The organism is Stappia sp. TSB10GB4 (assembly GCF_900185745.1).
Lineage (GTDB): Bacteria > Pseudomonadota > Alphaproteobacteria > Rhizobiales > Stappiaceae > Stappia.
Genome location: NZ_FYAV01000055.1, coordinates 173,015 through 227,965 on the forward strand (window position 1 = coordinate 173,015; position 54,951 = coordinate 227,965).

54 protein-coding genes and 1 tRNA gene (2 of these 55 only partly in view) are annotated in these 54,951 nt (G+C 67.9%); 17 read left to right on the plus strand and 38 right to left on the minus strand.

Annotated elements, in window-relative coordinates; genetic code table 11:
- The 11 genes from TSB10GB4_RS15555 to TSB10GB4_RS15605 all read right to left on the minus strand — a co-directional run.
- Positions 1–524: the beginning of an NAD(P)/FAD-dependent oxidoreductase gene (locus tag TSB10GB4_RS15555; RefSeq protein ID WP_186396467.1), read on the minus strand. The gene continues 739 nt to the left of window position 1, outside the view; the window shows 524 of its 1,263 coding nt (coding positions 1–524); it begins with the start codon at positions 522–524; the stop codon falls past the left edge of the window.
- 63 nt (positions 525–587) lie between these two features.
- Positions 588–1,313 carry a c-type cytochrome gene (locus TSB10GB4_RS23855; RefSeq protein WP_186396468.1) on the minus strand — a complete coding sequence of 242 codons (726 nt, stop codon included), beginning with the start codon at positions 1,311–1,313 and terminating at the stop codon, positions 588–590.
- A gap of 4 nt (positions 1,314–1,317) precedes the next feature.
- Positions 1,318–2,430 (minus strand): c-type cytochrome, encoded by a 1,113-nt coding sequence (locus TSB10GB4_RS23860; RefSeq protein ID WP_186396469.1) that lies wholly within the window; start codon positions 2,428–2,430, stop codon positions 1,318–1,320.
- Positions 2,414–3,685, minus strand: a complete 1,272-nt coding sequence (gene soxC / locus TSB10GB4_RS15570; RefSeq protein WP_186396470.1) for a sulfite dehydrogenase — start codon at positions 3,683–3,685, stop codon at positions 2,414–2,416. Before soxC ends, TSB10GB4_RS23860 begins: the two co-directional genes overlap by 17 nt.
- A 22-nt stretch (positions 3,686–3,707) precedes the next feature.
- Positions 3,708–5,399, minus strand: a complete 1,692-nt coding sequence (soxB, locus tag TSB10GB4_RS15575; protein ID WP_186396471.1) for a thiosulfohydrolase SoxB — start codon at positions 5,397–5,399, stop codon at positions 3,708–3,710.
- A 139-nt stretch (positions 5,400–5,538) separates the two neighbouring features.
- Positions 5,539–6,408, minus strand: a complete 870-nt coding sequence (gene soxA / locus TSB10GB4_RS15580) for a sulfur oxidation c-type cytochrome SoxA (protein ID WP_186396472.1) — start codon at positions 6,406–6,408, stop codon at positions 5,539–5,541.
- A gap of 34 nt (positions 6,409–6,442) precedes the next feature.
- On the minus strand, positions 6,443–6,772 hold the full coding sequence (gene soxZ, locus TSB10GB4_RS15585) for a thiosulfate oxidation carrier complex protein SoxZ (protein ID WP_186396473.1): 330 nt from the start codon (positions 6,770–6,772) through the stop codon (positions 6,443–6,445).
- 24 nt (positions 6,773–6,796) lie between these two features.
- Positions 6,797–7,216: a thiosulfate oxidation carrier protein SoxY gene (soxY, locus tag TSB10GB4_RS15590; RefSeq protein WP_186396474.1), complete on the minus strand. Its 420-nt coding sequence runs from the start codon at positions 7,214–7,216 to the stop codon at positions 6,797–6,799.
- Positions 7,217–7,246: 30 nt separating this feature from the next.
- The gene (gene soxX, locus TSB10GB4_RS15595; protein WP_186396475.1) at positions 7,247–7,720 is read right to left on the minus strand and encodes a sulfur oxidation c-type cytochrome SoxX; all 474 of its coding nucleotides are present in this window, start codon (positions 7,718–7,720) and stop codon (positions 7,247–7,249) included.
- A 120-nt stretch (positions 7,721–7,840) separates the two neighbouring features.
- On the minus strand, positions 7,841–8,401 hold the full coding sequence (locus TSB10GB4_RS15600; RefSeq protein ID WP_186396476.1) for a thioredoxin family protein: 561 nt from the start codon (positions 8,399–8,401) through the stop codon (positions 7,841–7,843).
- Between the two features lie 68 nt (positions 8,402–8,469).
- The gene (locus TSB10GB4_RS15605) at positions 8,470–9,207 is read right to left on the minus strand and encodes a cytochrome c biogenesis CcdA family protein (RefSeq protein ID WP_186396477.1); all 738 of its coding nucleotides are present in this window, start codon (positions 9,205–9,207) and stop codon (positions 8,470–8,472) included.
- An 83-nt stretch (positions 9,208–9,290) separates the two neighbouring features.
- Between TSB10GB4_RS15605 and TSB10GB4_RS23865 the strand changes: the two genes are divergently transcribed.
- From TSB10GB4_RS23865 to TSB10GB4_RS15660, 11 genes are all read left to right on the plus strand, one after another.
- The gene (locus TSB10GB4_RS23865; protein WP_244570925.1) at positions 9,291–9,839 is read left to right on the plus strand and encodes a hypothetical protein; all 549 of its coding nucleotides are present in this window, start codon (positions 9,291–9,293) and stop codon (positions 9,837–9,839) included.
- Between the two features lie 93 nt (positions 9,840–9,932).
- Positions 9,933–10,274 (plus strand): helix-turn-helix transcriptional regulator, encoded by a 342-nt coding sequence (locus TSB10GB4_RS15615; protein ID WP_305849852.1) that lies wholly within the window; start codon positions 9,933–9,935, stop codon positions 10,272–10,274.
- Between the two features lie 40 nt (positions 10,275–10,314).
- Complete coding sequence (locus tag TSB10GB4_RS15620; RefSeq protein WP_186396479.1) at positions 10,315–11,361, plus strand: YeeE/YedE family protein; 1,047 nt, start codon at positions 10,315–10,317, stop codon at positions 11,359–11,361.
- A 264-nt stretch (positions 11,362–11,625) separates the two neighbouring features.
- Positions 11,626–12,171, plus strand: a complete 546-nt coding sequence (locus tag TSB10GB4_RS15625; protein WP_186396480.1) for a hypothetical protein — start codon at positions 11,626–11,628, stop codon at positions 12,169–12,171.
- Positions 12,168–12,692: a hypothetical protein gene (locus TSB10GB4_RS15630; protein ID WP_186396481.1), complete on the plus strand. Its 525-nt coding sequence runs from the start codon at positions 12,168–12,170 to the stop codon at positions 12,690–12,692. Before TSB10GB4_RS15625 ends, TSB10GB4_RS15630 begins: the two co-directional genes overlap by 4 nt.
- 450 nt (positions 12,693–13,142) lie before the next feature.
- Positions 13,143–14,117, plus strand: a complete 975-nt coding sequence (locus TSB10GB4_RS15635) for a tripartite tricarboxylate transporter substrate binding protein (RefSeq protein ID WP_186396482.1) — start codon at positions 13,143–13,145, stop codon at positions 14,115–14,117.
- A gap of 20 nt (positions 14,118–14,137) precedes the next feature.
- On the plus strand, positions 14,138–14,728 hold the full coding sequence (locus TSB10GB4_RS15640; protein ID WP_186396483.1) for an amino acid synthesis family protein: 591 nt from the start codon (positions 14,138–14,140) through the stop codon (positions 14,726–14,728).
- An 18-nt stretch (positions 14,729–14,746) separates the two neighbouring features.
- Complete coding sequence (locus TSB10GB4_RS15645; RefSeq protein WP_186396484.1) at positions 14,747–15,616, plus strand: alpha/beta fold hydrolase; 870 nt, start codon at positions 14,747–14,749, stop codon at positions 15,614–15,616.
- Complete coding sequence (locus TSB10GB4_RS15650) at positions 15,617–16,303, plus strand: GntR family transcriptional regulator (protein WP_186386598.1); 687 nt, start codon at positions 15,617–15,619, stop codon at positions 16,301–16,303. It begins immediately after the preceding gene.
- A 49-nt stretch (positions 16,304–16,352) separates the two neighbouring features.
- Entirely contained in the window at positions 16,353–16,793 is a 441-nt protein-coding gene (locus TSB10GB4_RS15655; protein ID WP_186396485.1) for a tripartite tricarboxylate transporter TctB family protein, read from the plus strand.
- A 4-nt stretch (positions 16,794–16,797) separates the two neighbouring features.
- Positions 16,798–18,279 (plus strand): tripartite tricarboxylate transporter permease, encoded by a 1,482-nt coding sequence (locus TSB10GB4_RS15660; protein ID WP_186396486.1) that lies wholly within the window; start codon positions 16,798–16,800, stop codon positions 18,277–18,279.
- Positions 18,280–18,706: 427 nt separating this feature from the next.
- Here the strand turns inward: TSB10GB4_RS15660 and TSB10GB4_RS15665 are convergent.
- The 17 genes from TSB10GB4_RS15665 to TSB10GB4_RS15745 form a co-directional block, all read right to left on the minus strand.
- Positions 18,707–18,782: transfer RNA gene (locus tag TSB10GB4_RS15665), tRNA-Phe, on the minus strand.
- A gap of 182 nt (positions 18,783–18,964) precedes the next feature.
- Positions 18,965–21,718: a FecR domain-containing protein gene (locus tag TSB10GB4_RS15670; RefSeq protein WP_186396487.1), complete on the minus strand. Its 2,754-nt coding sequence runs from the start codon at positions 21,716–21,718 to the stop codon at positions 18,965–18,967.
- A gap of 52 nt (positions 21,719–21,770) precedes the next feature.
- Entirely contained in the window at positions 21,771–23,111 is a 1,341-nt protein-coding gene (locus TSB10GB4_RS15675; protein WP_186396488.1) for a tetratricopeptide repeat protein, read from the minus strand.
- Positions 23,112–23,308: 197 nt separating this feature from the next.
- Complete coding sequence (locus TSB10GB4_RS15680; protein WP_186396489.1) at positions 23,309–24,946, minus strand: bifunctional UDP-sugar hydrolase/5'-nucleotidase; 1,638 nt, start codon at positions 24,944–24,946, stop codon at positions 23,309–23,311.
- A 160-nt stretch (positions 24,947–25,106) separates the two neighbouring features.
- On the minus strand, positions 25,107–25,943 hold the full coding sequence (locus TSB10GB4_RS15685) for a FecR domain-containing protein (protein WP_186396490.1): 837 nt from the start codon (positions 25,941–25,943) through the stop codon (positions 25,107–25,109).
- 127 nt (positions 25,944–26,070) lie between these two features.
- Positions 26,071–26,328: a DNA gyrase inhibitor YacG gene (gene yacG / locus TSB10GB4_RS15690; RefSeq protein WP_186396491.1), complete on the minus strand. Its 258-nt coding sequence runs from the start codon at positions 26,326–26,328 to the stop codon at positions 26,071–26,073.
- 90 nt (positions 26,329–26,418) lie between these two features.
- Complete coding sequence (locus tag TSB10GB4_RS15695; RefSeq protein ID WP_186396572.1) at positions 26,419–27,930, minus strand: AMP-binding protein; 1,512 nt, start codon at positions 27,928–27,930, stop codon at positions 26,419–26,421.
- A 130-nt stretch (positions 27,931–28,060) separates the two neighbouring features.
- Positions 28,061–28,744: a Maf-like protein gene (locus tag TSB10GB4_RS15700; protein ID WP_186396492.1), complete on the minus strand. Its 684-nt coding sequence runs from the start codon at positions 28,742–28,744 to the stop codon at positions 28,061–28,063.
- A gap of 55 nt (positions 28,745–28,799) precedes the next feature.
- On the minus strand, positions 28,800–29,018 hold the full coding sequence (infA, locus tag TSB10GB4_RS15705; RefSeq protein ID WP_013653834.1) for a translation initiation factor IF-1: 219 nt from the start codon (positions 29,016–29,018) through the stop codon (positions 28,800–28,802).
- A 113-nt stretch (positions 29,019–29,131) separates the two neighbouring features.
- Complete coding sequence (locus TSB10GB4_RS15710; protein ID WP_256376580.1) at positions 29,132–29,590, minus strand: low molecular weight phosphatase family protein; 459 nt, start codon at positions 29,588–29,590, stop codon at positions 29,132–29,134.
- Between the two features lie 46 nt (positions 29,591–29,636).
- Positions 29,637–30,116 (minus strand): UPF0262 family protein, encoded by a 480-nt coding sequence (locus tag TSB10GB4_RS15715; RefSeq protein WP_186396493.1) that lies wholly within the window; start codon positions 30,114–30,116, stop codon positions 29,637–29,639.
- Between the two features lie 119 nt (positions 30,117–30,235).
- Entirely contained in the window at positions 30,236–31,531 is a 1,296-nt protein-coding gene (gene hisD / locus TSB10GB4_RS15720) for a histidinol dehydrogenase (protein WP_244570926.1), read from the minus strand.
- A gap of 52 nt (positions 31,532–31,583) precedes the next feature.
- On the minus strand, positions 31,584–32,021 hold the full coding sequence (locus tag TSB10GB4_RS15725; protein WP_186386585.1) for a DUF2948 family protein: 438 nt from the start codon (positions 32,019–32,021) through the stop codon (positions 31,584–31,586).
- A 167-nt stretch (positions 32,022–32,188) separates the two neighbouring features.
- On the minus strand, positions 32,189–35,578 hold the full coding sequence (locus tag TSB10GB4_RS15730; RefSeq protein ID WP_186396495.1) for a PAS-domain containing protein: 3,390 nt from the start codon (positions 35,576–35,578) through the stop codon (positions 32,189–32,191).
- 123 nt (positions 35,579–35,701) lie between these two features.
- Positions 35,702–37,042 (minus strand): TRAP transporter large permease subunit, encoded by a 1,341-nt coding sequence (locus TSB10GB4_RS15735; protein ID WP_186396496.1) that lies wholly within the window; start codon positions 37,040–37,042, stop codon positions 35,702–35,704.
- Entirely contained in the window at positions 37,042–37,614 is a 573-nt protein-coding gene (locus TSB10GB4_RS15740; protein ID WP_186386582.1) for a TRAP transporter small permease subunit, read from the minus strand. Before TSB10GB4_RS15740 ends, TSB10GB4_RS15735 begins: the two co-directional genes overlap by 1 nt.
- Before the next feature lie 104 nt (positions 37,615–37,718).
- Entirely contained in the window at positions 37,719–38,750 is a 1,032-nt protein-coding gene (locus TSB10GB4_RS15745; protein WP_186396497.1) for a TRAP transporter substrate-binding protein, read from the minus strand.
- Positions 38,751–38,917: 167 nt separating this feature from the next.
- On the opposite strand from TSB10GB4_RS15745, the gene TSB10GB4_RS15750 reads away from it, so the two are divergent.
- The 3 genes from TSB10GB4_RS15750 to TSB10GB4_RS15760 are packed head-to-tail and all read left to right on the plus strand — an operon-like array spanning position 38,918 to position 42,365.
- Positions 38,918–39,670 carry an SDR family NAD(P)-dependent oxidoreductase gene (locus TSB10GB4_RS15750; protein ID WP_186396498.1) on the plus strand — a complete coding sequence of 251 codons (753 nt, stop codon included), beginning with the start codon at positions 38,918–38,920 and terminating at the stop codon, positions 39,668–39,670.
- Positions 39,671–39,699: 29 nt separating this feature from the next.
- Positions 39,700–41,400: an FAD-dependent oxidoreductase gene (locus tag TSB10GB4_RS15755; protein WP_186396499.1), complete on the plus strand. Its 1,701-nt coding sequence runs from the start codon at positions 39,700–39,702 to the stop codon at positions 41,398–41,400.
- A 2-nt stretch (positions 41,401–41,402) separates the two neighbouring features.
- A complete protein-coding gene (locus TSB10GB4_RS15760) occupies positions 41,403–42,365 on the plus strand; it encodes a DMT family transporter (RefSeq protein WP_186396500.1) in 963 nt (320 codons plus the stop codon).
- Here TSB10GB4_RS15760 and TSB10GB4_RS15765 read toward each other — a convergent pair.
- Complete coding sequence (locus tag TSB10GB4_RS15765) at positions 42,319–43,122, minus strand: IclR family transcriptional regulator (RefSeq protein WP_186396501.1); 804 nt, start codon at positions 43,120–43,122, stop codon at positions 42,319–42,321. The two genes, TSB10GB4_RS15760 and TSB10GB4_RS15765, sit on opposite strands and share 47 nt — an antisense overlap.
- Before the next feature lie 300 nt (positions 43,123–43,422).
- Between TSB10GB4_RS15765 and TSB10GB4_RS15770 the strand changes: the two genes are divergently transcribed.
- Positions 43,423–43,782, plus strand: coding sequence for a DMT family protein (locus TSB10GB4_RS15770; RefSeq protein WP_186386576.1), 360 nt, complete (start codon positions 43,423–43,425; stop codon positions 43,780–43,782).
- A gap of 4 nt (positions 43,783–43,786) precedes the next feature.
- Here the strand turns inward: TSB10GB4_RS15770 and TSB10GB4_RS15775 are convergent, their stop codons facing one another.
- The 9 genes from TSB10GB4_RS15775 to TSB10GB4_RS15815 form a co-directional block, all read right to left on the minus strand.
- Positions 43,787–44,554 carry an SDR family NAD(P)-dependent oxidoreductase gene (locus TSB10GB4_RS15775; protein WP_186396502.1) on the minus strand — a complete coding sequence of 256 codons (768 nt, stop codon included), beginning with the start codon at positions 44,552–44,554 and terminating at the stop codon, positions 43,787–43,789.
- On the minus strand, positions 44,551–46,281 hold the full coding sequence (locus TSB10GB4_RS15780; protein WP_186396503.1) for an SMP-30/gluconolactonase/LRE family protein: 1,731 nt from the start codon (positions 46,279–46,281) through the stop codon (positions 44,551–44,553). Before TSB10GB4_RS15780 ends, TSB10GB4_RS15775 begins: the two co-directional genes overlap by 4 nt.
- Positions 46,257–47,246: an NAD(P)-dependent oxidoreductase gene (locus tag TSB10GB4_RS15785; RefSeq protein ID WP_186396504.1), complete on the minus strand. Its 990-nt coding sequence runs from the start codon at positions 47,244–47,246 to the stop codon at positions 46,257–46,259. Before TSB10GB4_RS15785 ends, TSB10GB4_RS15780 begins: the two co-directional genes overlap by 25 nt.
- Entirely contained in the window at positions 47,246–48,352 is a 1,107-nt protein-coding gene (locus tag TSB10GB4_RS15790; RefSeq protein ID WP_186396505.1) for an ABC transporter ATP-binding protein, read from the minus strand. The genes TSB10GB4_RS15785 and TSB10GB4_RS15790 overlap by 1 nt, the downstream gene beginning before the upstream one ends.
- A 3-nt stretch (positions 48,353–48,355) precedes the next feature.
- Entirely contained in the window at positions 48,356–49,186 is an 831-nt protein-coding gene (locus tag TSB10GB4_RS15795) for a carbohydrate ABC transporter permease (protein WP_186386571.1), read from the minus strand.
- A 13-nt stretch (positions 49,187–49,199) separates the two neighbouring features.
- Complete coding sequence (locus TSB10GB4_RS15800) at positions 49,200–50,108, minus strand: carbohydrate ABC transporter permease (protein ID WP_186386570.1); 909 nt, start codon at positions 50,106–50,108, stop codon at positions 49,200–49,202.
- Between the two features lie 89 nt (positions 50,109–50,197).
- Positions 50,198–51,475, minus strand: a complete 1,278-nt coding sequence (locus TSB10GB4_RS15805; protein ID WP_186396506.1) for a sugar ABC transporter substrate-binding protein — start codon at positions 51,473–51,475, stop codon at positions 50,198–50,200.
- Between the two features lie 20 nt (positions 51,476–51,495).
- Complete coding sequence (locus tag TSB10GB4_RS15810; RefSeq protein ID WP_186396507.1) at positions 51,496–52,665, minus strand: mandelate racemase/muconate lactonizing enzyme family protein; 1,170 nt, start codon at positions 52,663–52,665, stop codon at positions 51,496–51,498.
- A complete protein-coding gene (locus tag TSB10GB4_RS15815; protein ID WP_186396508.1) occupies positions 52,662–53,585 on the minus strand; it encodes a dihydrodipicolinate synthase family protein in 924 nt (307 codons plus the stop codon). Before TSB10GB4_RS15815 ends, TSB10GB4_RS15810 begins: the two co-directional genes overlap by 4 nt.
- 113 nt (positions 53,586–53,698) lie before the next feature.
- Here TSB10GB4_RS15815 and TSB10GB4_RS15820 point away from each other — a divergent pair, with 113 nt between their 5' ends.
- Both TSB10GB4_RS15820 and TSB10GB4_RS15825 read left to right on the plus strand, forming a co-directional pair.
- Positions 53,699–54,664, plus strand: a complete 966-nt coding sequence (locus TSB10GB4_RS15820) for a 2-dehydro-3-deoxygalactonokinase (protein ID WP_186396509.1) — start codon at positions 53,699–53,701, stop codon at positions 54,662–54,664.
- Positions 54,661–54,951, plus strand: the 5' end (the start) of a protein-coding gene (locus TSB10GB4_RS15825) for a 2-dehydro-3-deoxy-6-phosphogalactonate aldolase (protein ID WP_186396510.1). It continues 342 nt past the right edge of the window; 291 of the gene's 633 nt are visible here — the first part of the coding sequence; its start codon is at positions 54,661–54,663; the stop codon falls past the right edge of the window. The genes TSB10GB4_RS15820 and TSB10GB4_RS15825 overlap by 4 nt, the downstream gene beginning before the upstream one ends.

Below are 54,951 nucleotides of genomic sequence, written 5' to 3' on the forward strand. Positions count from 1 at the left end.
CCCGCCGGCATGGCCTCGACCATCTTCTTCAGAAGCTGGGTCTGCGGCCCGGCCTTGTAGGCATGCGGCATCACCTCCGCGTCGGCCAGCGACCAGCCCGGCACCGACCCGTCCTTGAAATCGATGCCCGGAGACAGCACCAGCCGGTCATAGGACAGCACCTGGCCGCCAGCGAGGGTAACGGTGCGCGCCTGCCGGTCGACGGCGGTCGCGGTGTCGTTGATGACGGTGACACCGCTGGCCGCGAGCCCGTCATAGCCGTGCTGCAGGCTCTCGAAGTCGCGGAAGCCGCCGAGATAGAGATTGGAGAAGAAGCAGGTCGTGTAGATCGGGTTGGCCTCGATGAGAGTGACATCGATGGCGCCCTTGCTGTCCTTGGCCAGGTAACGGGCCGCTGTCCCGCCACCGGCACCGCCGCCGATCACCACGACCTTCGGCCGCGACTGGCCGAACACGACAGGGGCATGCAACACGCTGCCGGCCGCCAGGCCGGTGGCGAGAAAAGTGCGTCTGCTCAAGGTCATGCGCGTTTCCTCCGGGGTGTCCTGCCCCCTTGCGAGCGCGGTGGATCCGCGCGTCGTTCCGTCTCAGTCGAGGGTGGTGAAATACGCGGCGAGCGCCGCGATCTCCTCGTCCGAAAGTCGTCCGGCCATCATCTGCATCACCGGATGCGGCCGCAATTTCCGCTTGTAGGCATGCATGGCGGCGACGAAATCCTCCGTCGGCCAGCGGGTGATCGACGGAATGCCCTGGTCGCTGCCGTCCCGCTGGTGACAGGTGGTGCATTCCGAGGAGAGGTATTCGCCGAAATCCGGATCGCCCTGAATGGCGAGGATCGCCGGGTCGAGAACCAGCCCGCTGGCGCGGGCCGTCGGCTCCGCCTCGGGGATGTTCTGCGGCTTGTCGGACCACTCGCGCAGATAGGCGAGCAGCGCCGAGCGGGCCTCGGCATCCTTCATGCCGCGATAGGCCATCCGGGTGCCCGACACCAGGCTGCGCGGGTTCTCGACATAGGCGTCCAGCGTGTCCAGGGTCCAGACCAGCCCGTCGCTGCCCATCCGCGCCATCGACCTGGAATATTTGTAGCCCGGGGCGCTGCCCGCCGTGCGGCCGAAGACGCGATTGAGCTGGGGGCCGACGCGGTTGACGGCGCCCTTCCCCAGTTGATGACAGGCCGAACACTGGCGCGCGAACAGCAGCGCGCCGCGCTCCGCATCGCCGATCGGCGCTGCCACCACCGACCCCATCCTTACCCCTACCGCCGCACCGACGGCGAGCAGGACCAGGGCGGAGAGGAGGCGGCGGCGGCGCATCGTGCTACTTCCCGAGCGAGGCGAGATAGGCGATCACCGCGTCCCGCTCGCTGTCCTTCTTGAGACCGACAAAGGCCATCTTGTTCTTCGGCAGGAAGCCCTTGGGATCGGCGAGATAGGCATGGAGCGTCTCCGCGTCCCAGACCATGCCGCCGGCGCCGGCCTCCAGCATCACCTTGGAATACTTGTAGCCATCCGCCGCCCCGACCGGAGCGCCGACGATGCCGTTCAGAGCGGGACCGACCGCATGCTTGGCGCCCTCGCCGACCTTGTGACAGGCGGCGCATTTCTTGAAGACGCCGACGCCCTCGGCGATCAGGGCCGGATCGGCGGCGGCGGTCTCGGCCACGGGAGCAGGCTCCGCTGCCGCCGGAGCGGCGGCGACCTCGGTTTCCGCGGCGGTCTCGGTGGCGGATGCGGGATCCGCCGGCAGCGCGGCGGCGTCCGAAAGCGGCGGCAGGGTTCCGGCGGGGCGGCCGTCGGGATCCTGCGGCGTGACGTTCAGCTCGACCGCCCGCTTGGTGATCGCCACCGGCTGGCGGCAGTCGCTCATGCAGGGCTCACCGCTGAACAGCGGATATTCGGTCTGCGGCCGGTCATCGGGATAGAAGCCGACGGTATTGGGCAGTTCGACCTCGCGGAAATTCTCGTCGGAGAGGACGAAATCCTCGTCCACCAGCCCGTTCGAATAGAGCAGGAAGGCAGTGATCGCATAGGTCTCGTCGACGCTGAGGGTCTGGGCGGCGCCGAACGGCATCGAGCGATGCACATAGTCCCACACGGTCGACAGATACGGCCAGTAGCTGCCGACCGTCTTCACCGGCCGGCGATCGGTGAGGGTGCCCTCGCCGCCGGCCAGCACCGGCCAACTGTCGAGGCCCTCGGCGAACTCGCCGTGACAGGAGGCGCATTTCTCGGCGAAGACCTCGTCGCCGGTGGCGACATCGCCGGAGCCGGGACGCAGGCCCGTGCCGTCGGGCAGCACGGCGACGTCCCAGGCCGCAATTTCCTCCGGCAGCGCCTCGCGGCCGAGGCCGAGCTTGCCGGCCAGCGCCGGCGTCGCCAGCAGCGCACCGGCGCAGATCGCGAGGATCAGGACGTCACGCGACTTCGACATTCTCGACCTCCCCGTCGGCCTTGACCCACCAGGTCTGGATGCCGTTGTTGTGATAGACGTTGTTGAGTCCGCGGATCTCGCGCAACTGATCCTTGGTCGGCTGGACATAGCCGGTCTCGTCGACGGCGCGGGACTGCAGCAGCAGCTCCTCGCCATTCCAGTCGATATCGAGGTGGAAGCGGGTCAGCGCCTTGGGCAGGGCCAGCCCGGAGAGCCGCGCGCTCTGCCAGTTGACGCCGCCGTCGAGCGAGACGTCGACCCGGGTGATGCGGCCATTGCCCGACCAGGCAAGGCCGGAGATCACCAGCGGCCCCTTGCCATGGCGGATCGGCACCTGCGGCGAGGGCGAGGTGATGACCGATTTGGCATCCATCACCCAGGTCCACTTGCGGGCCCGGCCGTCCGGCATCAGGTCGGTGTATTTCGAGGTTTCCTCGCGGCTTTCCACCGCCTGGTCATAGATGCCGAGGCGGCGCAGCCACTTCACCCACATGTTGCCTTCCCAGCCCGGCACCACCAGGCGGACGGGATAGCCATGCTCCTTGCGCAGCGCCTCGCCATTGGCGAAGAAGGCGACCATGACGTCGTCCATGGCCTTTTCCAGCGGCAGCGAGCGGCCGTTGGAACTGGCGTCGGCGCCTTCCGCATAGACCCACTTGCCCTCGGGCTTGACGCCTGCCTCCTCCAGCAGCAGCCGCAGCGGCACGCCGGTGTATTCCATGTTGTGGATCATGCCTTGGGTGTACTGGCAGCCCTCGAGCTGCGCCCCGGCCCATTCCATGCCGCCATTGGCCGCGCATTCGCAGAAGGCCGTGGTGACCGAGCGCGGGAAGCGCAGCAGGTCCTCGAAGGTGAACACCAGCGGCGTGTCGACCAGGCCGTTGATCATCAGCCGGTAATCCGCCTTGCTGAGCTCGATCGCGCCGGAATGGTGCCGCTCGAAGGCGCAGCCCTGCGGCGTGATCGTGCCTTCCAGCGCGTGGATCGGCGTGAAATTGATCGAGGAGACCGGGCTTTCGGTCAGCCATTCCACATTGCGCCGAACCACATGGGATTCGAAACGGATCGGCATGCCGTAGGGCGTGGCGTCGACCGGATCGCCGAAGCTGCTGGCCCAGTCCTGCACCTCGACAATCTTGGGATCGGGGCCGGCCGCGCCGGCGGTGGCACTTCCGGCGACAAGACCCGCGCCGGCCAAGGCCGTGCTGCGCAGGAAGTCGCGGCGGGAGGTGCGGGCGATTGGTTCGTCGGACATGGCGAACGCTCCTTGCTTCGTCTCAGATACCGGTCACGACGACCGACGTGTTGGGCTCCAGCTTCACCGAGCCGAGCTTGCGCACATGCGCTTCGATCACATCCCAGATCTGTGGGCCCTCGGTGCCCTCGTTGACGCTGGCCCAGCCGGCGACGGTGTAGGAGCGGCCGGCCTCGATCGCCTCGCCGGTGTCGACAAGCGCCATGTCGGAGATGCGCTGGCCGATCGGCTTCGACACGTCGATGGCATAGGCGAGGCCGCCGATACGCACCATGTCGCCGCCCTGCTGGTAGTAGGGATCGGGGTTGAAGATGTTGTCGGCGACATCCTCCAGGATCGCCCGGATCGTCTCGCCGGTCATTTCGGTGCGGTAGCAGGCGCCATAGGTCATCGAGGTGACGTTGTGGATGTCCTCGCGGGTGATCGGATCGCCCGGCAGCAGCGTAGTGCCCCAACGCACCCCCGGGGACATGGCGATCTCAGCGTCGCGCTCGGAGCGGATCGCGTCGCAGATCAGGTCGTCCCAGGTACCGTTGAAATTGCCGCGCCGGTAGAGCAGGCTCTCGGTGGTGCCGATCTGCTCCTCCAGTTGCGCCTTGAACGGTTCGCGCTCGCCGTCGATCAGCGCCGCCATCTCCGGATCGGGCTCGATCACGTCGGAGAAGATCGGGATCAGCTTGTGGCGATAGCCCATCATGCGCCCGTCGCGCACGTCGAGATCGACGCGCGAGACGAACTTGCCGTTGGAGCCCGAGGCGATGAGGATGGTCTCGCCGACAAGCACCGGCTCGGGCACCGCGTCATGGGTGTGGCCGGTCAGGATGACGTCGATGCCCTTGACCCGGCCGGCCATCTTGCGGTCGACGTCGAAGCCGTTATGCGACAGGCAGACCACCAGATCGGCGCCGTCGGCGCGGACCTCGTTCACCACCGCCTGCATGCGCTCCTCGCGGATGCCGAAGGAGAATTCCGGGAACATCCAGCCGGGATTGGCGATCGGCATATAGGGGAAGGCCTGGCCGATGACCGCCACCTTGACGCCGCCCTTCTCGAAGACCTGATAGGGCTCGAAGGCCGGCTCGTCCCATTCGGCGTCGAAGATGTTGGCGCCGAGGAAGGGGAACGGCAGTCCCTCGACGATCTCCTTCACCCGATCGGTGCCATAGGTCCATTCCCAGTGGCTGGTCATGGCCTCGACGCCCAGGGCGTTCATGACATTGACCATGTCCTGCCCCTTGGTCAGGAAGCTGGTCATCGAGCCGTGCCAGGTGTCGCCGCCGTCGAGCAGGATCGAGTCCGGCCGCGCCGCCCGGATCGCCTTGACCACGGTGGCGACCCGGTCCATGCCGCCCATCCGGCCATAGGCCCGCGCCAGCGACGCGAAGTCCTCGCAGGTCAGCGCATAGGCGTCGGCGGAACCGGGCGCGATGTCGAACATCTTCAGGAAGTCGGCACCGGTAACATGCGGAACGTGGCCCTTGGCGCCGCCGACGCCGAGATTGACCTCCGGCTCGCGGAACCAGATCGGCTTCAACTGGGCATGAATGTCGGTGACATGGATCAGCGTCACATTGCCGAAATCGTCGAACCGCAGCAGTTGGTCCTGGGTCAGTGCCTGCTGCGCGGCGAGCCGCGCCCAGTTGCCGAAGCCGCTGGTGCCGACAATGGCCGAGGCGGCCATCGACGCCTGCAGGAATTCCCGGCGCGTGATCATTCGCTAACTCCTTGCCGCGGACGCACCTCCCCCGTCCGCGCCGAAGCGCGCCGCGTGGCTGTCCGCATGTGAAAGACGGTGTTCGAGGGCGGCCGGCCGACCGGCGCGGCCGCCCCCTGACATCAGCGCGGGTCCGACCTCAATGCCGGACCGAAACGCCCTCGACGCTGAGCCCGTTGCCGCGCGAGGCGACATAGAGTTCCAGAGCCTTGAACTCGTCCGACCCGGCCTTGAAGGTCTCCGCGCGGGTGTCGCGCACGCAGCCGATGAAGCGCTGCTGCGCGCTGACCATGCCGGCGTCCTTCAGGCGATAGGTCGGAAAGCCGTTGACCTGGCCCTGGGACAGGTGATCGGCGCGGATCATCTGGCCATAGTTGTCCTCGTGACAATTGGCACAGGACATCTCCAACTGGCCGTAGCGCGTGTAGTAGATCTCCTTGCCCTTCTCCCAATAGGAGGCGGCGGGCCCGTCGATCGCCACATTCACCGGCTCGCCACGCGACTGCATCGAGATCAGCGCCAGCATGTCCTTCATCTTGTTGGACGTCCAGCCCCACGCCTCGAGACCCATGTGCCGGGTCACGCATTCGTTGACGTAGTCCTCGACCAGCATCAGCTTGCCCGAGGCCTGATCCACGCGCGGGGTGACCGCGCGCAGGCCGCGCATGCTGTCCGGCTCCTGGTGACAGCCGGCGCAGGATTCGCCCTTGGCACCCATCGGATTGTTCCAGGCGTCGAGGCCTCGGTCGACGAACACCATGGCCGGATTGTCGAAATCGTCCCGTTGCAGGTCGCGGGTTTCGTCCTCGCGGAACAGCCAGCCCGAATAGATCTCCCGCAAGGCGCCCTGCAAGTGCTCCGGCGGCGACGTCTTCGTCACGAATTCGATGGTGCCGTCATCCGTCTCGACGACGAGCGTGTCCTCCACCGGATCCGCCAGCACGGTTCCGGCCATCGCAAGGCCGAACGCCGCGACGGCGGTCCTGATGATTATGTTGCGCGGCTGCATGAGCCCTCCTCCCAAACCCGGTGTGGCAGCGCGATCAGGCGATTTCGATCGCCTTGACGTCTTCGTAGACGGAGCCGTCGTCGTCGTACCAGGTGAACTTGATGTCACCCGCGGCATCGACCCTGACGTCGAACTCGAAATAGGGGTTGGTCGACACCGCCGGGTCGATGGCGATGTCGACGACGTTGACGCCGTTGAAGTCGCAGGTGAACCGGTTGATGATCGAGCGTGGGATCAGCTTGCCGTCCTTGTCCTTGCGCTGGCCGGATTCCATCTGGTGGCTGATCAGCGCCTTGATCGTCACCACCTCACCGGCGGACGCCGACTTCGGGACCTTGACCCGGGGCTTTGCATCGCTTGCCATATTGCCTCTCCTATTGCCTGACGATCAGCCGCCGCAGCCGCCGATGGTGACCTTGACGGTCGCTTGCGCCTGACGGATCGATCCATCGGCCATCTTCGCCAGCGCGACCACATCCTGGGTCTGGGCGAGACGGATGCGGGTCGCCGCCCGCTGGCTGCCGGCCGCCGGGCCGAAGGTGAAGGTCGCCACCGCCGGCTCCGGATTGCCGGTCGCCAGCAGCATGATGGCGACGGCGCCCGGCGCATCGACGCCGATCGGCACCGTGTTGCCGTTCTCGGCGATCTCCGGCGCGGTGATCGAAATGCCGTCACCGGCCGGGGTGGCGCCGCCGGTGAAGGCCGCCGTCAGTTCCTCGATGGTGGCCGCCTGGGCAAGGCCCGGCACGGCGGCCATGGCAAGGCCGCCAAGCCCGACCCAGAGCACCTCGCGTCGTGTCAGTTTCATAGTCATCTCCTTGAGCGTCGCGCTGCCGCGTCAGTCCTTGAGGGTGAGAAGATAGGCCACCACATCCTCGATCTGCTGCGCGCTGAGGATGGGGGGAAGCGGTTCGGTGCCCGCCTTGCCGCTGAAGCCGTCGCCCGGACGGACGAAGCCGTCGGTCTTGTAGAAGGCCGGCATGAACGAGCCGTCGAAGGTCATCTTCGCATTGGCGACGATGCCGCGCAGTTGCGCCTCGTCATAGCGATCGGCAACCCCGTCCAGCATCGGCGCGATCGTGCCGGGGAACTCGACATCGGGCAACGCCTCGATGGCGTGGCAGGCGACGCAGTTGCCGAGGGCGTTGGTCGTCATGACCTTGATGCCGACCTCGGGATCGCCGGGGACGCCGGTGAGCGAGGCGGCGACGGCCCCCTCCTCGTACTTGACTTCCTTGGGTGCGGTTTCAGACAGGGCGGGCGCCACCATGGCCATGGCCATTGCGCCCCCCAGCACGAGCCAGCGTGTCATTGCTCTCCTCCCAGAGTGCTTCCTCGGTTGCAAGGATAGCAACCCTGCCATCCTTCTTGCAATAGAGATATATATTTTTTTGAATATCTTAATTTATCTCTGTTTGTCAAATGCTTGCGGTCACTGCTGGCCGGCCATGCGGCGCGCCAGATAGGCTTGGAAGTGCTCGCCCGATTCGTAGCCGTGCTCGCGCACCCAGGTCAGCAGCGCCTCGGTCGTGCCCTTGCCGAAGGCGCCCGGCATCATCGCGACAGCCGCCTCAGCGGTCGTCTGGCCCGGCGAAACGGCTTCCGGCAGGAAGATCAGCGTCGGCGTGAACAGGACGCCCCAGCGCGTCGCCATCGCCTTCTCCGGCAGCACGGTGCCGTCGAAGTCGGTCACCTCGACATCGCCGAACAGGTTGATCTGCACCACGAAATACTGCTCGCGGATCAGCGCCTCGATCGCCGGGTCGGTGAACACCTCCTCATGCATGCGCGTGCAATAGATGCAGCCGCGCTGCTCGATGGTGATCATCAGCCGCTTGCCCTCCGCATTGGCCTCGGCGAGATCGTCGCGCAGGTCCTTGAAGGTTTCGCGCAGCCAAGCCGGCTTGTGCAGACCGTCGTCGCCGAGCTCGGCGGCGGAGGCCGGCAGCACGGCCAGCCAGCCGATGACGGCAAGAATGGCAAGACGGATCATGACGATATCTCCCTTCGATAGGTCGGCGTGGCGATCAGATCAGCGTGACGATCAGGCCGGCGAGGCGTTCAGGTCAGCGTGGCGCTCCAGTCGAAATTGCGGATCATCCAGTCGGCGATCAGATTGACCGAATTGGTGGCAATCAGCAGCCCGAACAGGATGAGCATCACGCCCATCGCCTTCTCCACGTAGCCCATCAGCCGGCGGTGACGGGCGACGAAGCCGAGGAACGGCCCGGCGAAGAGCGCGGCGACGACGAAAGGCAGGGTCATGGCGAGACCATAGACGAGCAGCAGGGCGCCGCCGCGCCAGACCTCGCCCATGCCGCCGGCGACCATCAGGATCGCCGCCAGTGCCGGGCCGACGCAGGGCGTCCAGCCGAAACCGAAGGCAAGGCCCATGACATAGGCCCCCACCAGCGTCGTCGGCCGCGCGCCGCTCTGCACCCGCGCCTCGCGGTAGAGCAGGCCGATGCGCAGCACGCCGAGGAAATGCAGGCCGAAGACGATGAGCACCGCCGCCGCTGCCCAGGACAGCACCTCCCGCCATTCCAGGAACACCCGGCCGAGCGCCGTGGCGCCGAGCCCCAGCAGCACGAAGATGGAGGTGACACCGAGCGCGAAGGCCAGCGCCTGAACCATCAGCCGGCGCCGGGCGCCGGGCGAGATGACCTCGCCCTCCCGCAGCTCCGCCGCCGACAATCCGGCCATATAGGACAGATAGAACGGCACCATCGGCAGGATGCAGGGCGAAAAAAAGGAGAGCAGCCCCGCCAGGGCGGCCCCTCCGAAGCTGATTTCCAGCATCCGCCCCTCCCCCCGACGCGTCAGCCTTGTTCGGTCTATTCAATTATATTAGGATATTCCTATGTGAATATAGGTTTGTCAACATGCTCCGCCGCATCACGCTCGACAGTCTCCCCGCCAGTTTTCCGGCCAGTTTTCCGGCCAGTTTCCTCGGCAGGCTCATCGCCGGCCTCTTCGTTCGGGTCCGCACCCGCCGGTTTCGCTGGGAACGCGCTGCCGCATGCCGGCCAAAAGGACGGCTGCCGGGACTGCTCCTGCCGGCCCTGCTGCTGATGGGACTGACGATGACCGCGCCGCGGGCGACGGCCGATTCGCCGGTCGATTCGGTGGCCGCAGCCCCGCTCGAACTGCTGATGGTGGAGCAGCCCGGCTGCGCCTATTGCGCCCGCTGGCATGCGGAGATCGGCCCGCAATATCCGCTGACCGACGAGGGGCGCCAGGCGCCGCTGCGCAGCCAGCAATTGCGCGCACCGGTGCCGGACGACATCCATCTGGCGGCGCCGCCGGTGTTTACCCCGACCTTCATCCTGCTGGCCGGCGGTCGCGAGATCGGCCGCCTGGAAGGTTATCCGGGCGAGGATTTCTTCTGGCCGCTGCTCGCCGCCCTGATCGCCCGGGCCGACGCCCGCTGACGCCTCGGACGGGCGGGCGCACCGCACCGGTTTCGGTTGCGATGCCGCTACGGCCGCTCTATGAAAGGCCACGCGACGATTGGGGCCATTCTCTTGTCCGGCACGCAGGATATCAGTGAGGGCGAGACGGACACTGTCGACCTGGACGACCTGGTCGGGCAGGCCAACGAGGTCGCCACCTTCCTCAAGGCGCTCGGCCACGACGGACGGCTGACGATCCTGTGCCATCTCCACGGCGGCCCCAAGAGCGTCACCGAGCTTGAAAATCTGCTGTCCTCACGTCAGGCTGTGGTCAGTCAGCAATTGGCGCGCCTGCGTCTCGAAGGCCTGGTGAGCGCCCGGCGGGACGGGCAGGCGATCTATTATTCGATCCTCGACCCGAAGGTGGCCGCGATGATCGAAACCCTGGCGCGGCTGTTCCCGAAACCGGCATAAGACCGGCCGCCGCGACATCATTCGGGAGGGAGGAAAAGGCATGGACGCGGTGCCAATTGGCCTGCTTGCGGCCCTGGTCGGGCTGGCGGGCGGGATCGTGCTCGGACTGGCGGCCCGGCTCGGCGATTTCTGCACGCTCGGCGCGCTGGAAAGCGCGGTCTACGGCAAGGACCAGACGATGCTGCGGCTGTGGGGCATCGTCGTCGGCGTCGCCGTTCTCGGCACCCAGTTCGCCGCCATGGCCGGCATCGTCGATCTTGGCGGCAGCTTCTACCATTCGATCTCCTGGAACCCGCTCGCCTCGATCCTCGGCGGCCTGGTGTTCGGCTACGGCATGGCGCTGGCCGGCAATTGCGGCTTCGGCGCCCTGGTGCGCTTCGGCGGCGGCGACCTGCGCTCGCTGGTCGTCGTGGTGGTGATGGGCATCTTCGGCTTCATCGCCCTGTCCGGCCCGCTGGCGCCGGTGCGCACCGCCCTGTTTCCCCAGCCGGACGCCACCGGGCCGCAGGGCATCGTCCACGATCTCAACTCGCTGCTCGGCATCCCCGCCGTGGTGACGGTGGTGGTCATCGGCCTCGCCTGCCTCGCCTGGGGCCTCGCCCATGCGCCGCTGCGCCGCTCGCCGCGGATGATCGGCTGGGGCATCGCCGCCGGCGCCGCCGTCGTCTGGTGCTTCGCCGGAACCAGCTATCTCTCCGACATCAGCCTTGGCGCCGTCTCCGTCGAGGGCCCGTCCTTCACCGCCCCGGTGGGGCGCACCCTGGTATTTCTGATGACCTCGACCGCCGGCGGCATCAGCTTTTCCGTTGGCGCGGTGATCGGGGTGATCGGCGGCGCGCTGATCGGCTCGTCGATCCGCGGCCTGTTCCGCTGGGAAGCCTGCGAGGACCCGCGCGAACTCGGCCGCCAGGTCAGCGGCGCCATGCTGATGGGCATCGGCGGCGTCGTCGCCATGGGCTGCTCGGTCGGCCAGGGGGTGACGGCGAGCGCCGCGCTGGCCTGGTCGGGCCCGACGACGCTGGCCGCCATTCTCGTCGGCGGCGTCATCGGCCTGCGGCAGTTGATCGGCGGCTTCCAGCCGGAATAGCCCGGCTCCGGCGCGCCTGGCAGCCTCCTCCACGCCTCCCAACGCCCCGCCCCTCCTGCCGGCGGGCGCGACAGCGCGCCTGCGTCACGGCAGCGCAACCCCGCCTGGGGCCGCATTTTTCCGCTGCAAACTTGAGACATTCATTCATATTAGCCGCGCGATGTTCGCGGCCCTCGTCGGCGTGCTCCGCCCCGCCAAAGCAGCAGGAATCCCATGCCTGACCACGTTCCTCAGCCCATCCGTTCCGCCCCGACGCAGCAAGCGGTGACCGCGGGCGTCCCCGTGCAATGTGTCGTGGTGCGCGACCAGGATGGCATGGTGGCCATCGGCCGCGACGACCTGGTGCGCTACGCCGGTCCCGGCCAGATCGTCGCCACGGCCCTGTGCCTGCGGCTGTTTGCGCGCGCCTTTGCCGATCTCAGCCCCGAGGAACCGCCGCATCGCGACGACATCCGGGTTCTGGTCGGTTTCCCCGGAGCCGGAATTCTCGACTGCGTCGAGATGATCACCCGGGCACGGACGCGCGACCGCCTGACCGTGGATCCCGAGGCCGGCCCGCCGGACGCCCCGGCGGCGATCGTCGGCAGGTTCTATTTCGAGATCGCCGTCGGCTCCCGCGCAAGCGGCTACTGGCTGGCCGACGGCTATTTCACCGATGCCTTCGTCGACCAGATCCGCCGTCATCAGGACGGCCAAGGCACGCGGGAGGAACTCGCCGCCTATCAGATCGCCAAGCACACCGTGATCGGCCGCCTGCTCGGGGCCCCCGACGATGCCCTGTTCCACAGCCGCAAGGTTCACATGCCATGATGATCGTCGCTCCCGAACTCGCCATCATCGACCATGGCACCACGCTCGCCATCACCTACGAGGACTGCATCAAGTATCATGGCCGCACCAATATCGGCGGTGTCGCGCTCGGCTTCCGTCTGATGCAGCGCGCCTTCGCCGACCTGTCGCCGGCCGGCCCGCCAGACCGGGAAACCGTGTCCGTGCGCACCGCCTTTCCCGGTCTCGGCGTGCGCGATGCCGTCGAGATGATCGCGCGGACCACAAGCCGGGGCGCCTATCACATCGATACGGCGATGGCCCCGCACAGCGCTCCGGAAGCCGCGGAGGGCCGGTTCTGGTTCGAGGTGACCGTGGACGGCCACACCCGCGCCTATGTCACGGCCTCCGGCGCCGTCGGCGCGGAGTTCGTCGCGATCGGACGAACCTCCAAGCAGCGGCCGCTGACACCCGCCGAGCAGGCCCGCTGGAGCGAACTCAAGGAAGAGCTGGCGTCCCGCATCATGGCCGCGCCGGTGAACGCGGTGGTGGTTCCGGCGTGAACCGGCCGGAGTGAACTGCGCGGTGCGAGCCGCCCTGCCCGACCCTCGCTGACGGTGCCGACACCGGGATCGGATCGGACGGTTCGATCGCGCGCTCCAGGTCGCCTTGAGAAAGGCCGGTCTCGCATGCCAGCGCGGCATCGCGAGGCATGAGAAGATCATTCGCCCCGGCATCGAGAGCTGAAAAGGCAGACGCGTCCGCCCCCGGTGCGGACCGCGCGCCCGACCGTTCGGGCCTTTGGATTTTCCGCGCAACATGCCGTCGTTTTGAAGGAGGAAAGCTGCCTCAGCCACCGCCCTGCGCCTTCGGACGAGGGTTAGGGTCAGGACCCTAACCCGAGACACATCGCCCGTCGCAGAACGGGCCTCTCTTCGACGCGCAAATCAGGCCTTGAAACTCAGAACGTATGATGTGATTATCATACAATCCTGTATTAAGAGGAGGGGATCATGAACCGTCGCTGTTTTCTGCTGGCCGCAGCTTGCGTCGCGGCAACCGCCGGGCTGACAGGCCCGGTCCTGGGCCAGGGATATCCCGCCCGTCCGGTCACGCTCGTCGTGCCTTTCGCTCCAGGTGGCGGCACCGACCTGCTGGCGCGGCTGGTGTCGAACAAGCTGGAGACCGCGCTCGGGGCGCCGGTCGTCGTCGACAATCGTCCCGGCGCGAGCGGCGCCGTTGCCGGAGCCTATGTGAAGACGCAGCCCGCCGACGGCTACACGCTGCTGTTCGGGACATCCTCGACCAACGCGATCTCGCCGGTGCTGCACGAGGACAAGATGGGCGACATGCTCACCGGTCTCGATCCGGTGAGCATGGTTGCCAACAGTGCGCTCATCCTCGTGGTCCCGGCGTCATCGCCGATCACGGACCTGAAGGGCTATGTGGACGCCTCGAAAGCCCGGCCGCTGACCTACGGCACTTTCGGCGTCGGCTCGACGCCGCACCTGCTGGGCACGCTGCTCGCCTCCAGATCCGGCGCCGAGACGATCCATGTGCCCTACAAGGGATCCGCCCCCGCCGTTGCCGACGTGACCGGCGGCCATATCGACAGCGCCTTCCTGACGGTGACCGCGCTCACCGCCTCGCTCGATGACGGGGCCATGCGGGGTCTGGCGGTGGCAGCGCCAGAGCGCCTGTCGCAGTTCCCCGACATTCCGACCTTCGCCGAAGAAGGCTATGAGGATCTCGACGACGCCGGCTGGTTCGGGATCTTCGCCCCGTCGGGGGTGCCGGCCGAGATCCGCACCCAGGTCTCCAGGGCGATCCAGACGGTCCTCGACCAGCCGGAGGCGCAGGAGGAATTCGCCAAGCTCGGCGTCACGGCGCAGGGCAGCTCGCCGGAAGAGCTGGAGAAGAAGCGCGACGCCTCCGTGGCGCTGGTGAGGCACATCCTCGCCACCACCGATATCGACATTTCCGAGTAAGCTGAAAGGTCAACGAGACGATGCGTCGAGACAACACCGCCGACTACCAGATCCGCCGTTGGTACGGTCAGGAACAGGAAGTCCTGACCAACGAGATCTATGAGTCGGACGAAGGTGCTCCCTTGCGCAAGATCCTGATCGCCGCGGCGATCAGGAACCCTTATGCGGGCCGCTTCAGCAGAGATCTGAGCGAGATCATCGATGGCAGCGACCGACTGGGAGAGGAGTTTGCCCGGCGCATCCTCACCGCCCTGGGCGGCGCGCAGGCCGAAAGCTACGGCAAGGCCTGCGTCGTCGGCAGCGCCGGCGAATACGAGCACGGCAACGCCTTCATCACCGCCCGTTTCGCGACCCCGATCCGGGCCGTGCTCCCCGGCGCGAAGGAGTGGATTCCCTCGACCGGCAAGCGCAGCGGCCCGGGCGCCCTGATCGACGTGCCGCTCGCCCATATCGGCGAACTCTATGCGCGCGCCTATTACGACACGGTGAGCGCCTATTTCGACGATGCGCCCAATGCCGACGAGGTGGTGGTGGCTTTCGCCGTCGCGACGCGCGGACGTATCCACGCACGCCTCGGCGGACCGCAGGTCGCACCGCTCGCGGCCGAATAGAACGCGGAGCCAAATACGATGCACCGGGAGCGGTCCAGTTTCGTCTACCTGAACGGGTTGCGGTTCCACTATCTGACCTGGGGCGATCCCGGCCGTCCGATGCTGATCTGCCTGCATGGTCTGCGCAGCTATGGCCGGACCTTCGCCGGACTGGCGCAGACCCTCGCGGATCGCTTCTACGTGGTGGCGCCCGACCAGCGCGGCCGGGGAGAAACGGACTGGGATCCGGCGCGAAACTACTTCGCCGATCAATACGCTGCCGATCTGGGCGCGCTTGTCGACCACCTGAGGGCCGAGACGTTCCATGTTCTCGGCCACTCCATGGGCGGCATCAACGCGCTGACCTATGCGCTGACACATGGCCAGCGCTTCGCGTCGCTGATACTCGAAGACAGCGGACCCGAGGCCGACGGCAGCGCCGGGATCGAGCGGATCCTGAAGGAACTGAAAACGACGCCGCTCTCCTTCGACGGTCTGGACAAGGCGCGCGCCTTCTGGCGGTCGATCCGGCCGAACGTCACCGACGCGGCGATCGAATCGCGCATCGCCCATTCGATGAAAGCCGTCGGCGGCAAGATCGTCTGGCGCCACGATCAGCTCGGGATCGGGAAATGCCGGATCGAGCAGGCCAGCGTGCGACCGAACCCGGACCTCTGGCCGGCCCTGTCCGGCCTCGCCTGCCCCGTTCTCGTGCTGCGCGGCGCAAACTCCGACTATCTCGACCCGGCACGGGTCCAGCGAATGTGCGAAACGAACCCGCGCGTGGTCGCCCAGGAGATCGAAGGTGCCGGGCACTATGTGCATGACGACAATCCGGTAAGCTTCAACCGTGCGGTCGGCGCATTTCTCGACCGTGTCGCCGGAGCGAGAGACGCAGGACGGAGATAGATGGACAGCAACACCAGCGATACGGCGCGCGTCCGCGGCGGCAGCGTGCGCGAGCGCGTCACCAATGCATTGCGGGCCGACATCATCACCGGGGTGTTCGTGCCCGGCCAGCGGCTGTCCGAGGCCGAGCTGTGCTCCCACCTCGACGCGTCGCGCACGCCGGTCCGCGAAGCGCTCCGTCAGCTCGAGGCGGAGCGCCTGGTCGAGGTCCGCCCCAACCGGGGGCCGATCGTGGTCAAGCTCGGCTGGGAGGAGGCCGAACGGATCTACGACGTGCGGGAGCTGATCGAACCGGAGGTCGTGCGCCTTTTCGCGCTCGCCGCAACCGGCGAGCACCTGGAGCGGATGGACGCGGCACTCGAGGAATTCGAGCAGGCCTCGTCCGAGGGGCTGAACCCGGCTCAACTGATCGGGGCCACGACGACCTTCTACGAGGTGATGTTCCAGGGCTGCAGCAACGACATCCTCGCCGACATCCTGCGCGGCCTCCTCGCGCGGGTGAACCTGCTGCGATCGCGCTCGATGTCCCGGCCCGGGCGCCCGAAGGAAAGCCTGAAGGAGATGCGCGACATCCTGTCCTGCATCCGCGAGGGGAACGTTCCGGGGGCCCAGCAGGCCGCGGTCATACACATTCGCAACGCCCGCGCTCAGGCCAAGGCCGCGATGCCGGCGCCTTCTGCCCCCTAATCGCGACCCGTAATCGCGCCCCATCATCGCACAAAGAGACCGACGCCCCATGCAGCCGAAGCTCAATCGCGACGCCATCAGCGGTTTCCTGCTCGCCCTGATCGGAGCCGCCGCGGCCTATCGCGCCTTCGACTACGGCATCGGCAGCGCCGCGCGGATGGGCTCAGGCTACTTTCCGTTGCTGATCGGCGGGGCGCTGGTGCTGCTCGGCGCGGTCATCGCGATCGGCGGGCTGCGCGCGTCGGCGACGCCCGTCCACATTCCCCGGCGCGAGCTGTTTCTGATCGCATTCAGCGTCGCAAGCTTCGCATTGATCATCGGTCGGTTCGGTCTGTTTCCGGCCCTTGGCGTCTCGGTCCTGCTCGCGTGCCTGGCCGACCGGGGCGCCGGACTGCGGCAAACGATCGGCATCGTCCTCTTCTCCTGCCTGCTCGTCTGGCTCGTCTTCGTGATCGGGCTGAATTCCCCCACGGCTCTGATCAAGGTGTGATCCGATGGAGTTGTTCACGCTCGGCTTCGCATCGCTGACGCTGACCTCGGTGGTCTATTGCTTCGCGGGTGTCTTCCTTGGAACGCTGGTCGGGGTGCTGCCCGGCGTCGGGGCCTTGTCGGCGATCTCGCTGCTGATGCCGGTCTCCTTCTATCTCGACCCGACAACGGCGCTGGTGTTCCTGTCGGGGATCTATTACGGCGCCGAATATGGCGGCTCGACCGCCTCGATCATGCTCAATCTGCCGGGCACCTCGTCGAACGCCATCACCTGTCTCGATGGCTATCCGATGGCCCAGAACGGAAAGGCCGGCGTGGCGCTGACCGTCACCACCTATGTGTCCTTCTTCGGAGGAACCGTCGGCATCCTGCTGCTGACCTTTCTCTCGCCGGTCATCAGCCGGCTGGCCGTCGCCGTCGGTCCGTCCGAATATGCCGCGATCCTGCTGCTGAGCATCATCATGGCGGCCACGATCTCCGACGGGCCGCCGCTGAAGGGGATCGCGATGGTGCTTTTCGGCGCCTTGCTCGGCACCGTCGGCATCGACGTCAACAGCGGCGACTATCGCTTCACCTTCGGCGTTCCGGAGCTCTTCGACGGTGTCAGCCTGGTCGCGCTGGCTCTGGGCACGTTCGGCGTCGGCGAGATCATCTTCGCGATCAGCGCCCAGAAGGCGCGCGGCCCGATGCCCAAGGTCACGTGGCGCTCGATGATCCCTAGCCGGCCGGAATTCCTGAAGACGCTGCTGCCGATGGCGCGCGGCGCCGGGGTCGGCAGCGTGGTCGGGCCGCTGCCCGGCGCCGGGCCGACCATCGCCTCGCTGATCGGCTACGCGGTCGAAAAGCGCATCAGCCGGACGCCGCACCGGTTCGGGAAGGGAGCGATCGAGGGCATTTCCTCGCCCGAGGCCGCCAACAACGCGGCCGTCCAGACCGCCTTCATTCCCACCCTGTCGCTCGGCATTCCCGGCAGCCCGACGATGGCGATCATGCTTGGCGCGCTGATGATCCACGGCATCTCGCCCGGTCCCAAATTCATCTTCGAGCAGCCGGAGATGTTCTGGGGCCTGATCGCGAGCTTCTGGCTCGGCAACATCATCCTGCTGGGGCTCAACCTGCCGCTGGTCGGCATCTGGCTCTGGCTGCTGCGCATCCCCTATTCGATGATGTATCCGGTGATCGTGGCGCTGATCTGCGCGGGCGTCTACACGCTCACCAACAGCGCCTTCGCGGTATGGCTGGTTCTCGGCTTCGGCTTCGTCGGCTTCCTGTTGCGGCTCTTCGACTATTCGCCGGCGCCGCTGCTCATCGGCTTCATTCTCGGACCCATGCTCGAAGAAAACCTGCGCCGGGCACTGCTGATCCATCGCGGCAGCTACATCGAGATGTTCTCGCGTCCCGCCACCGCCGCGCTGATGCTGCTCACGCTGGCAATCCTGCTCTGGGCTCTCCTGAAACGAAATTCGCCGGTACAGGGGAACGACTGACGGCGACCGATTGAGGGCGACCGATTGAGGACGACGGATTGATACGCCGATTGACGAGGCGGCCGATCGCGTCCGTTCGGGGCGCAGCTTCGGCGTGACCACGCTCGCCTCGCCGCGGGCGGTCACGATCCGCGACCGCGCAGAGGCAACGCACGGCGAACGCTCCGGCAGCGGACGCCCCGGCAGCGGACGCTTCGGCACCTGTGCAGGCCCGGTCCGCCCATCTTCCGCCCGCCACTCCCCTTGCAGGACATCCTCAACGCAGGTCCGGCGCCAACTTCACGGGCCGCCGTTGCGGCGGGCGTCACATCGACAGGACCGGATGCGTGACGCAGGTCTCGACGACAGACTCGCCAAGTTACACGATGCCACCGTTAAAGGGACGCCGTTAAGGGCTCGATCTGTAGGGATTTATCTAAGGGATAAGTGGTGCCCAGGGCCGGAATCGAACCAGCGACACGCGGATTTTCAATCCGCTGCTCTACCAACTGAGCTACCTGGGCCCGCGAAGCGGCGCGGCCATCTGCCTGCGTCGCATCGGAGTGCCGGTCTTATAGAGGCTCGCACCAAGCCTGTCCAGTTGCCCTTGCAAAGTTTTGCACAAGTCGGACAGGCATCGGGGCCATGCCCGCCGCCGGTTCGGCAAACCGATCGTGGCGCCGGGCAAGCCCTTGAAACGGCTCGCCTAGCGCTGGCCGACCACGACGCCGGTGGCGGTGTAGGCGCCGGTGATGTCGGAGATGCCGAAGCTGCCGACCACCCCTTGCGCCGCGCCCATCGGACCGTTCACGAAAGAGCCGGTCAGCACGCCCGACACCGTCTCGCTCATGTTGCCGAGGCCGCCGACGAAATGGCTGAGGTCGCTCGGGCTGCCGGTGGGGGAGTAGACCGAGCCGCCGAAGTTGCGACCATCGAAATTGCTGATGCTGGCTTCGCCGGTGCGCGCGCCGAAATCGAAGGTCATGTTGAAATTGCCGGCCGCCAGATACTGTGCCTGGCCATCATTGGTGATGTTGGTGACGCTGCCGACCGCATGGCCGGCATAGGAGGCCGTGCCGGTGAGCGGCAGTTCGCCGATGGTGGAGACATCGCCCGCCGCCCAGGTGCCGAGATGGACGAAATCGCGCCGCCGGGGATCGAACGGCGCCGTCTCGGACGTGTCCTCGCCGCGGAAGCGGGTGCCCCAATAGCCCCATTCCAGGAAGGCGCAGGTGCAGCGCGCGACATCCGTGAACAGCGCGTCGTCGGCCCCCGCCACCAGCGTCGAAGGTATCATGTAGCTGCGCGGGTTGCTGTCCGGCGCGATGATCTCGCCATCGTCGGTCACGGCGAAGGTCTCACCGAAATTGCCGCTCAACGCGTAGCGATCGTCGTCGATCAGGGCCGAATGACCGTCGCCGCTCCAGGTGAACAGGCTGTCGCCGAAGCCGAGCACCAGGCCGGCAAGGTGATCGTCGCCGTCGAACGTGTCGAGGATCGTCATCGACGCGCCGACCGAATTGTTGCCGGCATCGAAGGCGATGGTGAGCATCTCCGGAGCAAGGGACCAGAACGGCGTTGCGACACCGCCATTCGTCGCCGCCTCGACCATGCCGGAGGCATAGCCGTTGAGCACCCGGCTGGTGCGGATGAACTCGCCCGTCGGCGAGACCGACTCAAGCTGGCCGACATGGGTGTAGCCGGAAACCATCTCGGTCAACGAGCCATAGGGATACGGCCCGCGCGCCGACACGTCGGTGCCGGTCTCAAGCCCGCCGACATCGAAGCCGAGCACGAAATTCTCCGCGTTCGGGCCGAAGATGTGGCCCCCATCCGCGCCCGGCACGGAATCGACAGGCCCCCCATGCAACACTGAAGGGTCGTAGCCGGAGATGCGGAAGCCGCCGCGCCGCGGCCCCTCGATGACGAAGCCTTCCGTCTCGTCCTCATAGATCAGTCCGGTGGACACCGAGATCGCCGACGCCTGGGCGGCGCCGCTGCCCTGGATGGACATCGAGGCGACAAGGTAGCGCTCGTCGTCGTCGTCGAGATCGGAGCCCGTGACGACGAGGAAATCGCTGGTGCGCACGGTCTGCAGGAAGGCGGGGCCGAGCAACTCTCCCGCCAGCGGATTGAGGAAATAAAGGTCGTGGGCAACGCCGGTCCTGGCCACCTGCAACGGATCGGCCGACAGGCGGTAACGGCGGATCTGGTTGACCGCCGTGGCGCGCAGCGCCGCCGGATCGGTGCGCGTGCCCCAGATGCCGATGACGGGATCGTTGACCGCCAGCACCGAGGACGAGATTTCCTCGAAGAAGGTGAAGGCGAGGAAATGGTTGCCGTTGCGGTGCACCGTCCCGACCACCGTGCGCCCGCCCGAGGTGACGACACGGAACGCCGCCTGGCCGCCGGCGGGAAGCGGTATGGTGATTGTCTCGCCGCCGATCGTCCCGGTGAGCTGGGTGCCGCCGCCGGTGATCGTGAAGGTGGCGGTGGTGTCGGTGGCCGCGGACCCGCCGACCAGACCCTGCCGGCCGGGGTTGGAGACCGTGAAGGTTTCCAGCGAGGGATCGTAGGAGGAGCCGGTCGTCAGCACCCGCAGGACCACCTGCGTGCCGTCCACCTGGGGCGGATCATTGACGATCTCGCGGATGAGATTGCCCGTGGCGCCGGGCACGATGTCGCTGACGACGTGACCGCCGTCGTCGATGCCGGTCGAGGCCACCACCTGCGGCCGCGGGCGCGGCATGACGGTGACGATGGGCTGGCCGGAATTGCCCTGGCCGATGCCGGAGTCGCGCACGCGGGCGTCGGTCGGGGAACTGGATGCACCGCCGGTCTGGCCGCCGCGCCCCGCCAGCCCCTGCTGCACGCCGGCGATGTCCGCCTGGCTGGTGCGCCGGATCTCCGGCCGGTGGTTGCCGGCCGCGGCGACGGCGAGCGTGTAGCCGGCCTCGTAGATGCGGCGGGTCTGGCCGTCCGGGCCGCGGAAGCTCAGTTCCTTGCCGAACAGCAGCGAGAAGCGCCCCGCGCCGTCGGTCAGGTTGAGATTGGCGATGCCGCCGCGGATGCCGATGGTGCCGACCGGGGTGTTGACGGTGACGCCGCCCGGGTTCTTGCTGAGCTTGCCGCCGACGAAGCGGGCGACGCCCTTGCCGAAGGAGGCGACCAGCCTGCCCGTCCCGGCATCGGGATCGTAGACAAACTCGTCGATGACGAGGTCGGAATTGGCGCCGACGGTGAAGGTCGACCCGTCGACCAGCAGGATCTGCACCAGCCCTTCGCCGGCCGTCTCGATCCGCTCGCGATAGATCAGCGTGTCGCCGAGCACCACGGTGCGGGTGCCGGCGCCCGGCGGCGTGCGCCGCGCGTCCTGATTGACCGCTGCCGCGACGCCCACGTCGTTGCGCGCCGTAGCAGTGCCCGGCACCACGACAAGGGCAGCCCCGAGAGCCGCCATGAAACACTGCCTGCGCATATCAGCCCCCGATAGGACGGCGTAAATCAGAAGATCAGAACGTCTTGATCAGACTGAGCGTCACGGACGCATTGGAATAATCGCGTGTCTGGTAATTGGATTGCAGCCTGCGGAACTCCCCGGACAGGGACATGGCAATGTCCGGGCGGACCGGCACGTTGAGCGCGCCGCGCACCCAGAACTCGTTGTCCCGCTGGCTTTCCGTGAAGCTGACCACCGGGTCCGGCGCCGCGAAGGCGCGGCGGACATAGCCGACATCGGCATCGATCGACCAGACGGTGCGCAGCATCTCGACCGGCGAGGCGAAGCGATAGGTGAGCCCGGCCGTCGCGCCGATCTCCCAGCTCTGCTCGAAACGGGCCGCCGCCTCCTCATAGTCGCCGAGCAGCGACACCCGCCCCGACCAGGCCTGCGAGAACTGGTAGGCATGGCTCAACTGCGCCAGGATCTGATAGCCGTTGCGGTTGCTGACGGTCGGATAGGTGGCGCTGTCGCGATACCAGCGGTAGCGGTATTCGACCTTGGCATTGATCGACGAGCGCGGGTCCGGCTGGATGGCGAAGCGGGCGCCGAAGCCGGTGGCGCCGGTATAGTTGGTCTCGTTGAGGCGCACGCCGGTGAGGATGCCGTAGACGCCGAAGCGGGCATTGTCGATGTCGAAGCGGGCCATGTTGAACGACGGCCCGAACGTCAGTTCGGCGAGTTCGGTGTTGAGCCGCGTGCTGTCGAAATAGCGCCCGCCATAGAACAGCAGGTCCGCCTCCAGCAGGTCGCCCTGGGTGCCGAGGTCATAGGCCGCGTGCACGTTGCCGGCAACGAATGCGTTCCAGTCGGCGCGGCCGACGGCGGTGTCGTCGAGCAGGAAGGAGATGCCGTTCAGCGTCACGAAGCGCCCGCCCGGCCCGGCATTGGCATTCGACTGCCAGCGCAGGCCGGTCATCACCGTCGCCGAGAACTTGGCCGGGTCCTCGGCCGTGTCGATCGCGGTCATGAAGGTCTGGACGCGCTCAGCCACCTCCGGCGGCACGTTCGGCGCCTGAAGCGCCTGCTCGAAATAGGAGCGCGCCGCATCGAAGGAGCCAAGCCGGAAATAGAGTACGCCGAGTTCGAGCTGGATGCGCGGCAGGCCCGGCGCATAGATCAGCATGCGCTCGAAGGTGCCGATCGCGGCCTCGTAGTCGCCCATGCGGGCGGACAGGTTGGCATATTCGAAGGCGATGTCGAGGTCGGCCGGATCGCGCATCATCGCCGCCAGCAACTCGGCCTGACGGGCGCGGAGCTGCTCGTGAGACAGCGACACCTGCGCGCCCTGCGGAGCGCCCTGCGCAAGCGCAGCCGGCGCCGGCATGCAGGCAAACGCGACAAGGGCGGCCACGGCACATCCAGCGAAACGCAGACTCTCGCGCCGGGCATAGACCGCCAAGCTCACCGGCCCCTCCAATCAAAAAACACATTAGAACGGGAGGACATTACGCCACGCGGCCGCGACGAGTCCTGCCTCAAGAAGAGGCCTCGTCAAATATTGGGGGGCATGTTGCAATCCGGGCACATGCCCCCGGCCGTGCGGGCCTGCTACTGCACTTCGCGGATGCGGCCGTCGGTATAGGGAACATAGCCGTCGGCACGGGCGCCGATATAGTCGGCCACCACTTCTTCCAGCCCCGGACCATAATCATAGGCATTGGTGCCGGCCTCGGAAAAGATCCTGTAGCCGTCGCCGCCGCCGCGCATGTAGTTGTTGGTCGCGACCAGATAGGTCGCGTCCATGTCGAGCGGCTCCCAGCCGGCGTCGCCCTCAACCTCGACCTGGATGATTCGCCCCTCGCCGGGCTTGCGCGCGCGGGTCCAGGAGAAGCGGATACCGGCGACCTGCGGGAAGCGGCCGGCCCCCTCCTCCACCTGCGACACGCCGTTTTCCAGCGCCGCGACGACATCGCGGCCCTTGATCTGGAACGTCGCGAGGGTGTTCTGGAACGGCAGCACCGTGAGCACCTCGCCCATGGTGATCTCGCCGGCATCGATGGAGGCGCGGATGCCGCCGCCGTTCTGGATGACGATCCGCACGCCCTGCGCCCTGGTGCGGTCGAGCATGGCATCGGCGATCAGGTTGCCCATCGAACACTCCTGGGCGCGGCAGGTCTCGCGCGAGCCGTCGATGGTCTCGCTGGTGCTGCCGATCACCTTGGCGCGGATTTCCTCCAGCGGTGCGGCAAGTTCGGCAAGGCGGGCGGCGGCGGCCTTGTCGGCCGGCACGGAGGCGTCGAGCAGGATCGGGTTGCCGGCGGCGGAGATCACCTTGCCGGCATCGTCGAAGACGATCTCGATCTCGCCCAGATACTTGCCATAGGCATAGGCCTGGACGACCGGCACCTGGCGGCCGGCCGGATTCTGCACCAGCAACGGATAGGGACCGGCGGCGGCCTCATGGGTGTTGGACAGCAGCGTGTGGGAATGGCCGCCGACGATGACGTCGACCCCGGCCACCCGCGCGGCGATCTCCATGTCGCGCGGCAGCCCCATATGCGTCAGCGCGATGATCTTGTTGACGCCGGCAGCCTGCAGCCCTTCCACCGCGCCCTTGAGATAGGTCTCGGCGCGCTGGAACAGGACGTTGGGACCGGGAGACGAGGTCTCGACCGTGTCCTCGGCCAGCACCGCGACGATGCCGATCTTCTCGCCGCCGACCTCGATCACGATTGCTCCCGGCACCTTGCCCTTGAGCGCCGGCTCGTTCTCCACGTCGATATTGCCGGACAGGACCGGGAACTCGACCGCCTCGAGGAAGGCGGCAAGGCCGGCCGGCCCGTCGTCGAACTCGTGGTTGCCGACGGCCATCGCGTCGAAGCCGATCATGTTCATGAACTCGGCCGCCGCTGCCCCCTTGTAGGTGGTGTAGAACAGCGAGCCCTGGAACTGGTCGCCGGCATCCAGGGTGATGACATTGCGGCCGGCCGCGGCCAGCGCCGCGCGCCGCTCGTCGATCTTGCTCTTGATCCGGGCGATGCCGCCGAAGCACTTGCCCTCGGCATCGTCCTTGGCATCGCAGGTGGAATCGAAGCGATTGATCGGCTCAAGCCGCGAGTGCAGGTCGTTGATATGCAGGATGGTGAGGGCGTAGTCGGCCTGGGCCGGAGCAACCGCGAGGGACGCCGACAGCAGCATCCCGCCAATCACAGACAGCGCACCCGCGCCGAACGAAGCCAACCGCATCCCGCTCACTCCTCACATGCCGCCGCCGGGCGCCATGCCCTGGCCCCGCCCGCGCCGCCAAACCCGGCCGAAGGTGCCCCCGGCTTCGCTCACGCGACACTGCCAGCTTGCCGGAGCCAGATCAACCGTACCCGATGACGCGGCCAGGCCGCACGGCGCGTCAGTAGCAGTAGTAACCGCAATACTGCTTGGTCGCCTGCAGAACCACGGAATTGGCGTGGCTGAGATCGAGAAGCTGGGTCGGCGAAGCCGGCTGGCCGAGAATCGGAGCCGGATAACGGGCCTCCGCCGACGGCGGCAAGGTGGAATTGACCGCAGCGAAGCCGGCAAGCTGGCTGCCGCTCGGCCGCTTGCCGGACGGACGATTGCCGGCCAGGATCTGGTTGACGCTGGCGATCAGCGCCTGCGGCGTGCGCTGGCTGACGCCCCGCCCGCCGCTCGCCTGGATCGAGAAGCCCGGCCGGTAGACGCGGGTGGTCTTGCCGTCCCGACCCGTGAAGGTCAGGTCCTTGCCATAGAGGAAGGAGAAGATCGCCTCGTTGCCGCGGTCGACCAGATTGGCCATGCCGCCGCGCACGCCGATGGTGCCCTGGCGGGTGTTGATGGTGACGCCGCCGCGCTCCTTGGAGATGCGGCCGCCGACATAGCGGGCAACGCCACGGCCGAACGTCGCCACGAGACGCCCGCTGCCCTCCGAGGGGCGGTAGACGAATTCGTCGATCACCAGGGTGGAATTGGGGCCGACGACGAAGTTGGACCCGTCGGCGAGCAGAACCTGGACGAGGCCGGTGGACCCGGTCTCGATCTTCTCGCGGTTCACGAAATTCGCGCCGATATGGATGGTGCGCATTCCCGCGCCGCCACGCTGGCTCTGGGCGCTCTGGTTGACGGCGCTGGCAACGCCGACCCGCTCACTGGCCAAGGCCTGCGGAGCGGCGGCGGCAAGCAGAGCGCAGGCCGCTGCGGCAAGGGCGAGGGGGCGAAGTGTCACGGCCATGTCCAGGCTCCTGTCGGCAGGTCACAAGCAGGCTTTCCCGCTCATCCTGCGGCAAGCCTATCAGGTCTCCGGGACCGAGCGGTGATCGGGATCACACACCGGCGCAATCCCGCGCGTCACGTCCGGCTCACTTGCCGCTCTCGCCAGTGTCCTGCATCGCCTCCAGCGCGGCAAGGTCCTCCGGCTCCAGTTCGACCACCGGCACGCTGTAGCTGCCCGACAGCCAGCGGTTGAGGTCGACATCGGCGCAGCGCGACGAGCAGAAGGGATGGAAGCGCTCCACCGAGAGTTTGCCGCAGACGGGGCATGGCCGTGCCCGCCTCTGCCAGTCGTCCTCGCGACTGCCTCCCCCGTGCCGTTCGCCCCCGTGCCGGTCGCCCGTCATTGCCTGTCCTTCGTCCCGTGTGCCCGGCCCTCGTCGGCCAGTTCTACCCGACACGCCCTCCGGCGTCGACCTCGACCCGGCAGCCCACCGTCAGCCCCTGGCGCGCCGACGGCGCTGGTCGAGGGCGCGCAATTCGGTCTTCAGCACCTTGCCGTAACTGTTGCGCGGCAGATCGTCGACCCGCAGATAGTCCTTCGGCCGCTTGAAGCGGGCGATGTGCTCCAGGCAGAGCGCGTCGAGTTCGGCCGGCTCGGCCGCGCCGGCATAGACGGCGACGACGCATTCGCCCCATTCGTCATCCGGCCGGCCGATGACGGCGACCTCGCGCACGCCGGGATGGGTCAGCAGCACCTCCTCCACCTCGCGCGGATAGACGTTGCTGCCGCCGGAAATGATCACATCCTTCGAACGGTCGAGCAGGGTGAGATAGCCCTCCGCATCGAAACTGCCGATATCGCCGGTATGGAGCCAGCCGCCGCGCAGCGCCTCGGCGCTCGCCTGCGGATTGTCCCAGTAGCCGAGCATCACCGTGTCGCCGCGCACCAGGATCTCGCCGGTCGCGCCGTGATCGGCGGCGGCGCCGTCGATCCGCATCTCGACCGCCGAACTGACAAGGCCGGCGCTGGCGAGCCTTGCCTCCCAGCGCGGGTGATCGCGGTCGGCAATGTCCGCCTTCGACAGGACGGTGCCGGTCATCGGCGTTTCGCCCTGGCCGTAGATCTGGGCGAAGCGCGGGCCGAAGCGGTCGATGGCGCGGCGCGTGTCCGCCAGATGCATCGGCGCCCCGCCCCAGACGATGGTGCGGATATTCTCCGCCATCGCCTCGACCGGAGACTCGGTCAGCCGGCGGACCATGGTGGGCGCGGCGAACATCGACACGCCGGGGGTGCGGGCGATGATCTCCAGCACCTCGCCGGCCTCGAAGGTGCCGGACTCCGGCACCGCGTTGATGCCGAAGCGCATGACATGGGCCATGGCGTAAAGGCCGGAGCCATGGCTCATCGGCGCCGCGTGCAGCAGGGTGTCGCCCTGCGCCACCGGATCGACCTCGGTGAGATAGGCAAGGCTCATGGCCGCAAGGTTGCGGTGGCTGAGCATCGCGCCCTTGGGCCGGCCGGTGGTGCCGGAGGTGTAGAACAGCCAGGCAAGGTCATCCGGCGCCGCATCGGCAAGCGGCAGCGGATCGCCGGCGACCAGCGCCCAGAACGGCGGCCCGCCGAGCGTCACTACGTCGCGCAGGCCCGCGGGCGCATAGGCGGCGACATCCGCCTCCATGCCGGTGCTGACGAAGGCGAGGCGCGCACCGCAGTTCTCCAGGATCCAGCCGATCTCGGCGCCGTGCAGCTTGACGTTGACGGGAACCGCGACCAGCCCGGCCCACCAGATCGCATAGAGCGCCTCGAGATAATGCGGGCCGTTCTTCGCGACGATGGCGACCCGGTCGCCGCGGACAAGGCCGTATTGCGAGACCAGGCTGCCGGCGAGCCGGGCCGCCCGCCCGGCGAAGTCGCGATAGCTGGCGACCGGCGACGTCCCGCGCGCCAGCGCCACGGCATCCGCGCGCGCGCGTCCGGCACGCGCCAGCCAGGCTGCGAGATTCATCGGCATTCCCCGCTTCGCATGATCCCCCCGAGCAGCCGGCACGGACGTGCCCCTGCCTCATGACCCGACCCGTTGTGACAGGAACCGCCGGCAAGGCCAAGCGGCAATCGCCCGGCCGGACCGGAGCGTCTCAGGGCCGGATCGCGGCCGGGTCGGCCCAGCCGGCAAGAACCGGATACTTGAGCCCGGCCAACAGGTTCGCCGTCTCGTGCAACGGCAGGCCGACCACATTGGTGTAGGAGCCGACCAGCTTGGCGACGAAAGCGCCGGCAAGGCCCTGGATGGCATAGCCGCCGGCCTTGCCGCGCCACTCGCCGCTGTCGAGATAGGCGTGGATCTCGGCGCGCGACAGGCGCTTGAACCGCACGCGCGTCTCGACCAGCCGCTGGCGCACCACATCCTTCGGGGCGCTGACGCACAGGCCGGTATAGACGCGGTGGCCGCGCCCGGAGAGCAGTTCGAGGCAGGCAAGCGCCTGTTCGTGAGTCTCGGCCTTGGGCAGGATCCGGCGCCCGACCGCGACGACGGTGTCGGCGGCCAGCACCAGCCCGTCGATATGCGCCGGGTTGCGGTCGGCGGCGCGGCGCGCCACCTCGGCCTTGGTGCGGGCAAGCCGCTGCGCCAGCGCACGCGGGGTCTCGCCCCGGCGCGGCGTCTCGTCGATATCGGCGGGCAGCAGCGTGTCCGGATCGATGCCGATCTGCTGGAGCAGCGCCAGCCGGCGCGGCGAGCCGGAGGCAAGCACGAGCGTCGGGCGCGCGCCCGTCCCGCCGGCCCCTGCGGTCTTGCTGTCGTCGGAAGCTGCGGCGCTCATCGGACCGCTATCTCTCTGTCACGGGTGGCGGACCGGGCCGGATGGCCGTTCGGCGTCACTTGAAACGGTAGGTGATGCGCCCCTTGGTCAGGTCGTAGGGCGTCATTTCGACAAGCACGCGGTCGCCCGCGAGAACGCGAATGCGGTTCTTGCGCATGCGCCCGGCGGTGTGGGCAATGATCTCGTGGTCGTTTTCGAGCTTCACGCGAAAGGTCGCGTTGGGGAGCAGTTCGGTCACAACCCCCGGGAATTCGAGGACTTCTTCCTTGGCCATATGGTTTCCTGATTATCGAGCCGGATGTGGCGGGGAACCTACCGGATCGCACCGCGAAAGGGAACAGCGGGATTCGCGAAAATCCGCGCTTGTGCAGAGGCCGGACGAAGGGTCTAGCCGGCCGGGGTCGCGGCCCAGCCGAAACGCTTCTTGATCCGGCCCATCAGCCCGTCGCGGACGCCTCGATAGGCGCCGAGGATCTGCTCGCGCGAGCCGGTGGCAAGCGTCGGGTCGGGGGTGGGCCAGTATTCCACCTCGACCGCGTCGGTACGGGTCATTTCCAGCGCCTTGTGATGGGCTTCCGGCGCCAGCGTCACCACCAGATCGAAGCCCGACTCGTCGAGATCCTCGAAGGTCTTCGGCCGGTGCCTGGCGAGATCGCAGCCGATCTCGCTCATCACCGCCTCGACGAAGGGATCGGGCTCGCCGGCGCGCACGCCGCAGGACTTCACATAGACCCGGCCGGGAAACAGTTGGGCGAGCATCGCCGCCGCCATCGGCGAGCGCACGGCGTTCATGCCGCAGGCGAACAGCACGGCACCGGGCGCCGCCGCCGGCGCAGTACCGGGCACGTCTCCAGGCGTGCTACCGGGCGTCTCCCCCGGCCCCGACACCCTGCTAGCCCTTCCAGTGCAGGGCGCAGACGAGGGTGAAGAGACGGCGGGCGGTCTGCATGTCGACCCGGATCTTGCCCTCCAGCCGCTCCATCAGGATGCGCGACCCCTCGTTGTGGACGCCGCGGCGGCCCATGTCGATGGCCTCGATCTGGCTCGGCGTCGCCGTCCTGATCGCCTCGAAATAGCTCTCGCAGATCAGGAAATAGTCCTTCACCACCTTGCGCAGCGGCGTCAGCGACAGGATGTGGGTGACGACGGGGTGCCCCTCCTCCCGCTCGACCAGGAAGACCAGGCGCTTCTCGACGAGCGACAATCTCAGCCGGTAGGGGCCGCCGTCGTCGCCCTGCGGCTCGAACTCGTTCTCCTCGATGAGATCGTAGATGGCGACGGCGCGCTCATGCTCGATATCGGGCGTCGAGCGGACGATCGACGCCTCGTCGAGCTCCACCGCGACCAGCCGAGCGCTGTTCTTTTCTCCCATGACCTGCGCTTGCACCCTCCATTGCCCGCGCCGCCGTCGCAGCGCGCCGTCCAGCAATCGTCCCAACACCTATCCCGTCAACGCCCGTGCCGACAAGCCGCTTGCTCGACGCCGCGCCCTCACAGGTTGAGCCGGATGGCGACCGAGCGGCCGTGCGCGGCCAGCCCCTCCGCCTCGGCAAGGGCGATCGCCGCCGGGCCGAGCTCGCGCAGCGTCCGCGCATCGCAGCGCAGGATCGAGGTGCGCTTGACGAAGTCGAGCACCGACAGGCCGGAGGAAAAGCGCGCTGAGCGCGCCGTCGGCAACACGTGGTTGGAGCCGCCGACATAGTCGCCGATGGCCTCCGGCGTGTGCCGGCCGAGGAACACCGCGCCGACATTGCGGATGCGGGCGAACAGGGCTTCCGCGTCCTCGACGGCCAGTTCCAGGTGTTCGGGGGCGATGGCATCGACCAGCGCCGGCGCCTCGTCCATCGAGGCAACGGTGATCACCGCGCCGAAATCGGCCCAGCTCGGACCGGCGACATCGGCGCGCGGCAGGGTCCGCAACTGGCGCTCGACCGCCTTCTCGACGGCCTCGGCAAAACCCGCGTCGTCGGTGATCAGGATCGACTGGGCGCTGGTGTCGTGCTCGGCCTGCGACAACAGGTCGGCTGCGATCCAGTCGGGATCGTTGGCGCCGTCCGCGACGACGAGGATCTCGGACGGACCGGCGATCATGTCGATGCCGACCGTGCCGAACACCCGCCGCTTGGCGGCCGCCACATAGGCGTTGCCGGGACCGACGATCTTGGCGACCGGCCGGATCGTCTGCGTCCCGAAGGCCAGGGCGGCGATGGCCTGGGCCCCGCCGATCCGGTAGATCTCGGTGACGCCGGCAAGGTGGGCCGCGGCCAGCACCAGCGGATTGAGCGCGCCGTCCGGGCTCGGCACGCACATGACCATGCGCGACACGCCGGCGACGCTGGCGGGCACCGCGTTCATCAGCACCGAGGACGGGTAGCTGGCCGTGCCGCCGGGCACATAGAGGCCGACCGCCTCGATCGCCGTCCAGCGCGAGCCGAGCTCGACGCCGATCGGGTCGGTGTAGCGGTCGTCCGCCGGCATCTGGCGGGCGTGATGGGAGGCGATGCGGTCGCGCGCCAGCGTCAGGGCGTCGAGCGTGCGGGCATCCACCTTCTTCACCGCCTCCTCGATCTCCTCGGCGGTGACGGTCAGTTCGGCAAGGCTTTGCGCCTCCAGCCGGTCGAAGCGGCGGGTGTAGTCGAGAAGCGCGGCGTCGCCCCGCTCCCGCACCGCCTCGATGATGTCGCGCACCGCCGCATCGACATCGGCGGATGCCTCGCGCTTGCTGGCGAGCAGGGCCGCGAAAGCGGCCTCGAAATCGGCTGCGCCGGTGGACAGGCGGATCGCCACGGCGGGACCTCCACGGTTTGCCGGGCACCGCCCGGAGGGTGTTGAGAAAACGTCAGTCGAGCGGGTGGCTGGGACGGTGCCCGGTCGCCCAGGCCGCGCCGAGGTCGGCGAGCTGCGCCTCGATGCATTCGACATCGAAGGAGAGCGTGCCGCCGCCGGCGAAGACGAGGTCGATGCGCCCGGCCGGCTCGCTGCCGGCGACGAAGTTGACCGCCAGCAGCGACAGCACCGCGTCCTTCGCGTCCTGGCGGATGTTCAGCGCGCGCGGGCGCTCCGCCCGGGCGAAGGACAGGGCGGAACGGCGGCGCTCGTTGGTGGCGCGGCTCCCCGTGCTCTCGCCGTCCCAGGCGAACCGGTTCATGACGAGCACCAGGTGCCGGTCGGAAGGATAGTAGCGGATATCGCCCACCTTGAGCACGGCGTCCTGCACCTGCGCGGAAATCACCGCCAGGTCTTCCTCGTCCAACGCCGCCAGCTTCAGTTGCCGCATGGATCAGCCACCTTATGGGTTGTGCCCGGGGTCGTGCCCGCAGCCGGCGCGCGGGGCGCCGACCGTCCGCCCTTACCTAATGAATTCACGCGGCAAAGCAACCACCCAGTTGACGCGGGCCAGTTGACGCGGGCCAGTTGACGCGACAGGGAGCGGCGCCGCCAAGATCAGGCGACGGAGAGGAAGGCCTCGATGGGTTCGGGTGTCCCGAACAGCCGGCCCTGGCCCTGGACGCAGCCCGCGGCCGAGAGCAGGCTCGCACGCTCCTCGCTGTCGACCCCCTCGACCCCCACAGGCACGCCCAGCGTCTCGGCGACGGCGACCAGCGCCCGGATCGCCGCCGCGCCGCGCCCTCCGGCCAGGATGTCCTGCAGGCTGCAGCCATCGATGCGCAGAGAATCGAAGCGGAAGCGGCTGAGCAGCTTGAGACAGGACGCCTCCGCCCCGAACCTGTCGAGAACCAGCCGCACGCCGATGTCGCGCAACGCCTCGAACTGGCCCGAGGCCGCGCCGGAGTTGAGCAGGAAGTAGCCGTCCGCGACCTGCAGGTGGAGGCGCCCCGGATCGATGCCGGCGGCGGCGATCTCCCGCTCGATGGTGGCCGCCAGGGTTTCGAGGCCGAACTGGCGCGCACCGAGCGACAGGGAGATCATCTGCGCGTCGGGCAGCCGGACCGCCGCGCTCAGCGCCTCGCGCAGAAGCCCGGCGGTCGCCGCTTCCACCGCCGCGGTGTCCTGCGCCACGTCCCCGGCTCCGCCGGTCTGGCCCGGCAGATGCTGCAGCGCCTGATAGCCCCGCAATTCGCGGCTGCGCAGACAGACGATCGGCTGGAACAGCAACTCGCCGCCGGAGGGCGCCGGTCGAAGCAGTACCGGGGCGACGGTGCCGGCCGCGGCCGCTGCCGCCGCTCCCGGCCAGGCGATGACCTGCCCCGCTCCCGCCGGTTCGTCGACCGGCGGCTCGTGAATGCGGAAGCCGTTCCGCCCCTGGTGCTTGACCTGGTAGAGCGCGGCATCCGCGTGGCGCAGGAGCTCGGACATCTCGGCGCCGGGAAGGATCGGCGCGATGCCGATGCTGGCGCCGATCTGGATGCTGCTGCCCTCGACGGCGAACCGCGTCGACATGGCGGACAGGATCCTGCGCGCCGCCGCTTCCGCCAGATCGGACGGCCAGGTCAGCCCGCTTCCCGACAACAGCAGCACGGCGAATTCGTCGCCGCCGATGCGCGCGACGAAGTCGCTCTCGCGCACGCACAGCCGCAGCCGGCGCGCCACCTCGCATAGCACCGCGTCGCCGGCATTGTGGCCGAGCGCGTCGTTCACCGGCTTGAACCGGTCGAGATCGACCAGCATCAGAATTCCGAGACACCCCTCGGCCGGCGCCTCGCCGGTGGCGAGCTTTTCGAGCTGCTCGTTGAGATAGGTCCGGTTGGCCAGGCCGGTCAGCGTGTCGTGGCGGGCCGCATGCAGCACCTTGTCGGCGGCAAGCTCGCGCTCGGTGACATCTTCATGCGTTCCCACCCAGCCGCCGTCGGGCAGCGGGGCATGGACGGTGGAGATGATGCGGCCGGTCTTCAGACGGAAGGTGGAGCGCATGGTCTCGCCCGCTTCCATGCGCCGCATCAGCATTGTGATACGGGCCTCGACATCCTCGCGCGCCTCCTGCCGCACGTTGGTCTGGAACACCAGCTCGCGGAAGGGCCTTCCAGGCGCGATGGCGTCGGGCTCGAAGCCGAACAGCGAGACATATTGCTCGTTCCACAGGGTCAAGCGGCCGTCCCGGTCGAAGACGCTGACCCCCTGGTTCATGTTGGCGAGCACGGTCTCCAACTCGTCGGACTTCTCGCGTGCCACACGCGCGTTCTCGATAAGCTGCCGTTCGATCCGCTTGCGGTCGGAGATGTCCGTGAAGGTCGACAGCAATCCGCCGCCCGGCAGGAAGGTGCCGCGAATATCGAGCATCATGCCGTTTGGCCGGCTGCGCTCATAGGCATGTTCGGGTCCGCCGAGGATGGTTTCGAGCCGCTGGCGGGCGAGCTCCCGCGGATCGCCTTCGCCATATTCGCCGCGCTCGGCGTTCATCAGCACGTAGTCGGCGAGCGAGGGACGCCGCCTCAGATAGTCGGGCGGCACGTCGAGCAGGGTCTCGAAAGCCCGGTTCCAGCCGGCGACGACAAGGTCCTGGTCGAAATAGACCACGGCGCCGGGATAGTTCCGGAACACCCCTTCGAGCGTCACCGCCTGGCGCACCGTCTCGGTGACATCGGTGAGGGAGATCACCGCGCCCCCGCCGGCCCCGTCGCCGGGACCGGAATAGGCCACCGCATTGAGATTGAGCCAGCGCAGGACCCCATCGCCGAGGCGCAGGCCGGCAACGGTGCTGGACAGGCTGGCCGGATCCGCGACGCCGCGCGCGAGAAGGTTGCCAAGGCTGCCCTGCCCGCCGTCCTTGGCGAGAAAGTCGAGGTCGAGCGTCTGCAACTCGCGGCCCGTAATGTCCTGCCCGTCCAGGCCGAGCATGGCGAGCGCCGCCGGGTTGTGGGACAGGATCCGGCCGTCGGCATCGGCGACGATCACCCCCTCGGACAGGGAGAGCAGCGTCGTGCGATACAGCGCCTCGGAATGCTGCAGCCGGATCTCGGCCGTCTTGCGGTCGGTGACATCGCGGATCGCGCCGACGATGCGCAGGGTCCTGTCCTCGCGCATCGTCGGTTTGCCGGCGAGACGGACCCAGCGCTCGCGTCCCTTGGCGGTGCATGCGAGGAGTTCGAGACTGAAGGGAAAGCCCCGCAATCGCGCATTGTCGAGCGCCCGGCGCAATTCGCCTCTCGCCTCGGGCCGGAAGAAGCCGAAGGCCTCCTTCAAGTCCGGGACGTAGTCGTCGTCCACCTCCAGCAGGCGGCGCACCTGATCCGTCCACAGCAGCGTGTCGCGCTCCAGGTCGAGTTCCCAGCCGCCGACGCCGGAGATGCTGGTGGTCTGTGCAAGGAGCTGGGACTGGGTCTCGACCAGCGCCTGCTGGCGCACCGCGTCCTCGCGCAAGGTGGCCGCCTCCGCCTGGGCGGCATAGGCCCGTATCAGCCCTTCCACGGCAACGCCGAGCCGGCGCAATTGCTGCAGTTGCGACGGGGTCGGATCGCGCGGCTCGGTGTGCATCACGCAGAGCGAACCGAGCCGGTGGATGCCGTCGATCGACAGCGGACACCCGGCATAGAAGCGCACATGCGGCGGCTCGACCACCAGCCGGTCGTGCTGGAACCGGGGGTCGGCGGCGAGATCGCGAACCACGAGCAGATCGGGGCTGAGAATGGTGTGGCGGCAGATCGCCGCCTTGCGGGGCGTTTCCTGGAAATCCAGCCCGCAAAAGGCCTTCAACCACTGTTCGTGCTCGTCGACGAACGAGACCATCGCGATCGGACAGTCCATGACCGCCGCCGCCGCCTCGACCAGGGCGTCGAATTCCGTCGACCGCTCCGAATGCAGGATGCCGAGCCGGCGCAGCGCCCGCAGGCGACTGTCTTCGTTTGCGGGCAGCGCATCGAGGACGATGGAGTTCATGGCCCGAGTATGCCTGCAACAGGTAAATGCTTCAAAGCGAAGATCGGCAAAATGCCAACGATTTATGAATGACAATCGAAAGAGTTAACTCATCCCCCGCCGCCGAACCTGGCCGGCGGCGCGCTATTTCGACAGGGCCAGCGGCAGGTAGAGGGCGATCTGCGGCCAGCAGATCACCGCCGCCAGCGCCGAGACCTGCAGGATCACGAAAGGAATGACGCCGCGATAGATCGTGCCGATGGAGACGCCTTTCGGCGCGATGCCGCGCAGGTAGAACAGCGCATAGCCGAAGGGCGGGGTCAGGAACGAGGTCTGCAGGTTGACCGCCAGCGCGATGGCGAACCAGATCAGCGTCTGCTCCGGCGTCAGGCCGAAGTCGAGCCCGGCGACGACGGGGGCGACGATCGGCACCACGACGAGCGTGATCTCGACCCATTCCAGAAAGAAGCCGAGCACGAAGACCAGCGCCATGATCATGATGATCACCACATAGGGCCGCTCCACATGCACCGAGAACAGGTCGGCGATCAGCGCATCGCCGCCGAGCTTGCGGAAGACGACGGAAAAGACGGTCGCGCCGAGCATGACGAAGATGATCATCGCGGTGGTCTTGGTGGTGTCGCGCAGGGCCGCAAAGAGCGTTGCCCAGTCGAGCTGGCGCGACACGAGGGCCAGCACCATGGCGCCGAGCGCGCCGATGGCGGCGGACTCGGTCGGCGTGGCGATGCCGGCGACGATGGTGCCGAGCACTGAGACGATCAGCAGCACGGGCGCCAGCAGGTCGAGCACCAGGCTCGCCGCCGCCCGCCAGAACGGCCGCGGATCGGCCGCCGGCGCCGCCGGCATGCGGTGCGGCTGGAAAACCGCGACGAAAACCAGGTAGAGCATGTAGAGCAGGCCGAGCAGCAGGCCCGGACCGACGGCGGCCATGAACAGGTCGCCGACCGACACGCGCAACTGGTCGCCGAGCACGATCAGCATGATGCTCGGCGGGATCAGGATGCCGAGCGTGCCGCTCGCGGCGATCAGGCCGGTAGCGATCTTCGGATCGTAGCGGTTCTGCAGCATGGTCGGCAGCGCCATCATGCCCATCAGCACCACCGAGGCGCCGATGATGCCGGTCGAGGCGGCCATGACGACGCCGATGATCGCGACCGCGAAGGCATAGCCGCCCGGCATGCCGCGAAACACCGAGGCCAGCGACTTCAGCAGCCGCTCGGCAACGCCGGAGCGCTCCAGCATCAACCCCATGAAGACGAAGAGCGGAATGGCGATCAGCAGCCAGTTGGTCAGCGTGCCGGAATAGATCCGCGCGACGGTGGTCGACAGGAAGATCAGCGGAACGCCGGCCATCACGGCGAAGAGGATGCCGATGCCGGCAAGGACGAAGGCGACGGGATAGCCCGCGAAGATGCCGCCCATCAGCCCGAGCAGCATCAGCAGCGGCCAGAAAGCGTCTTCCATCACGAGCCCTTCTTGTCCTTGGCAGAGAAGTCGCCGCGCGCCAGGGCGATCGCGGTGCCGATGATGCGGTTGACGGCCGCAAGGCCGAGCAGCGAGAAGGCGAGCGGAATGCAGGCCTTGATCATCCAGCGGTCGATCATGCCGCCATAGGTCGAGCCCTCGCCGGTGACATAGGCCCGGTGGGCGAAGCGGGTGCCGAACCAGACGATGATGAGGCAGAAGGGCAAGAGGAAGATCAGGTCGCAGACCAGATCGACCACGGCCCTGGTGCGGGCGGAAAAGCCGGAGGCGAGGAAGTCGACGCTGACATGGCTGCGGTCGCGATAGGCATAGACGCCGCCGAACAGCACCAGCAGCGCGAAGATGTGCCATTGCAGGTCGAGCAGGGTGTTGACGGTGACGCCGGTGTCGAACAGCGGCACGCGCACGCCCCAGTCGGCCAGCCGGTTGGTGCCGACCTTGGCGGCCAGCACGCCGAGACAGACGGAGACGATCAGCGGCAGCACCAGCCAGCCGACGATCTTGCCGGGAAAGGACAGCGCCTCTCCCGCCTTGCGGCTCAGTTCGGACAAGACGACCTCCCTCACCTTGCGGGCGTGACCTTGCGGGGCGTTTGAGTGCGAAAGGACGGCACCCGTCGCGGGATGCCGTCCGATCAGTGGTCTGTGAGACTGGCTTAGCGCGGCAGCGCCTGCAACTCACCCCATTCGCCGACGCGCTCGATATAGGCGTTCAGCGAGTCGAGCGCCTCCTTGAAGATCGCGTCCTTGGCCGCCTCGTCCTCCATCACCGCATGGGAGGCCTCGCGCAGCGCCACCAGCACCTCGTCGGGGAAGCGCTTGATCTCGACGCCGGCCTCGCGGATCTTGGCGATGGCGATCGCCTGCTGGTGGATCTGGTCGGCAAGGTTCGCCGTGATGTTGGCCTTGCAGGCCTCGACCATGATCTGCTGCTGGCCCTCGGTGAAGCCGTTCCACACGCCCATGTTGACGATGATGGAGTCCCAGCTCGACGGCTGGTGCCAGCCCGGGAAGTAGTAGGTCTTGGCGACCTTCTCGAAGCCGAAGCCGATGTCGAGCTGCGGCGCGGAGAACTCCGTCGCGTCGATGCGGCCGGTCTCCAGCGACACGAAGATCTCGCCGGCCGGTACGAGCTGGGTGTTGGCGCCGAGGCGGGCGAGCGCCTGGCCGCCAAGGCCGGCGATGCGCATGTTGAGGCCCTTGAAGTCCTCGGCGGTGTTGATCTGCTTGTTGAACCAGCCGCCGGCCTCCGGCACGACGAGATGGCACGGGATGATCTTCACGCCGTGCGGATCATAGGCCTTCTGGATGATCTCCAGGCCGCCGCCCTCGAACATCCAGCCGAGCGCCACTTCCGGGGTCGGGCCGAAGGGCATCGAGCCGACGAGATTGGCGACCGGAATCGAGCTCGCCCAGTAGCCGATCCAGTCGAAGCCCATCGGGATCGCGCCGGTGCTGACCGCCTCGAAAACTTCGAACGGCGGCACGAAATCGCCGGCGCCGTGCACCTTGATGTCGATGGCGCCGTCGGTCATCAGCTTGACGCGCTCGGCCCACTTGACCGGGCTCTGGCCGATCGAGGGCACCTGCAGGCCGAAAACGCTCTGCAGGTCGTAGCTGTCGGCCAGCGCCGGAACAGCGGTAAGCATGGTTGCCGCCAGAGCAGCGGTTGCGAGCCGTGCCTTCATCAGGACCTCCCTAAAACGCACCCCGAACGGGGCATCTCTTTGCTTTTCTGCCGCTCTGTCCGGCGGCGGGCGAGGCGCGAGTGGCTTTTTTCGACCCCCCGCTTGCCTAACTCAAGTGTTATCTATAATCAAACTGATTAGCAATACACTAATTCCGGGAGACGCCCATGATTGGAGTTGAAGGCTCCGTCGCCGTCGTGACAGGCGCCGGACAGGGGAATGGCCGGGCGATCGCGCTGGGTCTTGCCCGGGCCGGCGCGCATGTGGCGGTGTGCGACATCAACGCCGACGCCGCCGCACAGACCGCCGCGCTGGCGGCCGAGGCGGGGGTGAAGACCTTGAGCGCGCGGTGCGACGTCGCGGATCCGGACGCCGCCCGCGCCTTCGCGGAAAAGACCCGCGCGGAGCTGGGCGCTGCCCGCATCCTCGTCAACAATGCCGGCATCCTGAAGCGGCACCGGTTCGGCGATCCGGGCTTCGAGGCGGAGTGGGACCAGACATTCCGCGTCAATGTCGACGGGCCGCGCAACATGGTGCTGGCCTTCGCGGCGCAGCTCAAGGCGACGGGCGGGCGGATCGTCAATCTCGCCTCGATCATGTCGCTGTCGGCCGGGCCCGGCATTGCCGCCTATATCGCCAGCAAGGGCGCCCTCGCCCAGTTCACCAAGGCGCTGGCCCATGAATTCGCCCCGCGCGGCGTCAGGGTCAACGCCATCGCTCCCGGCGTCATCGACACGCCGATGACCGAGCACACGCGCGGCAACGAAGCGGCCATCGGCCGGTTCATGGCGCATACGCCGCTCGGGCGCACCGGCCAGCCGGAGGAGCTCGTCGGCCCCGTCCTGTTCCTCGCCTCCGACATGTCCAGCTACGTGACCGGCGCCATCCTGCCCGTCGACGGCGGCTATCTGGCGGCCTGATCCGGCCCGCCCCTCAAGGAATTGCACCAATGAAAAAGCACAGTTGCGACGTTCTCGTCGTCGGATCGGGCGCCGGCGGCCTCGCCAGCGCCGTCTCGGCCGCCCATCGCCGGCTCGATGTCCTGGTGGTGGAGAAGGAGCCGGTGTTCGGCGGCACCACCGCCCGGTCGGGCGGCTGGATGTGGATCCCCTGCAGCGGTCCGGCGAAGCGCGCCGGCGTCGAGGACACGCCCGAGAAGGCGCGCACCTATCTGGAGCACGAGACCGGGGCGTTCTTCGATCCGGCCCGCGTCGACGCCTTCCTGGAGGCCGGCCCCAAGGCGGTCGAGTTCTTCGAGGAGAAGACCGCGCTGCAGTTCGACCTCGGCCCGACCTTCGCCGACTACCACCCGGACGCGCCGGGCGGCATGCCGGGCGGACGGTCCATCGTCGCCCGCCCCTTCGACGGGCGCGAACTCGGCAAGGAGATCCGCCGCCTGCGCCCGCCGCTCGCCGAGATCACCTTCCTCGGCATGATGATCGGCTCGGGCAAGGAGCTGCTGCACTTCTTCCGCGTCACCAAGTCGCCGATCTCGGCCTTCTATGTCGCCAAGCTGTTCCTCAAGTTCCTCAAGGACATGGCCTTCCACGGCCGGCCGATGCGCCTCGTCAACGGCAACGCGCTGGTGGGGCGTCTCGCCAGGTCCTGCTTCGACATGAACGTGCCGATCTGGACCCGCGCCGGGGTGCGCGAGCTGCTGCGCGACGAGCGCGGCACCGTCACCGGCGCCATCGTCGACACGGACGAGGGCCCGGTCGAGATCACCGCGCGCAAGGGCGTGGTGCTGGCCGCCGGCGGCTTCCCGCAGGACGCGGTGCGGCGCAAGGAGCTGTTCCCGCATTCGCCGTCCGGCCATGAGCACGTCTCGCCGGCCCCTCCGGGCAACACCGGCGACGGCCTGCGCCTTGGCGCGGCCGCGGGCGGCGCGATCCGCGACGACCTGCCCAACACCGCGGCCTGGGTGCCGGTGTCGCAGCCGCCGCGCCGCGACGGCACGCTCGGCGTCTTCCCGCATTTCGTCGACCGCTCCAAGCCCGGCGTCATCGCGGTGACGCGCTCGGGCCGGCGCTTCGTCAACGAGGCGGATTCCTACCACGACTTCTGCCAGGCGATGCGCAAGGCCTGCGAGGCCGAGGGCGGCGAGATCTGCGCCTTCTTCATCGCCGACCACAAGACCTTGCGCAAATACGGCCTCGGCTTCGTCAAGCCGGCGCCGGTGCCCTATCGCGGCCATATCCGCTCCGGCTACCTGTTCGAGGGCAAGAGCCTGCGTGAACTGGCGCAGAAGATCGGCGCGGACGCGACTGAGTTGGAGAAGACCGTCGCCGCCTTCAACGAGCATGCCCGCAAGGGCGAGGATCCGCTGTTCCACAAGGGTTCGACCTCCTACAACCGCTCGCTCGGCGATCCCGAGCACCTGCCCAACCCCTGCGTCGCTCCGGTCGAAAAGGGCCCGTTCTACGCGGTCAAGCTGGTGATCGGCGATCTCGGCACCTTCGCCGGCCTCAAGACCGACGGGAACGCCCGCGTGCTGGACGAGGCGGGCCGGCCGATCGCCGGGCTTTATGCTGCCGGCAACGACGCGCTCAGCATCATGGGCGGCAACTATCCCGGCGGCGGCATCACCCTCGGCCCGGCGATCACCTTCGGCTATATCGCCGCGCGCCACATGGCCGGGGCCAACGACTGACCATGTCCCGCGCGACCAGGGACACCGGCGGCCTGGGGCATCCGGGCCGCCTTCTGCCGGGCGTCCTGTTCGGCCTTTCGGCCGCCATTGCCTGGGCCTTCTACAATGTCGGCGTCGATATCGGCCGCTCGGACGGCTTTTCCAGCGCCGACCTCGCCCTTCTCCGCTATGGCGGGGCGACGTTGCTGATGGCGCCGCTGATGCTGCTGCGCCGCTCGCGCATGAGCGGCCTCACCCTGCCCCGGCTGGCGCTGCTGACCATCACCATGGGTCCGCCCTTCGCCTTCCTGTTCAACACCGGCTTCGGCATCGCGCCGCTGGCCCATGCGGTGGTGATCTCGCCGGGCATGACGATCATCGTCGCCAACCTGCTGCCGGTGGTTCTCGACGGTCAGAAAATGACGCTGAACCGCAAGATCGGCATGCTCGTGCTGATCGGCGGGCTGGCGGCGATCGCCGCCGACAACGCGCCCTCGAAGATGGCCGACACGGCGACGCTGATCGGCGACCTGTGCTTCGTCGGCTCGGGCACCTTGTGGGGTGTTTTCACCTATCTTCTCGGCCGCTGGCGGCTCCCCGCCGTTGAGGCGATCGGTGCGGCCTCGGCGACCACCACCGTCGTGCTGCTGCCGGTCTATCTGGTGTTTCTCGAACCGGCGCGCCTGCCGGCCGGCATGTGGCTCGAACAGGCCTTCTATCAGGGTGCGCTCGGCGGGAGCCTTGCGATCGTCCTCTACGCGGCGGCGATCAGCCGGCTGGGCTCGGGCCTTGCCGGCCTCTTCCCGGCGATGATCCCGCCGCTGGCGGTGCTGCTGGCGATCCCGATCGCCGGTCAGTGGCCGAGCGCCATGCAGCTTGCCGGCGTCGCCATCGCCGCGAGCGGCCTGATCCTGTCGCTCGACCTTGCCGGCGCGCTCATCAGGCGGGCGGGATATGGCCGAGATCGCGGGACAGGTCGCTCGTGAACTCGATCAGCCGCTTGAGGCACGGCCCGTCCTCGGCGAGATCGATATAGTTGGTCGGGCCGATCACCGTGACCGAAAGCTGGATGATGCCGGTATGGTCGAAGACCGGCGCGGCGATGGCGCTGACGCCGGGGATCGGCGCATCGCGGGTGATCGAGTAGCCCTTCTTGCAAGCCGAGGCGACCTCCTTGCGGAACGTCGCCTCGTCGACCATCGGGATGCCGTAGAGCGAGGGCTCGATGCCCTGCAACTCGGCGCGGACCAGCGGCTCGGTGGTCGACTTCGGCAGGAAGGCGGCGAAGATCTTGCCGGTCGCTGTCATCGTCACCATGAAGGTGCCGCCGACCGCGACGTTGGAATGGATGCGCGCCGCCGTCTCCTCAATATAGACGATGGTCGGCCCGTGCAGGCCCCAGACGCTGATCGCCACCATCAGCCCCAGTTCCTCGGCCAGCGCCGGCACCCGGCGCAGCGTCTCGCGATAGGCGTTCTGGTTGCGCAGCCGCGTGAGGCCCAGCCACAGGGCGAAGGGGCCGAGCTGGTACTGGCCGGTCTCGGTCTGCTCGACCATGTTGATATTGCGGAAGCTGACCAGGTAGGGATGCAACTGCGCGGCGGCCATGCCGAGCGCCTCGGCAAGGTCCTTCAGCTTCAGCGGGCCGCCGGCCTGGGCCAGCGCCATCAGGATGGCGCCGCCGGTCTCGACGGACTGGACGCCGCGCGGCGCTCGCGGCTTCGACGTTGCGTCAGCACCCACACGCAACTCCCTCAATAGTCTTGCGGAAACGAAACAACCGATGCGACTCACTCTTAGCGGCAATTCCATCGCCGGTCGAGAATGTCGCCGGATGGTCCTCGACTGAGAGCCCGCATACGGATCGGAGCCGCGTGTTTCCCCTTTTCCCCGCATCAAACGGCGCTATCTTCGCCGCCGTCGAATCGCTCCGCCTCTCCGCCGCGCCGGGGGCGCGACGAGAACCGGATGTCCGGGTCGATGCCGCACCGGGCGACCGCGCCGCCCGGCAGGCGTGTCCCTGCGCTGGCGGTGGATCCCCCGATGCCGTTTGCCAATCTCTCCTACGTGCCCTTCGTCACGATCGGCCTGCTGCTCGCCTCGAACATCTTCATGACCTTCGCCTGGTACGGGCACCTGAAGTTCAAGAGCTCGCCGCTCGTCGTCGTCATCCTGGTGAGCTGGGGCATCGCCTTCTTCGAATATGTGCTGCAGGTCCCGGCCAACCGCATCGGCCACGGCCATTTCAGCGCCGCCGAGCTGAAGACCATCCAGGAGGTCATCACGCTCAGCGTCTTTGCCGTGTTCTCGATCTGGTTTCTGGGCGAGCCGCTGCGCTGGACGCATCTCGCCGGCTTCACGCTGATCGTCGCCGGCGCCGGGCTGATCTTCTACAAGCCGTGAGAGCTCAATAGCCGCCGGACAGGACGATGCTCTCGCCGGTCATGAAGCTGCAGGCGTCAGACGCAAGGAAGATCGCCGCGCCGACCATTTCCTCCGTGCGCCCGGCCCGGCCCATCCAGTTGAGGCCGCGCACATAGTCGTCCCAGCCCTTGGGGTCGGCCGCCTTGCGCCCCGCATTGCGGTCGGTATCGACGAGGCCGGGCGCCAGCGTGTTGAGCAGCACGCCATGGCGGGCATAGTCGCGCGCCTGACTCTGGATCAGGTTGTGCTGGGCGGCCTTGGTCGCCGCATAGGCGGTGACGATGGCCTTGGGCCGGAGCTGGTTGATCGAGCCGATGCTGACGACCCGGCCCCAGCCGCGCGCCGCCATGCGCGGCAGGCCGGCCTGCAGCATCTCCACGGTGGAGCGCAGGTTGACCGCCACCTGCAGGTCGAAATCCGCCTCGGTGAGATCGGCAAGCTCCGCGTTGACCTGGGCCGAGGCATTGACGACGAGGATGTCGAGATGTCCGAGCCGGGCCTCCGCCTCCTCCACCAGACGCCGGCCCGCGCCGCGCTCGGCAAGGTCGGCGGCAAAGGCGAGCGCCGTGCCGCCGCCCGCCTTGATGGCGGCGACGGTCGCTGCGGTCGCGTCAACACTCTGGCCGTGCACCACCACCGTGGCGCCCGCTCCGGCAAGGCCGACGGCGATGGCCGCGCCGATGCCCCGGCTCGAGCCGGTGACCAGCGCAACGCGGCCGTGAAGGCCGAAAATCGTCTCGAGCGTACTCATGCAGCGCCCCGGCCCTTGCGGTCGAACAGGGTGATCGGCACGCCGGCAAGGCCGGGCGTACAGGCGAAGAGGCCGCCGGACAGCGGCGCCTCGGACAGGGTCGAGGCCGGCAGGCGCGTACGGGCGCTGGTGATGTAGAGCGTCGCCAGCCCCTCGCCGCCGAAGGCGACGCTGGTCGGGCGCGGAACGGGAAGCTCGATGCTGCGCTCGTGCCGCCCGTCCGGCAGGTAGCGGTTGACCCGCCAGCCGTCCCAGATCGCGCACCACACGCCGCCCTCGCTGTCGACGGCGATGCCGTCCGGGCGGCCCTCGCTTTCCGGGATGCGGGCAAGGACCCGGCGGTTGCCGAGCGTGCCCTTGCCGGGCTCGAAATCATAGGCGTAGATCAGGCCCGGCACCGTATCGACGAAGTAGAAGACCCGGTTGTCCGGGCTCCAGGCCATGCCGTTGCTGACCGAGATGCCGCTTTCCTTGCGCGTCACCGTGCCGTCGGCGGCGACCCGGTAGAGCGCGCCGCTCGGCTTGCTGGCATCGAGCCGCATGGAGCCGACCCAGATCGCCCCGCCGGGGCCGACCTTGGCATCGTTGAGCCGGTTCTCCGGGATGCCCGCTTCCGGGTCGACCAGCGGCTGCAAGGCGCCGGAGGCAAAATCCAGGAACTCGATGCCGTCCTGTGTCGCCACCGCCAGCGAGCCGTCGGCGCAGGGCATCACCGAACTCACCAGCTTGCCGGTCTCGCAGGTCTCGTTGAGGCCACTCAAAGGATCGAAGCGGTAGACCGCCGGATGCAGGATATCGACCCAGTAAAGGCTGCGGGCGGCCGGGTCCCAGACCGGCGCCTCGCCGAGCTGTGCGCCCCAGGGCAGGACGCAGGCGAGATCGACCGGCGTCTGCGACTGGCTGGTGCGCGGGCGCGGGCGGGAACTGATGGCGATGGCGCCGGCAGCGCCGGTGATCCTGCGGGCGGCAGCGATCAACTCGCGTCCGACCGGGTGGATATGCGACGTGTCGAGCCGCGATGAGGGTCCGAGTGCGACCAGCGCGCCGATGGGCGTGCCGTCCTTGCCGGCGATGGCGACGGCGACGGAGTTCACGCCGGTGAGGTGTTCCTCATAGGAAACCGAATAGCCGCGCGCGCGGGTCAGCGTCAGGTCGGCCTGCAAGGCCTCCAGCGTCGTGATGGTGCGCGGCGTGAAGCGGTCGAGGGTGAGCCGCTCCAGCAGCGCGCGGGCGAAACCCGGTTCCTGGAAGGCGACCAGCACCTTGCCGGCGGCGGTGCAATGCAGTGGCACGCGCCGGCCGGTATCGACCCGGACGCCGAGCCCGTCGCCCGAGCGCTCGTCGAGATACTGCACCTGGTCGCCGTCGAGCCGGCACAGCGCCACCGTCTCGCCGAGTTCGGCCGACAGGCGCTCCAGCTCGGGGGCGGCGGCGGTCGGCAGGTCGAACGTGTCCCACACCCGGTGCGACAGTTCCAGGAAGCGCGGCCCGATGACATAGGTGCCGCGCTCCTCGTTCTGGCGCACCAGGCCGAAGGCGATCAGCGTGCGCAGGATGCGCGCGAAGGTCGGCTTGGGCAGGCCGGACTGGCGCAGCAGGTCGGCGAAGCGCAGCGGCGTTTCCGCATCGGCCACCATGTCGAGCAGCGTCAGGCCCTTGGCGAGCGCCGCCGTGCCGGAGGGAACGTCCTTGCGGGACGGGCTCAGGCCTGTGCTCGCGTCCGCCATGTCCGCGCCGCCTCCTGCAACATCCGATCGATCGTCCATTCCGGCTCGAACCCCAGCGTCTCGCGTATCCTTGCGTTCGAGGTCTGGTAATCGACGCCGGCGCCGGGCAGGTCAACGGTGACGACGGGCAATCCCGTGATTTCGGCCATCGCCGGCAGCAGCCGCTCGAAATCGACGGGCTCGCTCGCCCCCAGATTGAAGATCCCCCCGGCCGCCCGGTCCGATTCCAGCGCCAGCAGCACGCCCTGCACCATATCCCTGGTGTCGGTGATGTGCATCCGGAACGGTTTGCCGGCGGCATTGCGGGCGAGCACATGAGCGGGCCGTCCGGGGTCGGCCGCACGCAGCAACTCGGCGACGGCCGTGTTGCCCATGCGCTCCTGCTGGCGGATGCGCGGTTGCAGAAAGAAGCGCGGGCCGGAGAAGACGCTGTCGGGGTCGAGCAACTCGCTCGCATCCTGCGTATGGGAAAAGCGCAGGATCACCGTCTCGAAACTGCCGATGCGCTGGTGGAAGGAGACCAGATCCTCGCCGAGCAGCTTGGTCAGGCCGTAAGGGCTGTTCGCCCGCAGCGGATGCTCCTCGGTAACGGGGAGGACCAGCGGCGCGTTCTCCGGATAGACCTCGCCGGAGCTGGCGAAGACGAAGCGGCGCACGCCGGCGTCGGCCGCCGCGTCGAGCAGCACCCGCGTTCCCTCGACATTGGCGCGGAACATCGCCGTGCGCTCGGCCGGCACCCAGGACATGAAAGCGCCCAGATGCAGCACCGCATCCGTGCCCGCAACCGCGCGGGCGCAGGCCGCCGCATCCTCGAAGCTGCCGACCACCTCGTCGAGATCAGCGCCTGATTGATGCAGGTTGGACGCACGCAGGTCGAAGCCGCGCACCCGGCAGCCGGCGGCGCGCAGGGCCGCGACTGTTGCCCGGCCGACGCGGCCGGAGCTTCCCGTGACGAGAACCAGCATCAGCGCAGCGCCTTTTCGCTCATTGCATCGAAGAGATGCAGTTCGGCCGGATCGAAGGACAGGACGAGGCCCTCGCCTTCCGCCATCGGGCCGGAATGGGCGAGCCGGGCGATCAGGCCCTTCGATTTGTCGTCCTCGCTCTCGCCGGCCGCGACCATGTGCTCGCCTCCGTCGAAATAGACGTATTTCTCCGAGCCGAGGCTTTCGACCAGGCTCGGACGGATGGCGAAGGTCGCAGGGCCCTCGCCGAGGCGGAAATGCTCCGGCCGGATGCCGGCGATGACGGTCGAGGCGCCGCTAAGGCGCGCCTCGTCGACGGCGATCCGGTTGCCGAACAGGGTGATCGCCGCCCCGCCTGCCGACCGCTCCACATCGGCGGAGAGGAAGTTCATGCCCGGCGAGCCGATGAAGCCGGCGACGAAGAGATTGTCGGGCCGCTGGAACAGCGTGTCGGGATCGGCGATCTGCTGGATCACGCCGTCGCGCATGATCACCACCCGGTCGGCCATGGTCATCGCCTCGATCTGGTCGTGGGTGACATAGACTGTGGTGACGCCGAGTCGCTGATGCAGCGCGCCGATCTCGGCGCGCATGTGGACGCGCAGCTTGGCGTCGAGATTGGACAGCGGCTCGTCCATCAGGAAGGCGAGCGGCTGGCGCACGATGGCCCGGCCCAGCGCGACGCGCTGGCGCTGGCCGCCGGACAGGTCCTTCGGCCGGCGGTCGAGATATTTCTCCACCTCCAGGATGCGCGCGGCCTCCAGCACCCGGCGCTCGATCTCGGCCTTGGGCGTGCCGCGCATCTTCAGCCCGAAGCCGATGTTCTCGCGCACGGTCAGATGCGGATAGAGCGCGTAGTTCTGGAACACCATGGCGATGTCGCGGTCGCCGGGAGCAAGGTCGGTGACCTCCCGCTCGCCGAGATGGATGGCGCCGCCACTCGCCGGCTCGAGGCCCGCGAGGATCTTCAGCATCGTCGACTTGCCGCAGCCGGACGGGCCGACCAGCACGATGAACTCGCCGTCCGCGATCTCGAGCGAGAACGGCTTCAGCACCTCGTGTGCGCCGTAGCTCTTGTGGACGTTTCGAATGGAGATATTGGCCATGGATTACTTCTCCGCGCCCGCCGTCAGTCCGCCGACCAGGTAGCGCTCAAGGAACAGGTAGATGACGATGATCGGAACGGCGACGAAGACGGCCGCGGCCGAAATCTCGTTCCAGTCGGTGGTGTATTCGCCGCGCATCGTCGTGATGCCGAGATTGGCGGTCCAACTGCCGGGCGCGTTGACGAGGAAGGTCCGCGCATAGGCGTAGTCGGCCCAGCTCAGCACGAAGGCATAGAGCGAGGTCGCCGCCAGTCCGGGGGTGGCAACGGGGAGCACGACCCGCACCATCGCCCCCATCGGCGAGCAGCCGTCGACCATCGCCGCCTGTTCCAGCTCGCGCGGGATCGTGTCGAAATAGCCCTTCAGCATCCATGTGGTGAAGGGAATGATCAGCGTCGAATGCGCCAGCACCAGCGTCCACAGGCTGCCGATCATCCCGAAGTTGCGGAAGATCGAGAACAGCGGGATCACCAGCAGCGTCGCCGGCAGCATCTTCGCCGTCAGGATGAACAGGCCGAGCGAATGGCCGCCGCGGATCGAGAAGCGCGACAGGGCATAGCCCGCCAGCACCGAGACCACCATCGACAGCGCGACCGAGCCGATCGCCGCCAGCATCGAGTTGAGCAGCCAGAGCGGGATCGGCCGCTCCTCCCAGACCTTGGCGAAGGTGCTCCACTGGGCATCGTCCGGCCAGAAGCTGGGCGGCAGTTGCGACAGCTCCGCCGAGGTCGAAATCGCCGTCACCAGCAGCCAGTAGACCGGAAACAGGATCAGCGCGGCGAGCAGGATGACGGTGCCGTAGAGCGCCAGGCTTTGCAGAGGCGTGCGGTTCATGTCGTCCCCTTCCTCAATACATGGCGCGGGTCTGGCGGCCGAGCATCAGCAGGCTGGCGACGACGCAGATGACCAGCGTGACGACGCCCACCGCCGAGGCATAGCCGAAGTTGAAGAAGCCGAAGGCCTGGTCGTAGGTCATGATCGACAGGGTCTGGGTCGACTTCAGCGGCCCGCCCTCGGTCAGCACCTTGATGATCGAGAAGTCTCGGAACACCCACAGGATGACCAGCACCAGCGTGACGCCGAGCACCGGCATCAGAAGCGGCAGGGTGATCCAGCGGAAGCGCTGGAAGACGTTGGCCCCGTCGACCTTGGCGGCATTGTAGAAGTCGGTCGGGATCGACTGCAGGCCGGCCAGCGTCATGATCGAGACGAAGGGAAAGCCCTTCCAGATCATGGTGATCGCCACCGCCCAGAAGGCGGCGCCCGGCGTCGACACCCAGGCGACCATGCCGTTGGAGAGGCCGAGCTTGACCAGCAGCCAACTCATCAACCCGAAGGAACTGTCGAAGATCCAGGCGAAGATCACCACCGCGATCACCTCCGGCACCGCCCAGGGCAGCGCCATGGCAAGGCGGGCGAGCGTACGCCCGCGGAACCGGTTGTTGACCAGCAGCGCGGTCGAGACGCCGGTGATCAGGCTGCCGGCGGTCACCACGACGACGAGCTTCAGCGTCACCCAGCAGGCCATCCAGAACTCGCTGGAGGCGAACAGCCGCTCGTAATTGGCCGTGGTGAAGGGCGCGCGCGGGGCGCCGATGCGCGGCAGCTTGACCGCCTGCAGCGACAGGTCGATCGAGATGATCAGGGGATAGACGATGATCAGGCCGACCAACAGCACCGCGGGGGCGAGCAGAATATAGCCCATGAGATGCTGACGGCTCGGCCTGGCCAGATCGAAGAGCCGGACTCGTGACATGCAACCTCCTGCCGCGGGCGCAGCGCCGCGGCGCAGGATCGAAGGGACAAGCCGGCTCCCATCGGCGGGAGCCGGCCGCGGAGAGACGGTCAGCCGCCGTTCTTGATGGCCTCGGCCCGCGCCTGCATGACCTTGACCACCTCGGCCGGGTCGAGATCCTGGATCAGCATGCGCTGGACCTCTTCCTGCACCATCTTGCCGAACTCGTTGTACTGGATCTCAAGGCCGGTCGGGATGCGGTCGACGCCGGCATCGGAGGCCGCCATCATCGTCTTGATGAGCAAGGGGAAATGCGGCACGTCCTGCTCGACGCCGGAGACGTCGGCGACAGGGCTCGGCGGGGTGTTCTTGCCGATGGTGGCGTATTTGCGCTGCCATTCCGGCGACATCACCAGCTTGATGAAGTCCCAGACCAGCGCCTTTTCCCCGTCCGGGATCTCGCTCGCCATGCCGAGCACATTGGACGAGCCGCCGACCGGCGGGGTGAAGGCCGGCTCTGCGACGACCGTGTCGGCAGCGGCGGCGCCGTTCTGCATGATGCCGTAGAGCCACGGCCCGTCGAGGCGCAGGGCGATCTTGCCGTCGGCGAAGAGCTTGCGGATGTCGCCGGCGGACAGGTCGATCGGGGTGAGGCCTTCCTTGACGATGGTCTTCCAGCGGGTCAGGCCCTCGACCATCTCGGGCGTGTCGATGGTGACGTTGCCGTCCGCGTCGGTCCAGTAGGCGCCGGCGTCAAGAATGTAGCTCAGCATCTCGGTCAGGTACTGGCCGGCGCCGCCCTTGGTCTCGTGGCCGGTGCCGTACTGGTCGGTGATGCCGTCGCCGTTGAAGTCCTTGGTGGTCTTGCGGGCGACCTCGAGGAACTCGGCATAGGTGGTGGGAACCGACAGGCCCTCCTGCTCCAGGAGCGCCTTGTTGTAGGCCATGATGAAGCCGAAGTAGTTCATCATGATGCAGGCGGTCTCGCCGTTCCACATGCACTTGCCCTGGCCGGCCCAGCCGGTCATGTCGATGCCGTCCTTGTCGAGCCAGGGGCCGAGATTCTCCATCCAGCCGTTCTCGGCGAAGGCCTGGAACTCGAACGAGGCGAGATGGACGATATGCGGCGGCTGGCCGCCGGCGAACAGCGTCGTCATCGTGTCGGCATAGGCCGCCCGCTCGACCTTGGTGAACTCCACCTTCACACCCGGATTGGCCTCCTCGAAGGCGGCGATGGCGGCCTTCCACCAGTCGCCGGTGCCGGCATCGTCCACCTGCCAGGAGACGAATTTCAAGGTCGTGTCGGCCAGCGCCGGCGACAGCATCGTCGCCGAGAGCAGGGCCGCGGCAGTTGCGGTCCTGACGAACCGCCCGAAAGTCGTGGTCATCGCGTTTCCTCCACTTGGTTTTATATCCGCTGCATCAGCCGCAGCGCTTCCTCCGACGGACGCACCCCAAGACCCGGACCGGTCGGGAGGCGGTAGACGCCCCCCGCGCAGTCCATGTCACCTGCAAGGAGGCGCCGATTGGGTTCGAAGATCGAATGCTGGAACTCGTGGCCGGTCAGCGTCGGCAGCGAGGCGCTCGCCTGCAGGCTGGCCGCCAGGAAAATGCCGGCGCCGATGGTCGCGTGCGGGATCACCTCGATCCCCCGCTCCGCCGCCAAGGCGCCGATGCGGGTGAAGTTGGTGATGCCCTTGTGCCCCATCTCCGGCTGGACGATGGCGATGCGGCAGCGCTCCACCCGGTGGCGCATGTCCCAGACCGTGCGCCATTCCTCGCCGACGGCGATGGCTACGTCCGTGCCCTTCGTGACCCGCTCCAGACCGGCAATGTCCTCGGTGTAGACCGGCGCCTCGGCGAACCACAGCCCGTGCGGCTTCATCGCCTCGATCAGGGCCAGCGCCTCGTCGGCGCTCTGGTTCCAGTGCATGTCGGCGGCGATCCGCGCATTGGGGCCGAGCGCCGCGCGCAAGGTCTCCATCTCCGCCGCCGGCCCGTCGTCGGCGACCGGCGTTGCAAACTTGAACGCATCGAAGCCGCGCGCCTGCCAGGCGAGGGCGAGCTCGGCGCGGGCCTTGCGGGTCGCCTCGGGCAGGCCCGAGACATAGGCCGGGATCGCCTTCGAGCGGTCGCCGCCCAGCAGCTCCGCCACCGGCTCGCCGGCGATCTGCCCGGCAATGTCCCACAGGGCGATGTCGATGGCGGCGAGCGCGTCGACATAGAAGCCCCCCGTATAGCCGCGCACCCGCATCAGGTCGTAGAGGTCGTCGTAGATCGCCGAGGGGCCTGTCGGATCGCGGCCCTTGGTGAAGTCGGCGAGCAGGTCCTTGACGATCTCGCCAACGGCGCCGGGCGCGACGAGGCCGTAGGTCTCGCCCCAGCCGACAACGCCGTCGCGGGTCTCGATGCGCAAGAGCACGCTGCGATCGAAGGTCGGATAGACGGTGCGGTTGCCCTTGCGCACCAGATAGCCGCGCGCATTCGGCTCCTCGCCCTTGCGGGCGGTGCCGAGATAGGGCGTGTCCCGCGTCTGCGTCAGCGTGAAGACCTCGATGCTGCGGACGCTATCGCTCATCGGGCACCCCCGGCGACAGCGGCCTGCGGCGCGCCGATGCCGAGCGCGGCAAGGTTGGCATCGATATCCGCGCTCGCCGGGCCGTCGAGCTCCGGCGTGGGTGCGCGCACCACGGTGTTCTCCAGCACGCCGCGGCGGATCATCACATGCTTGGTCAGGCGCATGCGATAGACCGCCTGCAGCGTCAGCAGCGGCAGGGTCCGCACATAGATCTCCCGCGCCTCGGCGATGCGCCCGGCCCGCCAGGCCCGGTCGAGCGCCACATGCTCGTCGGCGATCTCGATGGCCGGCATCGCCGCGCAGGCGCCGCGCGCATATTCATCGAGAATGTAGCGCGCCCCGCCCCCGCCGATCACGCCGGCCAGCGTCTGCGGCCGATGGGCGAGCAGATGGCTGATCGCCGGCCCCGCCGGCAAGGTCTCTTCCTTGATGTAGGCGATCTGCGGCACGGCGCGCGCCACCTCCACCAGGGTCTGCGGCGCGATGTCGGAGCCGCGCGGCGCCGGCGCATTCTGCAGCACGATGCGCGCCTCCGGCAGACCGGCCGCCACCTCGCTCATGAACGCCGTCACCGTGCCGGCCTCGCGGCCGATGGCGACCGGCGGCTGGATCATCAGCCAGGCGACGCCGACGGAGGCCGCGACGCGGCCATGGGCGATCACGTCCGCGGCGCTCGGTGCGCTGGCGCCGGCCACCACCGGCACCTTGCCGCCGACCTCCTGCGCCGCCAAGGCCAGCAGCTCGGCCCGCTCGCCCGCCTCCAACTGCTCCACCTCGCTGGCGAAGCCTGGGAAGACGACGCCGTCGACGCCGCAATCGAGCGCGAAGCGAACCAGGCGGCGCATCGCCGGAAGATCGACCTTTCCGTCTTGCGTGAAGGGCGTCGGGAGAACCGGAAGGATGCCGGCGAGGTCAGTCATGTCGTCTATGTCCAATATGTGAGACTATGTTTCATAAATTGACACTATCTTGTTTCTGCGGCTAAGACAAGCATCAATGCTCGACCCATCGCCGCCCCCGAAAGGACCGATTCATGCCCTCCCCCTCCGCCCTCAATGCGCCGCATGTCGTGGTCGACTGGGGCACCACCTCCTTCCGCGCGGTGCTGCTCGCCGCCGACGGCACGCAGCGCGACCGCATCGAGACGGGCGACGGCATCCAGTTTGTGGAAAAGGGCTCGTTCGAGACCCGGCTGCTTGCCCTGCTCGCGCCGTGGCTGGAGGCGGAAGGGGCGCTCGACATCGTGCTGGTCGGCATGGTCACCAGCCGCAACGGCTGGATCGAGGTGCCCTATGTCCCCTGCCCCTGCGCGGTCGCGGACCTCGCAAAAGGAACCGTCACACGCACTCTCGCCAACGGCTCGCGCGCGATCCTGCTTCCCGGCATCACCGATCCGGCCCGCGCGCCCTTCCCCGATGTGATGCGCGGCGAGGAGACCCAGATCGTCGGCTTCGGCCTCGACAGGGACGCAACGCTCGTCCTGCCCGGTACCCACAGCAAATGGGCCCGCGTTGCCGGCGGCCGGATCTCGGGCTTTCGCACCTTCGTCACCGGCGAGTTCTTCGCCCTTTTGACGCAGCACTCGTTCATTGCCCGCGCCGCCGCCGGCTCGGAAAATGCCGGGGAAAACATCGCCGCCTTCGAGCGCGGCATCAAAGACGGCGCGCCGGAGGGTGCGGAGGGCGATGCCATGCTCTCGCTGGTCTTTGCCGCGCGCACCGGCATGCTCGCCGGCAAGCTTGCCCCAGGCGACATTCGCGACTACGTCTCCGGGCTCCTGATCGCGCAGGAGTTCCGCCAGGCCCGCAATTGCGGCTTCTTCGCCAGGGGCGAGTTCACCAGGGGCGAGCGCATCGGCATCGTCGGCAATGACGGGCTCAACCGGCGCTATGCCATTGTCGCACGCCATTTCGGTCTGGATGTCATGGAAGGCAGCGACCATGCCGCGATCGACGGCGCCCGGCAGATCCTCGCCGCGGCCAAGGGAGATCTGACATGACCTTGCGCGAAGCGCTTGCCGCCTGCCCGCTCATTGCCATCCTGCGCGGTGTCACGCCAGCGGAAATCACCGATGTCGCCGACGTCCTGTTCGAGGCCGGCTTCCGCATCATCGAGGTTCCGCTCAACTCGCCCGATCCCTTCGCCAGCATCGGCAGGCTGGCCAAGTCCCATGGCGGGCGCGCGCTGATCGGCGCCGGAACCGTGCTGGAGCCGGACCAGTGCCGCCGGCTCGCCGATGTCGGCGGCCGGCTGATGGTCGCGCCGAACTACGCGCCCGACGTGGTG

What these genes read in the sequence shown, in the direction of transcription:
- TSB10GB4_RS23855 (WP_186396468.1), bottom strand. Translation starts at nt 1,313, where the DNA reads ATGCGCCGCCGCCGCCTCCTCTCCGCCCTGGTCCTGCTCGCCGTCGGT.
- TSB10GB4_RS23860 (WP_186396469.1), bottom strand. Translation starts at nt 2,430, where the DNA reads ATGTCGAAGTCGCGTGACGTCCTGATCCTCGCGATCTGCGCCGGTGCG.
- soxC (WP_186396470.1), bottom strand. Translation starts at nt 3,685, where the DNA reads ATGTCCGACGAACCAATCGCCCGCACCTCCCGCCGCGACTTCCTGCGC.
- soxB (WP_186396471.1), bottom strand. Translation starts at nt 5,399, where the DNA reads ATGATCACGCGCCGGGAATTCCTGCAGGCGTCGATGGCCGCCTCGGCC.
- soxA (WP_186396472.1), bottom strand. Translation starts at nt 6,408, where the DNA reads ATGCAGCCGCGCAACATAATCATCAGGACCGCCGTCGCGGCGTTCGGC.
- soxZ (WP_186396473.1), bottom strand. Translation starts at nt 6,772, where the DNA reads ATGGCAAGCGATGCAAAGCCCCGGGTCAAGGTCCCGAAGTCGGCGTCC.
- soxY (WP_186396474.1), bottom strand. Translation starts at nt 7,216, where the DNA reads ATGAAACTGACACGACGCGAGGTGCTCTGGGTCGGGCTTGGCGGCCTT.
- soxX (WP_186396475.1), bottom strand. Translation starts at nt 7,720, where the DNA reads ATGACACGCTGGCTCGTGCTGGGGGGCGCAATGGCCATGGCCATGGTG.
- TSB10GB4_RS15600 (WP_186396476.1), bottom strand. Translation starts at nt 8,401, where the DNA reads ATGATCCGTCTTGCCATTCTTGCCGTCATCGGCTGGCTGGCCGTGCTG.
- TSB10GB4_RS15605 (WP_186396477.1), bottom strand. Translation starts at nt 9,207, where the DNA reads ATGCTGGAAATCAGCTTCGGAGGGGCCGCCCTGGCGGGGCTGCTCTCC.
- TSB10GB4_RS23865 (WP_244570925.1), top strand. Translation starts at nt 9,291, where the DNA reads ATGCTCCGCCGCATCACGCTCGACAGTCTCCCCGCCAGTTTTCCGGCC.
- TSB10GB4_RS15620 (WP_186396479.1), top strand. Translation starts at nt 10,315, where the DNA reads ATGGACGCGGTGCCAATTGGCCTGCTTGCGGCCCTGGTCGGGCTGGCG.
- TSB10GB4_RS15630 (WP_186396481.1), top strand. Translation starts at nt 12,168, where the DNA reads ATGATGATCGTCGCTCCCGAACTCGCCATCATCGACCATGGCACCACG.
- TSB10GB4_RS15635 (WP_186396482.1), top strand. Translation starts at nt 13,143, where the DNA reads ATGAACCGTCGCTGTTTTCTGCTGGCCGCAGCTTGCGTCGCGGCAACC.
- TSB10GB4_RS15640 (WP_186396483.1), top strand. Translation starts at nt 14,138, where the DNA reads ATGCGTCGAGACAACACCGCCGACTACCAGATCCGCCGTTGGTACGGT.
- TSB10GB4_RS15645 (WP_186396484.1), top strand. Translation starts at nt 14,747, where the DNA reads ATGCACCGGGAGCGGTCCAGTTTCGTCTACCTGAACGGGTTGCGGTTC.
- TSB10GB4_RS15650 (WP_186386598.1), top strand. Translation starts at nt 15,617, where the DNA reads ATGGACAGCAACACCAGCGATACGGCGCGCGTCCGCGGCGGCAGCGTG.
- TSB10GB4_RS15655 (WP_186396485.1), top strand. Translation starts at nt 16,353, where the DNA reads ATGCAGCCGAAGCTCAATCGCGACGCCATCAGCGGTTTCCTGCTCGCC.
- TSB10GB4_RS15660 (WP_186396486.1), top strand. Translation starts at nt 16,798, where the DNA reads ATGGAGTTGTTCACGCTCGGCTTCGCATCGCTGACGCTGACCTCGGTG.
- TSB10GB4_RS15670 (WP_186396487.1), bottom strand. Translation starts at nt 21,718, where the DNA reads ATGGCGGCTCTCGGGGCTGCCCTTGTCGTGGTGCCGGGCACTGCTACG.
- TSB10GB4_RS15680 (WP_186396489.1), bottom strand. Translation starts at nt 24,946, where the DNA reads ATGCGGTTGGCTTCGTTCGGCGCGGGTGCGCTGTCTGTGATTGGCGGG.
- TSB10GB4_RS15685 (WP_186396490.1), bottom strand. Translation starts at nt 25,943, where the DNA reads ATGGCCGTGACACTTCGCCCCCTCGCCCTTGCCGCAGCGGCCTGCGCT.
- yacG (WP_186396491.1), bottom strand. Translation starts at nt 26,328, where the DNA reads ATGACGGGCGACCGGCACGGGGGCGAACGGCACGGGGGAGGCAGTCGC.
- TSB10GB4_RS15695 (WP_186396572.1), bottom strand. Translation starts at nt 27,930, where the DNA reads ATGAATCTCGCAGCCTGGCTGGCGCGTGCCGGACGCGCGCGCGCGGAT.
- TSB10GB4_RS15700 (WP_186396492.1), bottom strand. Translation starts at nt 28,744, where the DNA reads ATGAGCGCCGCAGCTTCCGACGACAGCAAGACCGCAGGGGCCGGCGGG.
- infA (WP_013653834.1), bottom strand. Translation starts at nt 29,018, where the DNA reads ATGGCCAAGGAAGAAGTCCTCGAATTCCCGGGGGTTGTGACCGAACTG.
- TSB10GB4_RS15715 (WP_186396493.1), bottom strand. Translation starts at nt 30,116, where the DNA reads ATGGGAGAAAAGAACAGCGCTCGGCTGGTCGCGGTGGAGCTCGACGAG.
- TSB10GB4_RS15725 (WP_186386585.1), bottom strand. Translation starts at nt 32,021, where the DNA reads ATGCGGCAACTGAAGCTGGCGGCGTTGGACGAGGAAGACCTGGCGGTG.
- TSB10GB4_RS15730 (WP_186396495.1), bottom strand. Translation starts at nt 35,578, where the DNA reads ATGAACTCCATCGTCCTCGATGCGCTGCCCGCAAACGAAGACAGTCGC.
- TSB10GB4_RS15735 (WP_186396496.1), bottom strand. Translation starts at nt 37,042, where the DNA reads ATGGAAGACGCTTTCTGGCCGCTGCTGATGCTGCTCGGGCTGATGGGC.
- TSB10GB4_RS15745 (WP_186396497.1), bottom strand. Translation starts at nt 38,750, where the DNA reads ATGAAGGCACGGCTCGCAACCGCTGCTCTGGCGGCAACCATGCTTACC.
- TSB10GB4_RS15750 (WP_186396498.1), top strand. Translation starts at nt 38,918, where the DNA reads ATGATTGGAGTTGAAGGCTCCGTCGCCGTCGTGACAGGCGCCGGACAG.
- TSB10GB4_RS15755 (WP_186396499.1), top strand. Translation starts at nt 39,700, where the DNA reads ATGAAAAAGCACAGTTGCGACGTTCTCGTCGTCGGATCGGGCGCCGGC.
- TSB10GB4_RS15760 (WP_186396500.1), top strand. Translation starts at nt 41,403, where the DNA reads ATGTCCCGCGCGACCAGGGACACCGGCGGCCTGGGGCATCCGGGCCGC.
- TSB10GB4_RS15770 (WP_186386576.1), top strand. Translation starts at nt 43,423, where the DNA reads ATGCCGTTTGCCAATCTCTCCTACGTGCCCTTCGTCACGATCGGCCTG.
- TSB10GB4_RS15775 (WP_186396502.1), bottom strand. Translation starts at nt 44,554, where the DNA reads ATGAGTACGCTCGAGACGATTTTCGGCCTTCACGGCCGCGTTGCGCTG.
- TSB10GB4_RS15780 (WP_186396503.1), bottom strand. Translation starts at nt 46,281, where the DNA reads ATGGCGGACGCGAGCACAGGCCTGAGCCCGTCCCGCAAGGACGTTCCC.
- TSB10GB4_RS15785 (WP_186396504.1), bottom strand. Translation starts at nt 47,246, where the DNA reads ATGCTGGTTCTCGTCACGGGAAGCTCCGGCCGCGTCGGCCGGGCAACA.
- TSB10GB4_RS15790 (WP_186396505.1), bottom strand. Translation starts at nt 48,352, where the DNA reads ATGGCCAATATCTCCATTCGAAACGTCCACAAGAGCTACGGCGCACAC.
- TSB10GB4_RS15795 (WP_186386571.1), bottom strand. Translation starts at nt 49,186, where the DNA reads ATGAACCGCACGCCTCTGCAAAGCCTGGCGCTCTACGGCACCGTCATC.
- TSB10GB4_RS15800 (WP_186386570.1), bottom strand. Translation starts at nt 50,108, where the DNA reads ATGTCACGAGTCCGGCTCTTCGATCTGGCCAGGCCGAGCCGTCAGCAT.
- TSB10GB4_RS15805 (WP_186396506.1), bottom strand. Translation starts at nt 51,475, where the DNA reads ATGACCACGACTTTCGGGCGGTTCGTCAGGACCGCAACTGCCGCGGCC.
- TSB10GB4_RS15810 (WP_186396507.1), bottom strand. Translation starts at nt 52,665, where the DNA reads ATGAGCGATAGCGTCCGCAGCATCGAGGTCTTCACGCTGACGCAGACG.
- TSB10GB4_RS15815 (WP_186396508.1), bottom strand. Translation starts at nt 53,585, where the DNA reads ATGACTGACCTCGCCGGCATCCTTCCGGTTCTCCCGACGCCCTTCACG.
- TSB10GB4_RS15820 (WP_186396509.1), top strand. Translation starts at nt 53,699, where the DNA reads ATGCCCTCCCCCTCCGCCCTCAATGCGCCGCATGTCGTGGTCGACTGG.